The 57671-nt window shown below is 41.3% G+C and carries 58 protein-coding genes, 1 other RNA gene and 1 pseudogene (1 of these 60 running past the window's edge); 25 read left to right on the plus strand and 35 right to left on the minus strand.

Annotation, left to right across the window (positions count from 1 at the left end):
* The 3 genes from V7K46_RS10385 to V7K46_RS10395 form a co-directional block, all read right to left on the minus strand.
* A partial coding sequence (locus tag V7K46_RS10385) for a hypothetical protein (protein ID WP_335112740.1) occupies nt 1-1169 on the minus strand: 1169 nt, incomplete at its 3' end.
* A gap of 23 nt (nt 1170-1192) precedes the next feature.
* The gene (locus V7K46_RS10390; protein WP_335112742.1) at nt 1193-1756 is read right to left on the minus strand and encodes a phage tail protein; all 564 of its coding nucleotides are present in this window, start codon (nt 1754-1756) and stop codon (nt 1193-1195) included.
* On the minus strand, nt 1756-1995 hold the full coding sequence (locus tag V7K46_RS10395; protein WP_335112744.1) for a hypothetical protein: 240 nt from the start codon (nt 1993-1995) through the stop codon (nt 1756-1758). The genes V7K46_RS10390 and V7K46_RS10395 overlap by 1 nt, the downstream gene beginning before the upstream one ends.
* A 191-nt stretch (nt 1996-2186) precedes the next feature.
* On the opposite strand from V7K46_RS10395, the gene V7K46_RS10400 reads away from it, so the two are divergent.
* Nucleotides 2187-2453 (plus strand): hypothetical protein, encoded by a 267-nt coding sequence (locus V7K46_RS10400; RefSeq protein ID WP_335112745.1) that lies wholly within the window; start codon nt 2187-2189, stop codon nt 2451-2453.
* Nucleotides 2454-2471: 18 nt separating this feature from the next.
* On the plus strand, nt 2472-2717 hold the full coding sequence (locus V7K46_RS10405) for a hypothetical protein (RefSeq protein WP_335112861.1): 246 nt from the start codon (nt 2472-2474) through the stop codon (nt 2715-2717).
* A 42-nt stretch (nt 2718-2759) separates the two neighbouring features.
* On the opposite strand, the pseudogene V7K46_RS10410 reads toward V7K46_RS10405, so the two are convergent.
* Nucleotides 2760-2900: pseudogene (locus tag V7K46_RS10410) on the minus strand (IS630-like element ISMae25 family transposase); the annotation flags it as partial.
* Between the two features lie 15 nt (nt 2901-2915).
* Here V7K46_RS10410 and V7K46_RS10415 point away from each other — a divergent pair.
* Nucleotides 2916-3107 (plus strand): hypothetical protein, encoded by a 192-nt coding sequence (locus V7K46_RS10415; protein WP_335112747.1) that lies wholly within the window; start codon nt 2916-2918, stop codon nt 3105-3107.
* A gap of 63 nt (nt 3108-3170) precedes the next feature.
* Here the strand turns inward: V7K46_RS10415 and V7K46_RS10420 are convergent, their stop codons facing one another.
* From V7K46_RS10420 to V7K46_RS10440, 5 genes are all read right to left on the minus strand, one after another.
* Entirely contained in the window at nt 3171-3335 is a 165-nt protein-coding gene (locus V7K46_RS10420) for a hypothetical protein (protein WP_335112749.1), read from the minus strand.
* 173 nt (nt 3336-3508) lie between these two features.
* Nucleotides 3509-4153, minus strand: a complete 645-nt coding sequence (locus V7K46_RS10425) for an FHA domain-containing protein (protein ID WP_335112750.1) — start codon at nt 4151-4153, stop codon at nt 3509-3511.
* The gene (locus tag V7K46_RS10430) at nt 4131-6263 is read right to left on the minus strand and encodes a substrate-binding domain-containing protein (RefSeq protein ID WP_335112752.1); all 2133 of its coding nucleotides are present in this window, start codon (nt 6261-6263) and stop codon (nt 4131-4133) included. Before V7K46_RS10430 ends, V7K46_RS10425 begins: the two co-directional genes overlap by 23 nt.
* A 43-nt stretch (nt 6264-6306) precedes the next feature.
* Nucleotides 6307-6987: a response regulator transcription factor gene (locus tag V7K46_RS10435; RefSeq protein WP_335112754.1), complete on the minus strand. Its 681-nt coding sequence runs from the start codon at nt 6985-6987 to the stop codon at nt 6307-6309.
* A 51-nt stretch (nt 6988-7038) separates the two neighbouring features.
* The gene (locus V7K46_RS10440) at nt 7039-8157 is read right to left on the minus strand and encodes a sensor histidine kinase (RefSeq protein WP_335112756.1); all 1119 of its coding nucleotides are present in this window, start codon (nt 8155-8157) and stop codon (nt 7039-7041) included.
* A 740-nt stretch (nt 8158-8897) separates the two neighbouring features.
* Here V7K46_RS10440 and V7K46_RS10445 point away from each other — a divergent pair.
* From V7K46_RS10445 to V7K46_RS10485, 9 genes are all read left to right on the plus strand, one after another.
* Nucleotides 8898-9737, plus strand: a complete 840-nt coding sequence (locus tag V7K46_RS10445) for a Pvc16 family protein (protein ID WP_335112758.1) — start codon at nt 8898-8900, stop codon at nt 9735-9737.
* A 30-nt stretch (nt 9738-9767) separates the two neighbouring features.
* Nucleotides 9768-11426, plus strand: coding sequence for a phage tail sheath family protein (locus V7K46_RS10450; protein ID WP_335112760.1), 1659 nt, complete (start codon nt 9768-9770; stop codon nt 11424-11426).
* Nucleotides 11427-11585: 159 nt separating this feature from the next.
* A complete protein-coding gene (locus tag V7K46_RS10455; protein ID WP_335112762.1) occupies nt 11586-12062 on the plus strand; it encodes a phage tail protein in 477 nt (158 codons plus the stop codon).
* Nucleotides 12063-12177: 115 nt separating this feature from the next.
* Nucleotides 12178-12654: a phage tail protein gene (locus tag V7K46_RS10460; RefSeq protein WP_335112764.1), complete on the plus strand. Its 477-nt coding sequence runs from the start codon at nt 12178-12180 to the stop codon at nt 12652-12654.
* 295 nt (nt 12655-12949) lie between these two features.
* Complete coding sequence (locus V7K46_RS10465) at nt 12950-13468, plus strand: phage tail protein (RefSeq protein WP_335112766.1); 519 nt, start codon at nt 12950-12952, stop codon at nt 13466-13468.
* A gap of 311 nt (nt 13469-13779) precedes the next feature.
* The gene (locus V7K46_RS10470; RefSeq protein ID WP_334960126.1) at nt 13780-14127 is read left to right on the plus strand and encodes a hypothetical protein; all 348 of its coding nucleotides are present in this window, start codon (nt 13780-13782) and stop codon (nt 14125-14127) included.
* Nucleotides 14128-14342: 215 nt separating this feature from the next.
* Nucleotides 14343-14726, plus strand: coding sequence for a phage tail assembly protein (locus V7K46_RS10475; protein WP_335112768.1), 384 nt, complete (start codon nt 14343-14345; stop codon nt 14724-14726).
* Nucleotides 14669-14872 (plus strand): DUF6760 family protein, encoded by a 204-nt coding sequence (locus V7K46_RS10480; RefSeq protein WP_334724994.1) that lies wholly within the window; start codon nt 14669-14671, stop codon nt 14870-14872. The genes V7K46_RS10475 and V7K46_RS10480 overlap by 58 nt, the downstream gene beginning before the upstream one ends.
* Complete coding sequence (locus V7K46_RS10485) at nt 14869-16692, plus strand: FHA domain-containing protein (RefSeq protein WP_335112770.1); 1824 nt, start codon at nt 14869-14871, stop codon at nt 16690-16692. Before V7K46_RS10480 ends, V7K46_RS10485 begins: the two co-directional genes overlap by 4 nt.
* Nucleotides 16693-17201: 509 nt before the next feature.
* On the opposite strand, the gene psbA is transcribed toward V7K46_RS10485, so the two are convergent.
* Nucleotides 17202-18284 (minus strand): photosystem II q(b) protein, encoded by a 1083-nt coding sequence (gene psbA / locus V7K46_RS10490; RefSeq protein ID WP_335111128.1) that lies wholly within the window; start codon nt 18282-18284, stop codon nt 17202-17204.
* A 26-nt stretch (nt 18285-18310) separates the two neighbouring features.
* Between psbA and V7K46_RS10495 the strand changes: the two genes are divergently transcribed.
* Nucleotides 18311-18535, plus strand: coding sequence for a hypothetical protein (locus tag V7K46_RS10495; RefSeq protein WP_335112772.1), 225 nt, complete (start codon nt 18311-18313; stop codon nt 18533-18535).
* Between the two features lie 201 nt (nt 18536-18736).
* On the opposite strand, the gene V7K46_RS10500 is transcribed toward V7K46_RS10495, so the two are convergent.
* Nucleotides 18737-19189 (minus strand): Hsp20/alpha crystallin family protein, encoded by a 453-nt coding sequence (locus V7K46_RS10500; protein ID WP_335112774.1) that lies wholly within the window; start codon nt 19187-19189, stop codon nt 18737-18739.
* 706 nt (nt 19190-19895) lie between these two features.
* On the opposite strand from V7K46_RS10500, the gene V7K46_RS10505 reads away from it, so the two are divergent.
* Nucleotides 19896-20291, plus strand: coding sequence for a hypothetical protein (locus V7K46_RS10505; RefSeq protein ID WP_335112776.1), 396 nt, complete (start codon nt 19896-19898; stop codon nt 20289-20291).
* Nucleotides 20292-20944: 653 nt separating this feature from the next.
* The gene (locus tag V7K46_RS10510; protein WP_335112778.1) at nt 20945-21673 is read left to right on the plus strand and encodes a hypothetical protein; all 729 of its coding nucleotides are present in this window, start codon (nt 20945-20947) and stop codon (nt 21671-21673) included.
* A gap of 73 nt (nt 21674-21746) precedes the next feature.
* Here V7K46_RS10510 and V7K46_RS10515 read toward each other — a convergent pair whose 3' ends face one another.
* The 3 genes from V7K46_RS10515 to V7K46_RS10525 all read right to left on the minus strand — a co-directional run bounded on the left by V7K46_RS10515 (nt 21747) and on the right by V7K46_RS10525 (nt 23939).
* Complete coding sequence (locus V7K46_RS10515; RefSeq protein ID WP_335112780.1) at nt 21747-22523, minus strand: MGMT family protein; 777 nt, start codon at nt 22521-22523, stop codon at nt 21747-21749.
* A gap of 30 nt (nt 22524-22553) precedes the next feature.
* Nucleotides 22554-23201 carry a PAP/fibrillin family protein gene (locus V7K46_RS10520; RefSeq protein ID WP_335112782.1) on the minus strand — a complete coding sequence of 216 codons (648 nt, stop codon included), beginning with the start codon at nt 23199-23201 and terminating at the stop codon, nt 22554-22556.
* Nucleotides 23202-23315: 114 nt separating this feature from the next.
* On the minus strand, nt 23316-23939 hold the full coding sequence (locus V7K46_RS10525; RefSeq protein WP_273765510.1) for a hypothetical protein: 624 nt from the start codon (nt 23937-23939) through the stop codon (nt 23316-23318).
* Between the two features lie 876 nt (nt 23940-24815).
* Between V7K46_RS10525 and V7K46_RS10530 the strand changes: the two genes are divergently transcribed.
* Both V7K46_RS10530 and V7K46_RS10535 read left to right on the plus strand, forming a co-directional pair.
* Nucleotides 24816-25115: a hypothetical protein gene (locus V7K46_RS10530; RefSeq protein ID WP_298921502.1), complete on the plus strand. Its 300-nt coding sequence runs from the start codon at nt 24816-24818 to the stop codon at nt 25113-25115.
* Between the two features lie 8 nt (nt 25116-25123).
* On the plus strand, nt 25124-25294 hold the full coding sequence (locus V7K46_RS10535) for a hypothetical protein (RefSeq protein WP_335112785.1): 171 nt from the start codon (nt 25124-25126) through the stop codon (nt 25292-25294).
* 158 nt (nt 25295-25452) lie between these two features.
* On the opposite strand, the gene surE is transcribed toward V7K46_RS10535, so the two are convergent.
* On the minus strand, nt 25453-26133 hold the full coding sequence (gene surE / locus V7K46_RS10540) for a 5'/3'-nucleotidase SurE (RefSeq protein WP_335112787.1): 681 nt from the start codon (nt 26131-26133) through the stop codon (nt 25453-25455).
* A gap of 384 nt (nt 26134-26517) precedes the next feature.
* Between surE and psb32 the strand changes: the two genes are divergently transcribed.
* On the plus strand, nt 26518-27255 hold the full coding sequence (gene psb32, locus V7K46_RS10545) for a photosystem II repair protein Psb32 (RefSeq protein ID WP_335112789.1): 738 nt from the start codon (nt 26518-26520) through the stop codon (nt 27253-27255).
* An 84-nt stretch (nt 27256-27339) separates the two neighbouring features.
* Here psb32 and V7K46_RS10550 read toward each other — a convergent pair whose 3' ends face one another.
* From V7K46_RS10550 to V7K46_RS10560, 3 genes are all read right to left on the minus strand, one after another.
* On the minus strand, nt 27340-27723 hold the full coding sequence (locus V7K46_RS10550) for a DUF4346 domain-containing protein (protein ID WP_335112791.1): 384 nt from the start codon (nt 27721-27723) through the stop codon (nt 27340-27342).
* Between the two features lie 331 nt (nt 27724-28054).
* A complete protein-coding gene (locus V7K46_RS10555; RefSeq protein ID WP_335112793.1) occupies nt 28055-29236 on the minus strand; it encodes a GNAT family N-acetyltransferase in 1182 nt (393 codons plus the stop codon).
* Nucleotides 29237-29410: 174 nt separating this feature from the next.
* Nucleotides 29411-30151: a RibD family protein gene (locus V7K46_RS10560; protein WP_335112795.1), complete on the minus strand. Its 741-nt coding sequence runs from the start codon at nt 30149-30151 to the stop codon at nt 29411-29413.
* 297 nt (nt 30152-30448) lie between these two features.
* Here V7K46_RS10560 and V7K46_RS10565 point away from each other — a divergent pair, with 297 nt between their 5' ends.
* Nucleotides 30449-32578, plus strand: coding sequence for an ATP-binding protein (locus tag V7K46_RS10565; RefSeq protein ID WP_335112797.1), 2130 nt, complete (start codon nt 30449-30451; stop codon nt 32576-32578).
* 240 nt (nt 32579-32818) lie between these two features.
* On the opposite strand, the gene V7K46_RS10570 is transcribed toward V7K46_RS10565, so the two are convergent.
* Both V7K46_RS10570 and rnc read right to left on the minus strand, forming a co-directional pair.
* The gene (locus tag V7K46_RS10570; RefSeq protein ID WP_335112799.1) at nt 32819-33880 is read right to left on the minus strand and encodes a Gfo/Idh/MocA family protein; all 1062 of its coding nucleotides are present in this window, start codon (nt 33878-33880) and stop codon (nt 32819-32821) included.
* Nucleotides 33881-33961: 81 nt separating this feature from the next.
* On the minus strand, nt 33962-34681 hold the full coding sequence (rnc, locus tag V7K46_RS10575) for a ribonuclease III (protein ID WP_335112801.1): 720 nt from the start codon (nt 34679-34681) through the stop codon (nt 33962-33964).
* 96 nt (nt 34682-34777) lie between these two features.
* Here rnc and V7K46_RS10580 point away from each other — a divergent pair, with 96 nt between their 5' ends.
* Nucleotides 34778-34978: a hypothetical protein gene (locus V7K46_RS10580; protein ID WP_335112803.1), complete on the plus strand. Its 201-nt coding sequence runs from the start codon at nt 34778-34780 to the stop codon at nt 34976-34978.
* Nucleotides 34979-35101: 123 nt separating this feature from the next.
* Here V7K46_RS10580 and rnpB read toward each other — a convergent pair.
* From rnpB to groL, 4 genes are all read right to left on the minus strand, one after another.
* Nucleotides 35102-35536: RNase P RNA component class A (gene rnpB, locus V7K46_RS10585), an RNA gene on the minus strand.
* 49 nt (nt 35537-35585) lie between these two features.
* Nucleotides 35586-36281: a hypothetical protein gene (locus tag V7K46_RS10590; RefSeq protein ID WP_298912189.1), complete on the minus strand. Its 696-nt coding sequence runs from the start codon at nt 36279-36281 to the stop codon at nt 35586-35588.
* Between the two features lie 65 nt (nt 36282-36346).
* Nucleotides 36347-37489, minus strand: a complete 1143-nt coding sequence (gene corA / locus V7K46_RS10595; protein WP_335112805.1) for a magnesium/cobalt transporter CorA — start codon at nt 37487-37489, stop codon at nt 36347-36349.
* Nucleotides 37490-37775: 286 nt separating this feature from the next.
* Complete coding sequence (gene groL, locus V7K46_RS10600; RefSeq protein ID WP_335112807.1) at nt 37776-39461, minus strand: chaperonin GroEL; 1686 nt, start codon at nt 39459-39461, stop codon at nt 37776-37778.
* Between the two features lie 157 nt (nt 39462-39618).
* Between groL and V7K46_RS10605 the strand changes: the two genes are divergently transcribed.
* Nucleotides 39619-40701, plus strand: coding sequence for an MraY family glycosyltransferase (locus V7K46_RS10605; protein WP_335112859.1), 1083 nt, complete (start codon nt 39619-39621; stop codon nt 40699-40701).
* Nucleotides 40702-41268: 567 nt separating this feature from the next.
* Here V7K46_RS10605 and fabG read toward each other — a convergent pair.
* Both fabG and V7K46_RS10615 read right to left on the minus strand, forming a co-directional pair.
* Complete coding sequence (gene fabG / locus V7K46_RS10610; RefSeq protein WP_335112809.1) at nt 41269-42015, minus strand: 3-oxoacyl-[acyl-carrier-protein] reductase; 747 nt, start codon at nt 42013-42015, stop codon at nt 41269-41271.
* A 329-nt stretch (nt 42016-42344) separates the two neighbouring features.
* Nucleotides 42345-42494, minus strand: coding sequence for a hypothetical protein (locus tag V7K46_RS10615; protein ID WP_335112811.1), 150 nt, complete (start codon nt 42492-42494; stop codon nt 42345-42347).
* A gap of 204 nt (nt 42495-42698) precedes the next feature.
* Here V7K46_RS10615 and trxA point away from each other — a divergent pair, with 204 nt between their 5' ends.
* Entirely contained in the window at nt 42699-43016 is a 318-nt protein-coding gene (trxA, locus tag V7K46_RS10620; RefSeq protein ID WP_273765569.1) for a thioredoxin, read from the plus strand.
* A gap of 249 nt (nt 43017-43265) precedes the next feature.
* Complete coding sequence (locus V7K46_RS10625; RefSeq protein ID WP_335112814.1) at nt 43266-43430, plus strand: hypothetical protein; 165 nt, start codon at nt 43266-43268, stop codon at nt 43428-43430.
* Between the two features lie 488 nt (nt 43431-43918).
* Here the strand turns inward: V7K46_RS10625 and V7K46_RS10630 are convergent, their stop codons facing one another.
* The 4 genes from V7K46_RS10630 to V7K46_RS10645 form a co-directional block, all read right to left on the minus strand.
* Nucleotides 43919-45838, minus strand: coding sequence for an iron uptake porin (locus V7K46_RS10630; RefSeq protein WP_335112816.1), 1920 nt, complete (start codon nt 45836-45838; stop codon nt 43919-43921).
* A gap of 524 nt (nt 45839-46362) precedes the next feature.
* Nucleotides 46363-46875, minus strand: coding sequence for a hypothetical protein (locus V7K46_RS10635; protein ID WP_335112818.1), 513 nt, complete (start codon nt 46873-46875; stop codon nt 46363-46365).
* 452 nt (nt 46876-47327) lie between these two features.
* On the minus strand, nt 47328-48266 hold the full coding sequence (locus V7K46_RS10640; protein ID WP_335112820.1) for a ferritin-like domain-containing protein: 939 nt from the start codon (nt 48264-48266) through the stop codon (nt 47328-47330).
* Between the two features lie 568 nt (nt 48267-48834).
* Complete coding sequence (locus V7K46_RS10645; RefSeq protein WP_335112822.1) at nt 48835-49869, minus strand: DUF1350 family protein; 1035 nt, start codon at nt 49867-49869, stop codon at nt 48835-48837.
* 868 nt (nt 49870-50737) lie between these two features.
* Between V7K46_RS10645 and V7K46_RS10650 the strand changes: the two genes are divergently transcribed.
* A complete protein-coding gene (locus V7K46_RS10650; protein WP_335112824.1) occupies nt 50738-51379 on the plus strand; it encodes a hypothetical protein in 642 nt (213 codons plus the stop codon).
* 10 nt (nt 51380-51389) lie between these two features.
* Complete coding sequence (locus V7K46_RS10655) at nt 51390-52211, plus strand: pentapeptide repeat-containing protein (RefSeq protein WP_335112826.1); 822 nt, start codon at nt 51390-51392, stop codon at nt 52209-52211.
* Between the two features lie 537 nt (nt 52212-52748).
* On the opposite strand, the gene V7K46_RS10660 is transcribed toward V7K46_RS10655, so the two are convergent.
* The 5 genes from V7K46_RS10660 to V7K46_RS10680 all read right to left on the minus strand — a co-directional run.
* Nucleotides 52749-53207, minus strand: a complete 459-nt coding sequence (locus tag V7K46_RS10660; protein WP_335112828.1) for a cupin domain-containing protein — start codon at nt 53205-53207, stop codon at nt 52749-52751.
* A 101-nt stretch (nt 53208-53308) separates the two neighbouring features.
* On the minus strand, nt 53309-53911 hold the full coding sequence (locus V7K46_RS10665) for a DUF4232 domain-containing protein (protein ID WP_335112830.1): 603 nt from the start codon (nt 53909-53911) through the stop codon (nt 53309-53311).
* 103 nt (nt 53912-54014) lie between these two features.
* Nucleotides 54015-56438, minus strand: a complete 2424-nt coding sequence (locus V7K46_RS10670) for a glycoside hydrolase family 15 protein (RefSeq protein WP_335112832.1) — start codon at nt 56436-56438, stop codon at nt 54015-54017.
* A 59-nt stretch (nt 56439-56497) separates the two neighbouring features.
* Nucleotides 56498-57277: a cation transporter gene (locus tag V7K46_RS10675; RefSeq protein ID WP_335112834.1), complete on the minus strand. Its 780-nt coding sequence runs from the start codon at nt 57275-57277 to the stop codon at nt 56498-56500.
* A gap of 68 nt (nt 57278-57345) precedes the next feature.
* Nucleotides 57346-57671: the 3' end of an amylo-alpha-1,6-glucosidase gene (locus V7K46_RS10680; protein ID WP_335112835.1), read on the minus strand. The gene runs 1804 nt beyond the window's last position; the window shows 326 of its 2130 coding nt (coding positions 1805-2130); the start codon falls outside the window, past its right edge — the gene reads right to left on this strand; it ends in the stop codon at nt 57346-57348.

Raw genomic sequence — 57671 nt, forward strand, 5'->3', positions numbered from 1 at the left:
CCATTCTCAGGTGATGTGGCGCTAACTACTGGTACTTCACCATTTTCAGGTGATGTGGCGCTAATTTTTGGTGCAATTACAGTTTCACCATTCTCAGGTGATGTGGCGCTAACTACTGGTACTTCACCATTTTCAGGTGATGTGGCGCTAATTTTTGGTGCAATTACAGTTTCACCATTCTCTGGTGATGTGGTGCTAATTTTTGGTGCAATTACAGTTTCACCATTTTCAGGTGATGTGGCGCTAACTACTGGTACTTCACCATTTTCAGGTGATGTGGCGCTAATTTTTGCTGCGATCGCTGTTTCACCATTCTCTGGTGATGTGGCGCTAATTTTTGGTGCGATCGCTTCTAACTCTGGACTGGGCAAACTAGATGGTAACTCAGAATTTAATTGCACATCATCGTTAGCAATATTCCTGAATAAAGTCGATTTATCTTCAACACTAGGCGAAGTGGATGACGTTATGCTAGGCGTTCTACTACTAACAGAATCATTATCACTTATAGTGTTGTTTGAAGCAACATTTCGTTGTAATTTCGGCAGATCCGAATTAGCCTCAACAGGCAGAGGCTCATCTGATACTAATAAGCTATCTTGATTACGATTAATAGGAATGTTGCTTTCATCAACAAATTGAGCCACATTTTTAGCTGCTGATGATTTGACTGTTTTTTTAGTCTTAGATTTCGGTTTTGACTTTTTTTCTAATGGCTGTTGAGATTTATTTGTTTTTGTTGATTTAGATTTACCTTTATTATTTAGTTTTTCTGAGGTATCATTACTCGTATTTTTATCAATGCGAGTTGGCATTATCTCTGTAATACTGTCTTTGACTGATTCACTACTATTAATATTACTATTTTTTAGTGAATCTCTTGAATCATAAGAATCAGACTCAACTAATGGAAACTCACTATTGATATCCTGAATCTCTCCATTCTCCCAATCTATTAATGGTTGTATCGTCGATTCATGTTTACGAGATAAGAAAAATTTAGATGATGTGACTAATGGTGGTTTAGTTTGTATGGAACTGATAATATTACTTTGTGAATGCAGGGAATTAGACTCTTTTCTTAATAACATTTCGTGAGGATAAGATAAAGATGATCTTACCCCCAGTGGATGAACATTATTTCCTAGTGGAGATTGAATAATTTGCATAGTTATAGTTGAAAAATAGCCAATTAACTAGAAGGGAAATATCCTGTTTCATCTCGTTCTACAGAATTACCTCCTCCTGAATCTCTGGCAACTTGTAAACCTTCATAAGCCAAAGTTAATTCTTCAATAGCAACCGCGTTTCCATCTGCTTGTAGTGCAGGTGTATTCCAAGCTATAGGAATAGCACCAATCAAGGTCCAACTCATCATCGTTTCACCAGCTTGATTGAAAATCAAAATATTGACATTGCGTCGAGATGTTTTATCTTCTTCATTAAAAACTGTATTTATCCAGTTCCAAAAACCTGGATGATCGGTAAGTCCACGTTTAAGAGTTATGTCTGTAAATTCTGTATGACCTAAATAAATTCTTTGCTGGTCGTTGACACCACCTTCGTAAAAAACATTTTTCTGAATTTGAACACTTAATCCTGAACATTCAGTGAAAGATGCAGCAATAGAACTGTCTATTTCTACGTAGAAACGATTAGTAGTGACATAATTGTATTCGTGATCAACGTCGCCTTTAGCAAGGCTGTTAGGAATACCTATTTTATCTCCTGTTCTTCCGATGAAATTTCCAACCATCACAACCACCTTTGGGAACTATAATTACTTAGCCTTTCTTGCTGCGATCGCAGGTCTTCTAGCAAAAGTTTATACACATGCTCTGTAAGTTGGTTCATAAGCAGTGAGTCGTTGAGATATTTAGTTGCCGTTTTAGCCACCTTGCTAGCATCAGATGACGCTGAAACCCCGGCGTATCCAGCAGTACCGCCAACATCTCCATCGAACGTGAAAAAAGTTTGTTGCTGTTTTGAGTCCATAAAAAAATCTCTCCTAGAATCAAGGCTAAAGGTACTGCATCAGAATCAAAAGTAGCCAAAAGTCGAACTTCGTCTTTGCCTGGATTTAGACTTTTGATGAATCGTGTTAAAAATGCGATCGCCATACTCTAGATATGTGCTTGATCCAGCAAATATTGATCTACCTACTGCTTGGGCATCAGGAGAAAAAAATGGTAGAACATGTAAACCAGTCCAAAAAAGCTACCACTACTTCCTTCTCAATACCATCTCTCAAACACCGGATACCCGGCTTTGGTTTAGAATCCTCACAAGCTTCACCCCAAGCAGTTCCATTGGAGCAACCCCTCAATAAACCTCTACCCACGACATTAGTCGAATACCCTTGCATCATCCCCAAACAAAACAGACAATTGGGGAGCCTGGAAATAAGTATGAACAAGAAGCTGACGCGATCGCAAATCAAGTTATGTCTATGATCAGCCGTGCAACCAGAGATGGGTACTCCAGAACAGACAGACTCACAAGTACCCTCTCAACCTCTGGTTGCTAGGATAACTCCTTTAGTCCAACATAAAGCAGTACCACAGAGCGATCGCAGTTTGCAAGCAACTAGTGATTTTGAAAGTCAGTTAAACAAGACTAAAAGTGGGGGAAGTCCTCTTCCTAGTCAGGTACAGAGGAGCGGGGGGGAATGTATACAGACTTTGAAGTCCAGCAGCCAAGGGAAGACATTTGGTTGAGGTAGCAGAAGGGAGAGAACCAGCCCCAAGGTGGGTTAAAGCTACTGTGTTGCGATGAAGGTTGAGGGCAACGGCTATTTGTTTATCTGTCCATTTCCTATTGACATCTGTACCTTGATCACAAATTAACAAAATTTGAGCGTGCAAAATTTTTTTGGCAGGAGCATAACCATTACGGATAATAGGAAACACCCAAACGTGAAGGCGGAAGTTACTTCCAAGAAGGCAGAAGTTGCTACAGACTGCGCGAAACACCCAAATGTGAAGGCAGAAGTTACTTCCAAGAAGACAGAAGTTGCTACAGACTGCGCGAAACACCCAAACGTGAAGACAGAAGTTACTTCCAAGAAGACAGAAGTTGCTACAGACTGCGGCCGGCCTAGTGCGTAGGCGCAGCCCCCCGCAGGTATCGCATCTCTTTTAAGTTGAGTAAATAATCATAAATTGCCCACCCTACACCTCTTGAAGTGCCATCGCCACTCTTGTAGCGACTCTCTTAAAAGTCAAGCGACGCCGAATAGCCCGTTGTAGACATCGCTCATGTATGATGGTTGATGAGGGTGCGATCAGCTGATCATCTAGAGTGCGATCGCATATCTTATAGGGAACGCAGTGCATAGGCGTAGCCCCCCGCAGGCATCGCTCTCGCAGCGTGTGTTAAGGAAGTGTAATGTCAAACTCAGGTTAATTTATGCTAACTCTCACCAAAATTGAAGGGTAGTTGATCAATCAACTACCCCATGAAATTTTACAGCTTTTTGCAAACCTAGTGCATTAGCTAAAGCTTTTTACTACACAATATATACAGTGAAATTCACTAGATTATCCTGACCAAATCGCAGTGAATCGCCATTAAGCAGTCGATATTGCATACCAGGAGTTAGAGAAGTATTGTTTAAATAAATACCATTTGTACTCATATCAACAATCATGTATGCATTTTGCGACCAGTCCCAATCGACTCGCGCATGACGACGAGAGATTATTCCCTCACTGGGGATGCCGGTCAAGTCAATTTCTGGCGGCGCTATTCCTGGACTCTGACTGCGGCGACCAATATAACCTCCTTCCCCAATGAGGTTAAATTCTCTTCCGGTGGTATGAATCAACTTTAAGACTGGCGCTCTTTGAGGTGGGGGAGTATAAACAGGCGGTGTTGGTGGATAAGAAACCCGTTGCTGATAGACTGTTGAATAATCAACGCGGGCTTGTTGGGGAACTTGGTAATTAGGTTGGTCTGTTGCTGGCCGCTGATACTGAATAGGTGGTTGTTGACTGGGTGGTTGTTGACTGGGTTCTTGTTGACTGGGTTGTTGTGGTGTAGGGGCAACTACATTACCCACAGGAGTGGAACACCAGGGACAAACCTTAGCATTGTTAGGCAGGGCGCGGTTAAAATATTCGCAATTGGGATTAGGGCACCGATTTGCAGGCATAGGAATTTATATCATCAGGCATAGGTTGTAAAGCTACAAGACCTACTTTACTAAGTAAACACTGACCCTGACGAGTAGTTAGCATCTGGGCAAATGTAGAACCACCTGGTAGGCGGCTGCTGTCTTTAGGGTACACTACAAAAATAGGGTATCCCAAGGCGTAGCTTTGGAAAGTCGTGACATCAACATAATAATCATCATGTTGACACAAATCATCTGAGGGAGTAATTGAGCGGCGATCGCGCCGTTGAAACAGAGGTTGAATCGCTGACTTGTTGCCATCCGCGATCGCTAGGGGATAGCCAGTACACTGAGTCCAAGTTTTACTGATAATGCCAAAACTGATGATACCAGGAGTTCGCCCCTTTAGAGTCTCGCTGCGTATCTGGTTTTGGGTTTTTGTTGTATCAAGTTTAATAACCTTTGCTTTAAATAAAGCTTTGTCCTGAGGGGCGTTTTTGAAAACTATTTCTTGAAATTTACTGATTGCTTCCGGTTCAGTTGGGGCCAAAGGTATCAGAGTCAGATTTGGAAGTTTGGGACTAATTTGCTGCCAATTAGTAATTTTACCTGTATAAATTTGACGCAATTGCTCAAGACTTATTTGCCCTCCAAGAGCACTAGCAAGATTTGAGTCTCTCTTATTAAATGCTACAAATACCAGTAACCCATCATAAGCAACTGGTTTTTTAGCAAGTTTATCTGTGATATTATCTACCAAACTAGTAATTGCAAAATCTTTTTTGCTTGTTTGGACTTCTTCGATACTTTTAATCGGATTATCTATATTTGATGACAAAACAGATTCATAATTAAATGTTGCTGTTGCATCTGACTTTGGTCTGGTCAATAAATCTCCTAAATGATTGTTGTCCACTGGTTGTGTCAAAATATAGCTCCATGTACTGTCTTTTTCTCCTGTATAGATAAATTGTCCGGAAGGAACGTTGGGAACTTCAGAAAAATTCCGCACAAGTCTCGACCATTGTATATATTGATTAGAATTAATTGTTTTCTTACCCCAAAGCCAATACCAAATCCCTCCCCCAAGTAGTAATAAAGCCAGAATTAATAGCAGAATTAAGGGGATTGGGAAACGCTTTTCTATTTCTTGAGAAGCTGGCGATCGCGCTGAACTTTTGCCCTGATCTTCTTTGGGAAGTTTTAGCAGTGCTTGACGAGCTGCTTCTGCACTCTCGAAACGAGTTTCCAGCCCAATTAGTTGATAAATAAACTGTTTTAAATGACTATCAGTATCTGGCCATTGTTGATTATCTCTAGGATTGAGAGGCTGGTTAGATGACAAATTAGTTGTGCGTCCTGCCCATAAAGAAAAGGCTACCAATCCTAATGATTCTAAATCTTGCTCAGGTCTGGCAGGCGCGGGTTGAGCAATAATAGGCGGAAGAAATAAATTTTCCCAGATAGCTAAATCACAAAAGTATATAGAAAATTTTTGATTATTTTCTACTTGAATTAAAGTACTATCTAAATTGATGTTGCCGTGAGTGATACCCACTTGTGTTTGGTTGGAGGGAAAGCGCAGCTTTTGAGTGTGGAGAAACTGGAGAGTTTGTAGACCTTGATTTAGGACTTCACGCACCTCAATAGATGTCATTGCTCCCTTCTCGATCAGATATTTTCCTAAAGTTTGGGATGCCTCTACTCCTTTAGTAATTAAATAACAGCGTTCTCCTTTTTCATCAGCGATCGCTTCTTTAGTTTCCACAAGACGGAAGTTTTGAATTCTACTATCGGCTAAACTTACCCCACCCACCTGTTTGAAAGTCTCTTTCCGCTTTTGAGTCTCACTTTCATTAAAACAACGATTGGGTAGCAGGTATTCTTTGATGATTACAGGCTGTTTGTCTTTGAGTTGGATACCTGAATATAAGCGGCCCAAACCCCGGACACCAACAAAACTAGCTATTTGATAAGTCCCCAGATTTCCTTTAATCTCAGCCTGCTGCGGTAAAGTTGCTGGAAAACCACATTCCAAGCAAAACTTAGCACCTTTGATTTGCTGCGCCGTTTGGAAGGGGCGATCGCAAGTTAAGGGAGAATTGTACGAGCAGGGGTATTCTTGATAAAAAGATTCAAATGAAGGCATATACAAAGAGTTTCGTGAATTGCGCCGATTACTTCTGTCGCGCTCAAGCGTGAACTAATCCTAACTTGAGAGCAGCCACAATAGCTTGAGTCCGGCTAGTAACCTTCAATTTTTCAAAAATACTTGTGAGATGCGCCTTAACAGTAGCAACTGTTACATATAAATGTTTAGCGATTTGTTCATTAGAAGCACCTTGAGTTAACCAGTGTAAAACTTCTTGCTCTCTTTGGGTTAAATGCACCTCATGAGATGCTTTCATATTAGAGTCTGAATAAGCCTGAAAAAACCGGAAAAATCGACTAGCTACCTCTGAAGGTAGATAAATTTCTGACCTTGTAACAGTGTCAATAGCTTCACACAATTGTGTTGCCAAACGATTTTTAAACACATAACCTGCGGCTCCTGCCTGCATTGCTCTAAAAATCCAGTCATCTTCTTGATGAGCCGACAATACTAAAACCTTGCCAGTGTAAGCAGTTTCCTTAAGACGTGCCAAAACTGTAATCCCATCACATCCTTTCAATTGCATATCCAGCAAAATTAAATCTGGACACTTCTGGGCTGTTAATTTTAAAACTTGCTCTACAGTATCAGCATCACCCACAACTTCTACAGGTAAAGCAGAATTAATACTATAAAAGTTGAGGAGGGTACGTAACCCCTGGCGGAAGCGTTCTTCATCATCTACCAGCAAAACTGAAAGTTTTTTATGATCATTAGTCATATTTTTAATTACGAATTACCTTAGCCTAGCCTATTAGGAATTATCAATTATTTATCTACTTCTTGGTCGAGGCAAAATCAGAGAGAATTGCGCTCCCCTTTCTGACAAAACTTGTGCCCAGATACTTCCTTGATGATCCAGAATAATTTTTTTAGCGATAGTTAAACCCAGTCCTGTTCCTCCTCTACGTCGGGAATAAAATGGGGTAAATACTTTTTGTAAATCCTCTTGAGATAGTCCTGGCCCTTGATCTAAGATTTTAATTAAAACTTCATCTTGAAAAATCTGCCAGCTACAAGTAATAGTTCCGGAATTAGGACTGAAATGAACAGCATTACTGAGGATATTGTCAAATACTTGTTTCATTTGCAATCTGTCAATCTTCAGTATTGTCGATGTATCGGGAATCGATATTTTAATTTTTTTCTGATTAATTAAAGGTTGTAAATTTGTGATACTTTCAACTACCAAATTTCTTAAATCTTGAAATGTTACCCTTAATTTTGCACTTTTACCACAATCAATAAGCTCATTTAAATTAGTATCTAAATCTTCTATACTTTCGCCAATGATTGTTGCTTGCTCTTGCCAAGGACTATCCTTTAACCCTAAGTATAAGTTATGTGCATACAATCCGATAAGTCCTAGAGAGTTACGCAATTGATGACCTACTCGATGTAGGATATTTTCCAGGAGTTGAATTTCAGTTTTTTGTCTTCCATAGTCTAAGTAAATATCTACATACTTACTCAGGAGCATAGCAGAGCGTTTTACGTATAATTGCAAACTCGATGACAGAGGTTCATGAGTAATGATTTGAATGTATTCAGGTTTTTGATTTCTATAGCCTATGGGGCAAATGTAAGAAATGGATGAAAAGTCCTTAAGTCTAAATTCATGTAAAGTTAAAGCAGGCGGAAAGTCTGTAAGCCATGCTTCTGACCGTAAATAAGCTAAAATTTTTGGCGAAAAAGAAGCTTGGTCTTGACCATAATTTATAACTTCCTGATGATTTTTTAACAAATAATCATGATAGACAATCCGAGCGAAAAAAATTGGATACTGACTAGTTAGCTGCTCAGACTCTAGCTGACAAAAGCTTTGAATATCTGAGGAATTCAAATAATTAGAGCCATTTTCTAGTTTTTGTACAGAAAAGCCTAGTGTCATAGCTTTAACTCGCTTTTTGCAACTAAATATTTTTACTTTTCTGCTGATCAGTATAAAATTATGCAGGATCAGTAGTGTTTATTTTTTGTTAAGTTATTTTGTTTAGATAATTAATCCAAATAATTATTAAGTTTGTATTCACTGGTGCTTCTCACCTTCCTAACGCTATTTCTCCTCTCACTAGATAATATTTATACCCTTGTTTCTCCGTGCTAGGTTCCAAACAAGAATTTTTTGGCTTTGCTGAGAAAGCGAGGCTTTGAAAAAGATTCAGATTCAAGGTCAGCATCTTATTTTTCTATTCTCAGAGATATAAAAGAGCGCTAATTTCAAGGGATAGACTGATCTACAAGTTGAAGTTACTGCTTTTCGGATTTTTGAAAAGCTAATATTTTCCAGCCCTCTCAATCATCATTCTGGGGAAACTAGGGAGTGAGGATGATGAAGCAGAGGGGAGATGGAGAATAACCACTAACTAAACGTGAGTTCGACGGCTCATGTGGTATTACCTAATGATCTGAGTCAAAAGCCTCTAAGAGGTTTTACTACGCAAAACCGTCCCTCTCGCCCGTCGAAAAGGACAGACTTGAACTTTATTTTAAGTCAGGGAGAGGTCTTTTGACTTAGGTTAACTAATGCCAATGCCCCATTCACAAATATCGACAAAAGTCTAATTAACTTTAGAAGGTTAATACATATATTGTAGATGCATCTGGATTTGCTACCAGCACAACGCCTTCATGTTTATCTTCGTTCTTCAAACTTTAGCCGAAATTCTCGCTGGAGGAACCTCACTTACCAGTACGGAGCAAATTGACTTCAGCCATCCTTCTACTCGAAGGGAAGAGGGAGCAGGGCCGACTCTGAATTTATACATTTATGATATTCGTCAGAGTAAGCAGTCTCAACGAGCCGGAAGGCAAGTTGAACGTAATGTTACACGCCATCTAGAAACTGGCACTGTAAATTGGGAACCTATTTGGTTTGATATTTCAGTGGTATTAACAGCTTGGGATAGGACGACTTTAGGCGAGCATCACTTCCTCAGTGAAGCATTGACCGTACTTCTACGGCATCAAACTTTGGAGGAGGAGTTTTTAGTTCCTGAATTGCGGGGTTATGGTAGTTTGCGTATGGTAATTGGAATACAGCCGTCACTTGAGATTGGCGGCATATGGGGCGCTCTTCATGTACCTTTGCGTTCAGCCTTATACTTCACAATCAGCGTGCCTTTTCATACGCAACCTACTATAACACCTTTGGTTTGGGAACGAATTTTTGACCTGCGAAGTAGAATGGACGGGCTTGGTGGCAACCAAATTATGACTAGGCGAGTAGTAGTTGCAGGTTTTGTCAAGAGTGCGACAACAAATTTGCCACTGCTGGCGACAAAAGTTACTCTGCAGGGAACTACAAAATTCATGGAAAGCAACAAAGAAGGACTGTTCTTTTTTGAAAACCTTGAGAGAGGTAACTATGTTTTAAATCTAAATTGTCCTGGCTATTTACCCAAAAATGTTAATGCATTGGTAGATAACCAAGGTTATACCTTCAAAGAGATATTTCTAACTCCTGAATAATTAAGTTTTTACTGACTTGGAGAGACTTTCATGGCTAGACTTGATTACTTTGCTCCCGGTGTCTATATTGAAGAATTTGACCGGGGGAGCCGACCGATTGAAGGTGTTAGCACAGCAATTGCCGGGTTTGTAGGCTTTACAGAAGATATTCGAGATGATGCTGAACTATTTAAGCCGATGTTGGTGACTAATTGGACGCAATATCTCAACTATTTTGCCCATCCTAATTCTGATGGTTTCACCGATTTCAACGCCTACTTACCCTTTGCAGTCTATGGCTACTTTATGAATGGTGGCGGTCGCTGCTGGGTGACAAGCATTGGCACTCAATTACCAAACGCACCCAAAGCCGCGAGTCCAGAACCTGCTATTCTAAGAATTAACGCTCGAGGCAATCGTCCAGCCCTGCGGTTTACTTTGCGCCCTGAGCAAGCAGCAGACGGATTAGTAAATATCTTAATTATTGAAGGTTCCCCTCGTGCCCTACCTGAAGGTACTGAAGGAGAAGCTGCTCCAAATACAGGAGAATATTTCACAATCGAGATTCGTCGGGGAGATCAGCTTCTAGAGCAATACCAGAACTTGACGATGAACCGCGATCCTAATGCTCAAGTAGCAACTTATGCGCTGACAGCATTGAGAAATTCTATGTATATCAGTGTAGAAGACATTACTCAAAGCGGACAGCCTTTAACTCGCCGTCCGGTCAATGGTCAGTACGAACTAGCGCCACCAATTGTTGCCACTCAGCCGGATAGACTTTCACAAGATATAGAAGGGGTACGAGACGATCGCACAGGGGTACGCGGTATTTTTGAAATTGATGAAATCACAATGGTGGCTTGCCCTGATCTGATGCGGGCTTATCAAGAACAAGTGCTGAACTTGGATCAAGTCCACGGGATCATGGAACTGATGATCAGTATGTGCGAAGGTTCTGCCAGTGGCGATATTCCTAATCCACCCAACCGCATGGTTTTACTTGATGCACCACCTGATGCCGTTAAACCCCAACAAGTAGTGAATTGGTTGAATAGATTTAATCGTCGTTCGATGTTTGCAGCCCTTTACTATCCTTGGATCAAAGTTGCTAACCCGCGCGATCGCGGCAATCCCATTCTAGTACCTCCTTGTGGTCATATGATGGGTGTTTGGGGACGCACCGACGAAACCAGAGGTGTCTTTAAAGCGCCTGCAAATGAAGTTCCCAGAGGCGTAATTGGTTTAGGTTATGATACCAATTTCCGCGAACAGGAACTATTGAACCCCCTTGGTATCAATTGCATTCGCAATTTCCCGAACCGAGGTATCCGCATTTGGGGAGCACGAACTTTAGTTGAGCCAGATAAAACAGAATGGCGTTATATCAGCGTGCGTCGATTGATTAGTTACCTAGAAAAATCAATTGAACTGGGCACTCAATGGGCAGTTTTTGAACCGAATGATCAAGATTTGTGGGCGCGTGTCAGACGTACTGTCAGTAACTTTTTAGAGCGTATTTGGCGTGAGGGTGCTTTATTTGGAGATTCAGCAGCACAGGCATTTTATGTTAAATGCGATGCGGAATTGAATCCACCAGAAACTATAATTTTAGGTCGTTTGTATATCGAAGTAGGTGTTTGCCCCGTTAGACCGGCAGAGTTTGTCATCTTCCGTATCAGTCAATGGAATGCACTTGATGAGGGATAACTGATTAAGCTAACCCGCTTCATATTGCACTATTTTCTGTGAGAATGTCATTAGTCATTAGTCCTTTGTAAACACAAATGACTAATCACAGCCCATAATGCGTAATAGCTTACTATTTTCTGCAATTTTTCCACACTCTTATTAGGAGATGAGATTCTCATGGCAAACGAATATATTGGTGCTTCTGTCTTTTACTTTAATGCAGAAGGTATTGAAGAGAAATTCGTTAAATCAGTCACAGGATTGGGGATAAAAAATAATGCCACTACAGATGTTAGAGGTTCAGGCAAAAGTGGTAAGGTAATCCGTCAAAACACTCCAGGACAGGTAGAACATAATAATGTGACAATTACCTTGAATTACAATGGTGACAATAGCATTTACGATTGGTATTTAAAGTGTAGCAAAGATGGAGAAAGCCGTGAGTGGGATAGCAACCGTAAAGCAGTTTCAGTTATTGGTTATGCCCAAGATAGGTCAACTGAAGTAATCCGGATAAATCTTACAAATTGCTTTCCCGTATCATATACAGCCCCAGAATTTGATGCTTCAAACAATGATCTGGTAACAGAGGCGATTGAAGTAGCTATTGAGGGTTTTAAGATTGAAAGAAGTACAAAGTCCCTGAGTACTTGAGGGTAAAACTTAATTGTTCGGTTTGATTTAGCTATTTGTCATAGGCATGAGGTTGCTATAACTTATAAATAGCAACCTTAACTGCACTATTAATTTATTAGGAGATGAGATTCTCATGGCAAATGAATATATTGGTGCTTCTGTCTTTTACTTTAATGCAGAAGGCATTGAGGAAAAATTCGTTAAATCAATCTCAGCATTTAGTGATAAAAATAATACCACTACACAAATTAGAGGTTCAGGCAAAAGTGGTAAGGTAATCCGTCAAAATACTCCTGGACAGGCGGAATCTGATAATGTGACAATTACCTTGAATTACAATGGTGACAATAGTATCTACGATTGGTATTTAAAGTGTAGCAGAGATGGAGAAGCGCGTCAGTGGGAAGACAACCGGAAAGCAGTTTCAGTTGTTGGTTATGCCCAAGATAGATCAACTGAAGTAATCCGGATAAATTTTACAAATTGCTTTCCTGTATCATATACAGCCCCAGAATTCGATGCTACAAATAATGATCTGGTAACAGAGGCGATTGAAATAGCTATTGAGGGTTTTCAGATTGAAAGAAGTACAAATGCCCTAAGTAATTGAGGGAAAAACTTAATTGTTCGGTTAGATAGCAACTTTAACTGGACTATTGACTTATTATGAAATGAGATTCTCATGTTACAAACAGTGATCTGGTAACAGAGGCGATTAAAATAGCTATTGAAGGTTATCATATCGAATCAAGTCAAAAAACCCTCCAACTTAAGGTTAAAATTCAATTGTTCGGTTCTATTTAGCTATTTGTTTTTGGTAGCAGGTTGCCATAACTTATAGATAGCAACCTTAACTGCTAAATTAAATTAGATTTGTATCAAAACTCAAACTCTCAATATATACTATGGTAATCACAAACATAGCTTCAAAGTTAGGACCGAAAGAGTTTCTTACAAAATATCGTTTTTTTGTAGGACTAAACTTAGGTTGGAATGATAGCGATACCTACTTTTTAGAATGCCAAGGTTTCACAAGAACCCAGGACGTAATTGAAATTTGTGAAGTCACTTCTCAAAAATGGGGAGATGCATCAAAAGGTAAACCAGTTATAACTAAACTTCCTGGCAATGCTAAGAGTGGTAATATTATTTTGCGTAAAGGTTTGACCACATATGCATCTTGGTGGAAATGGTTTGAAGAAGTCGAAACAGGTAAGTGGAAGGAACAACGTAAAAATATTTATTTATCTATTTACAACCAAGAGGGAAAGGAAAGAGCTAGATTTGAATTAAATGGTGCTTGGCCTACTAGTTACAAAATTAGTGATTTTGACGCTACCAGTCATGAAATAGAAATTGAAGAGATAGAGATTGCTTTTGAGGAATTTAAACGCGATGATCCTAGTTTAATGGGTTATTTTTAATGAATTAAGGACATAAACAATTTGTCAATAAGCAATAGTGCTTAATATTCTACCGAAAATTCGGTAGAAAGCATAATTTTTAAGCTAGCGATGCCGTACTCCTACGGAAAAGCAAGCTATGCATAGTGTTTCATAGAGATGGCTGGCTACATCTGTACCTCATATTTCAAAGCATCATTCTTACACTCACAATTCAGTATCAAGCTGAATTTGACACTGAATTAATGGGCTAATTTGTAGAGTAAATACTATTACCAAAACTGATTTTGTTTTAACCTATTACGAGTGCGCGTGAAGTAATTAGGAGGACTATGTTTCCCACAGAGTTTGAATTTACACTGCCTAAAGGATATCTAGACTCTGAAGGCAACCTCCACCGCAAAGGTGTAATGCGGTTATCAACGGCGATAGACGAGATTTCACCCTTGCGTGACCCACGCGTTAAAGCTAATCCCGTTTATGCCACAATTATTATCTTGTCGCGAGTAATCACCCGCTTGGGTGCTTTACCACAAGTGTCTCCGGCAATAGTAGAAAACTTTTTTGCCCAAGATTTAAATTACCTTCAAGATTTTTACCGTCGAATCAATGGATTGGAAGGCGAAACTTCCATACCAGAAGATACAATAAATTCCCCTGAGCCAGTTGTTCATAATTGAGTTCGGGAATGGGGAATAGGGGGATGAGGGAGATGAGGAAGCAGGGGAAGCAGGGGGAGCAGGGAGCAGAGGGGCAAAGGAGCGGAGGGGAAAAAGACTATACAGAAATTACTCTTTATTCCCCTATCTCCTTCGCTTCTTATCCCCCTATCCTCTTCTTGCCCCATGCCTAATGCCCCATGCCCAATACCCAGTCCCCAATCCCCAAATTACCTATGCGCCGTAAAAAGGATACTCTCTGCACAGAATTTGCCTTCACTCTTCCTAAAGGGTTGAGTGATGGTGAAAACCGAGTACATCGTCAGGGGGTGATGCGTTTAGCCACCGCCAAAGATGAAATTTTGGTGCAACAAGAGCGCAGAGTTCAAGAAAATCCAGCTTACGGCGTCTTAGTGATGCTTGCACTGGTTATTACTCGCTTGGGCAGTTTCAACTCTGTTAGTCCTGATTTACTCGAAGGACTTCTCCTACATGACATTGCCTATCTCCGAGAATTTTACAATCGAATCAATCAGCAAGGCAATGTACACATTCCGACACAATGTCCCCACTGCAATACTCAATTTTCAGTGGAGCTAGAACTAGCGGGGGAGTCCTAAGCTACCCCTCTGATACTCTATATGAGGAGGTAGCTTTTATTGCTTATCATTTTCATTGGTCACAAGATGATATTTTAAACTTAGAACATACTACCCGTCAGCGCTGGGTAGCAGAAATCAATAAAATTAACCAAAAAATAATATGAAAGTAAAAGTTAGCTACTCACCAAATCTAAATGAAGTCAATGAAGTTGACCTGACCACAGAAAATACAACCAGAGGAGAATGGTTAATAGGTCGTTCTCCTGATTCTGATTTAGTCCTAGACAGCCCTGATATCAGCCGATTACATGCTAAGTTTTTTGTTAAAGGTGGAAATTACTACTTCTCTGACCTTGGCAGTAGAAATGGCTCAATATTTAACGGTAAACAGGCTGAAAAAGACCGACCATATTCTTTGAGTGATGGAGACGTTATCCGGATTGCAGATTACGTTTTGATCTTGGAAGGAGTTACTCCCGCCTATGAGCAACCAGAGACAGTTTTTAGAATTATAGATCCTTCACTGTTTTCTCGGCCGCGATCGCCTGAAAATGTCAGCGCTTCCAATGTTGCTAATCCAGCCCCAGAAGTAGTTAACGAAGTTCCAGCGCCAATTAGTAACGAAGTAAAAACACCTGAAATTAATTCTCCTTCCCCAGAAATCAGCGAAATCTCAGAAGTTGTTGCAACTCAACCTGATGATGTCATCCCTAAAAACATCATTCAGTCACCAGAAGCAGTCAGCGAAGTTCCACACGATGTCCATGATCAAGTTGAGGATTTGCGGACATCAGTTGCAGCAGAAGTCAACGCAGATGCTGAGGAAGTAGAACTTCCAAAAGTCGAAGCCTCAGAAGTTTCTTCTACTGTAGCTGATGATGCGATCGCTTCACCTGAAAACATCATTGAAACTCCTCAAGAGGAAAGTGTTCTTCCACAAACCACTCACGATGAGGAAGCAGCACTGGCGGCAGAATCTACTTTTGTACAGCGGCGTGATACAAGTGCCACTCCCGAAGCTACTCACGATGAGGATGCAGAATTGGAGGCAGCACTAGAAGCAGAAGTCACCTACGTTCAGCCACGTGATATTTTCAGCGAAGTTCCTGCACAGGAGAGTACCGTTCCCGAATCTACCTCCGATGCAGAGTTGGAAGCAGAAGTCACCTTCGTGCAGCCGCGTGATATTTTCAACGAAGTTCCTGCACAGGAGAGTGCCGTTGCAGAAGCTACCCATAATGAAGTAGTAGATTTAGATACACCAGTTACAGAAGAAGTTGACACAGATGTTGACGAGGTTGTCAAGGAAGTTGTTCAAGATGCCGACATTCAGCAGCAAGAAACATTGAGTCAAGTACCAGAGGAAAAGAGCAAAGTTACACAAGATACGAATGATAAAGTAGTAGATTTGGATACGTCAGTTACAAGAGAAGACAGCGCAGATGTTGAAGAAGTAGAACTTAGTTCTGCTATTGATGAAACAGAAAGCGAAGCTCCTGAGATCATCAGTCAAACTATTGAAGAGGTTTCTGAAGTAGAAGCAACTCAATCTGATGAAACTTCAGAAGAAACAAATGTAGGTGAGCCTTCTCAAATGATCATTGAAAGAAACATAGTACTAATTGCTCACGAAAGCAAGAAATCAGAACTTGCGGAATTTGTTTCTCAACATCAGGAATTTTTCTCGCAGAGTTTTACAATTACCTGGCCATCTGTTAGCGAAGTCTTACAAAAACAGGCGGGGATAACTATTAGTCAAGAAACCCCCGCACCGACTTCTGGAGGATATCAAACAATTGCTTCATTGGTTGGATCAGGAGAAATTTTAGCATTTATTTTCCTGAGAGATTTGCTACAACCTCAGCCTAATCAAGCAAATGAAGAAGCACTGCTAAGGTTATGCAATATTAATCAAGTTTTACTGGCAACTAATTTGCCAACAGCAGAGGCGATCGTGCATTATCTTAAATCGACAGCAGACTAGCACTAAATTATTCATTGAACAATAATATCCCCGACTTCTTTAAGAAGTCGGGGATATTATTGTTCCATTATATTTTTTTTTGAAAAGTTTCAAATTGCGTAGAATAATTTCAATAAGAAAAATTAATCTAAAAATATACATATATTTTAAAGTAGAACCCAATACAGTTTAGTTAAGCATTTCTTCCTTCTCTTTCTTCTCTTCCTTTGCGTTCTTCTCTACGAGACGCTACGCGAATGCGCCCTTGGCGGTTCGTTAAAAAATTGACTTTGATAAAAAGTTAAGCCTTAATTGAACTGTATTGAAGTAAAACCTATTTAATAAAATTTAATAAAATGGTTGCAAATTTTAAAAGTTTTTTTAGACAAAAACGGTAGGGGCACAGCATTCCTATGCCCTGCATCCAAACCAGAACCGCTATATTTTACCGTAAGCGCTATAATCGTTGATACTAAAAAGCGCCCTCCCAATTTGGGAGAGCGCTTTTTGATTTAGCTAAACTTTACCATTTAACCGTTGATAGCAGGAGCGGTAAGAGCTACAGGAGCAAAATCACCTGCTGCCAAATCTAAGGGGAAGTTGTGAGCATTGCGCTCGTGCATTACTTCCATACCCAGGTTAGCGCGGTTGATTACATCTGCCCAAGTCGCAATCACTCGACCTTCAGAATCAATGATTGATTGGTTGAAGTTGAAACCGTTCAAGTTGAACGCCATTGTGCTTACACCCAAGGCGGTGAACCAGATGCCGATTACAGGCCATGCTGCTAGGAAGAAGTGCAGTGAACGGCTGTTGTTGAAAGAAGCGTATTGGAAAATTAGACGACCGAAGTAGCCGTGGGCTGCAACGATGTTGTAGGTTTCTTCTTCTTGACCGAACTTGTAACCGTAGTTCTGTGATTCGGTTTCGGTGGTTTCACGAACCAAAGAAGATGTTACCAAACTTCCGTGCATTGCAGAGAACAAGCTTCCACCGAATACACCTGCTACACCTAATTGGTGGAAGGGGTGCATCAAGATATTGTGTTCTGCTTGGAAGACAATCATGAAGTTGAATGTTCCACTTATACCCAAGGGCATACCATCAGAGAAGGAACCTTGTCCGATTGGGTATACCAAGAATACTGCACTTGCTGCTGCTACTGGAGCAGAATAGGCTATAGCAATCCAAGGACGCATTCCTAAGCGGTAGGATAGTTCCCATTCACGTCCCATGTAGCAGAATATGCCAATCAGGAAGTGGAAAACTACTAGTTGGTAAGGACCGCCGTTGTACAACCACTCATCTAAGGATGCTGCTTCCCAAATTGGGTAGAAGTGCAAACCGATGGCGTTGGAGGAAGGTACTACTGCACCAGAGATGATGTTGTTTCCGTAGATTAATGAACCTGCCACGGGTTCACGGATACCATCGATGTCTACTGGAGGTGCGGCGATGAAGGCGATTACGAAGCAAGCGGTGGCGGCTAGCAGGGTGGGGATCATGACTACGCCGAACCAACCGATGTAGATCCGGTTGTTGGTGCTGGTGATCCACTCACAGAATCGATCCCATACGTTGGCGCTTTCGCGACGTTGAATGGTTGTTGTCATTGTTTGATAAGTGCGGTTAGTTGTTTATGAATCAGACGGTTTTGTTTTCGCCTGTAAATACACTTTACACTGCTTTACAATTTTTTATCAACTATCTTGCTTTTGTAAAACTGATAGGTTCTATTAGCTTTACTTATTTAAAGGTAGGAAGGTGGATAGATGTAGTTCAACCGAGGCATCGGGCTTTGCGATGGCGTACTCACCCGGCAGGGGCGATCGCACCCTTGGGTTTTGTTATCTATATACAGTAGAATTCCTTTACAAACTTTAAAAAAAGGCGATGTCTACCACGGGCTACGCCTACGCCCTCCAGTTATTTTAAATAATTCATGCACACAGCACTTACGCGTCAATTCCAGATAATTATTACAAAAAAGCCCGGTCACGATAGTAACCGGGTTTTTAGCTATCTCAATCAATCAAAGGAGGTAGAGTAATCTGATCACAAGCTATTAGGCAGCAGGTTGTTTCAAATTAACCTTGACGACTTTGTTCTTTTCTTGCTCAGTTTTAGGCAATGTCAGATTTAAGATGCCATCTTTATAATCTGCCGTAACGTTAGTATTTTGAATCCGAGCAGATAGAGGAATTACGCGTTTGAATTTCCCGTAGTGAAACTCACTTTTGGTAATACCTTTTTCCTCAGTTTTAGTTTCAGACTTCCGCTCACCGCTAACGTAAACAGCGTTTTCTGTGACTTGTACATCCAAATCTTTAGCTTCTATTCCTGGAAGTTCTAGCAACAGAAGAATAGCATCTTCAGTTTCTTGTATCTCAACAGCAGGAACTTTGCTCAAGCCTCTATCTAACAATGCAGATGGTACTCTGGTGTCTTCAAATAAATTATTTAGTTGACGTTGTAGAGTGTCAATTTCTCTCCAAGAATTCCAACGAACTAATGTCATAACTCTTCCTCGCATCAAATAGCTTTTGTTTAATCAGTTCTGCACTTCAGTTAGTGCTTACATATTCATAATATGTATAGTTCAGCCTGCTGTTTATTCGGTTATTAGCACCAAGTGATTGATGATTACCGTCTCCAATTAGACATGAAATGAAATTACGGTTTGCCCTAATTTGTATGTTCGGCAAACCCGAATCAAAAAATATATTCAAGCATAATTAATCAATAAATTTGCTGTTGAAGGAGATAGTGCAGAAATGCGATGCCTGCGTTGGGCTATGCCTATGACTGAGTAATAGCGCTGCATAATTTTTTAGATTACCTCAGTTAAATACATACAGCAGATTTCAAGTTTGTGAGTTACAAAAATACCCCACCTGCGCTGTCGCGCATCCTCCGCGATGCCTTGGGGAGGGTTGGGGAGGGGTGTACTTTATTTACTTGCACGCTGTATCTGTTCAAGTTTGTCCTAAACTTTACTCCCGATTTATTAACCAACACAGTATCAATATGGGTCTTAGCAACTTTGAATGATCTGTAGGATGGGTTCAATTTTTCAGTTCTTGCGCTCAATTAGATCACCCGAATGGGTGAGGAATAAATCAACCGTTCGGGTGACCTGAGTGCAGGAAGTTAAGACTGGTAAAAAATAAGACTCTATTACTCAAGAACACTAATTGCACTTTACTTTAACTAAGGATAACCCGATGAAATTCTCTATCTTGATAGATTCTGTACTTATAGTTGGTTCTATTGCTTTATTACCTGCAATCGGTGGCGCTCAAATAGCTACTAACAATAGTGGCAAACTTATCGCTATCAACTCTAACAATTTATTCACTCATTCTCTGAACGTCAGCTACCTCAAACCCTTTGATGCTGCATTTCTAGCTTACCAAGGTAACTTGAAAACACAGGGTATTCCTAGTGGTAGTGCTTTGGTATCCCAATACCAAATAGGAAACCTCACTGCACTAGATGTGGTTAAGGCTGCTGTCAATGCTAAAAAGTTACCAGCACAAGCTTTGAATGATAGAGGTTACCTAAACGCTGTCGATTCGCAACTGACATCATTCGGTAACACTAATGATTTATCTTACTAAGTACAGTATTGCAGAGGTTCGTAACGGATTTATGAAATGCTATACTATCATCTCTTTTACAAGAAAATGCGTCACCAGAGAGGAAAAGCTGCTGTCTCCCCCCACTTCCCATTACCAAAAATTACATTAACCCCTCCAATATTGGAGGGGTTTTTAGTTGGTGCTACAGTTGCTGTTCTCTAAGAGGAAAGTGCGATCGCCTTGTTTTTTTCAATTTAAACCTAATATTTACTTATTAAATGCTTGTATAGCAATACTTTTGGGTTAGTGTGGCTCTGGTGTCACGAACCATCATATTATCCTGCTACCACCAAGGTGCGACACCGATAGCGAACGCAAGAGCGTCTCTAAGAGTTGCGTTAGCGAGTCTTCTCCCTTGGCGCTAGCCTCTCCCTTTGGGAGAAGGGTAGACGCCAAGGGCGAACGAGCGTCATAGCCTGTCGTACCCCTACAATACAAGCAAGCTACACGTAGCGTCTGGCAAAGAAGACATCCTTCGGGGGTGGGGTAGCCTATGACCTCCTGCAAAAAAAGGTCGTGTAATAAATTATTTACTGTTCTATCAAATTAACGTTGTTAAGTAACTCAGCAGGTGTAGTTCTCACCTCTAGGCTGTGTTAAATATTGTGGCGCAAAACAGGAGTATAGATACGTTGCAAAAGCTTTCTCCAGAATCTCCTCTATTTTTTTTGTTAATTATTATTAGTTTTCTAGTAGTAACTTTATCAACTTGGTTATCATCAAAACCATTTGTTTTAAAACCATTTGGACTTAATGATATTATCCAGTTACTCACATTACAGTTATTTATTTCTTTGTTACTAGAGCGTTCTTTGGAAGTTTTTATAACTACTTGGCGAGGCCCATTTGTTGAACAATTAGATATTAGTATTCAGCAAGAAAAGGCTCTTATGTCTGAGAAGATAAGACTTGTGGAAGTCCAACAGAAACAGTTTTCTTCTTTGGAATCAAATCAAGTCAGTGGACTACCGCCTGAAGGAATGAGTTTAGAAGAACAAATCATCAAAAATTTTACACAAAATCAACAAGACTCATTAAAAATTTTCCAGCCACAAATTGATGATTTAAATGAAAAAGAGCGCCAAAGAACAGCCTATAAATCTGATACACGAATAATTGCTCTATGGACATCCCTTTTATTCGGTCTTTTAATGAGCGCAATAGGTATTCGCTCAATCGAACCACTTGTAGTTATTGATTTAGATAATCCAATACAAGTAATTCTTTTCCGTTGTTTAGATGCATTGCTTACAGGAGGCTTAATTGCAGGAGGTAGCGAGGGAATCCATAAGCTCATAAAAGTTTTTATCGACTTTATGGAAGCGACATCTAAACAAATTAAAAATCAAGGATTATCTTGATAAAACGAAGGATTTTACCCTGCACAATACAGGATAATATTGCAAATATCCGTGAAAATTACATTAGTAATATCTATTCTAGATATATAGTCTCATCTTCCCATAAATAATCTTTAATATCCACAAAATTTTTGTTTAATTTGCTCAATAAATCTTCCTCAAATAAAACCTTAACTCCTTCAGTTTCCAACTTATTTTTTTGTTGGTTAACATAAGTTATCAAATAAGCTTTAGAGTCTAATATTCTATGTACCGGATAATCAACCGCCGAGGTTTTTTTCAGATATGTAGGAATAGCTCTTAGATAGCTATTATCTACTCCCATGCCTCTAATTATCTGTTTATATGTAACTACTTTCCCACTTGGAATTTTGATGATAAAATTTAGGAACCGTTCATAGGGATTTTCAGATAATGCTGGAAATTTATTAGCTTGAACCTGAAAATTACTACCAACCTGGATTTTACCTGATTTAATGACTACGCCTAAAATTCCTCTTTTACCTTGGATGCTTTTTAATGATTCTACTAAGTGGGCTATTCGTTTACACGGTTCGCAGTAAAAAGTTAGACGAATTGCCGCACCACTTTCAAAGATTAGCAGAGAACCAGGGATAAAATTATCAAATTCTATCCCTCTAACCACAATATTTTCTCGTAATTCTCCTGGTTTAATTGATAAGTCGAAAATATCTTCATACCTAACAATTAAAACTTGCCTGGGACTTAGAGGATCGGCATTAACATCTTCTTCTATACCATAACCAACCCTTAAATTTAATGTTTTAAGCTCTACCATCGCAGAACCTGGTTTTACCTTGGTGAAAAGATGCATTATTGAAAGAGCCATATTCATCCGGCGGTGCGATCAATTTCCAATTTAGGAGGTAAAGTCAGGTAAATCATTGGATTTACTAAGAATGAATAAACTTCCATCTCCTCCACGTCCAACTCTTAAGGTTTCATCTAAGTAAGTAATGTCCAGTGTGGCAGTTCTGCTAGTAGGATTATTTGCTGGGACAACCTTAAATTGGTTGAGTTGAGGGGTATTAATGCCGATAATTTTATCAATCGATAGGTAGCGTTTGTCAAAATAGACGTTGAGGCGTTTGTTCGCTAAAGGCTCTAAATCTTCTTTGGCTGGCTCAAAGCTAGCTGTCACTTTGACATATCCTGATACTAGCCCCAGAGAATGTTTAACTTTAGCTAGATTGAAAAACAATTTATTTGCAACATCAATCACTTGATAAACTTTACCCAGCTTTAATCCCAATGGGAGAGAAACTAAAGAACGGATTTCTCTCGCAGTGGAGTATTGCAGTTGCCAAGCTCCATCCAGCAAATAAGTAGCGTTGAGAAGAGGATTGAGATTGGGATTGACACTCTCCAGTTCCGTCGTCAATTGTTCAATTTCTTCGGTTAAAGTTTTATCTAGCTTCAAATCGGTAACGGGAGAACCATCGCTCTTGGTTTGAATCTTCTCAAGCTTGGCTTGTAATTTTTCTTTAATTAAGAGTTGATTGTTCAATGGTTGAAGATTTTCCTTTAGAGAATGTTTTAAAAGTTACTAGTGATGTATCAAATACTTTTAGACTCTCCTAAATTCACGCCACGTGCTTCTCCCAACCTTCTCTAGATGAGATTAGTCAATGAGTTGTGGGGTAGGAATTTGCGTATCGATATCTGCTTGGGACAAAGTTGGGAGCAACCAGCTGCTCTCACCCGCCTTAAATACTTTGGCAGGTTCAACATTGAATTCAATTACACCAGTGGCTGGATTGGTTCTAGCACTAGACTGTGTACCATCGACAAACTTGACGGCGATTGGTTGGGTCAGTTGTTGTGGTTGAGCGTTTGGGCTTAGAACCACTTGAGAACCGGCGGGTAAGTAAATGCCATCGCAATCCCAATCATCATCCGTGATTGTTCCTGCGCCCAGGAAGTAGAGTTGGGTTGGAGATTTTTTTGGTTTATTGGCATAGACAGCCAATGTCTTTCCAGTTTCATTGCGGCACTGTGCCCGCTTTCTAGCTGTTTCTATGACATTTTTCTGAAACTGCAATTGTGCCAGTCGCTGCTGGAACTGCTCAGGTGTATAGCCAGCTTGCTCAGGTGTGTCCTTTACAGTTAGAAGTTGATTAAGCGCCTGAGTTACCTCAGCATAGTCAGCACCCTTAGTAAAATCCTTGCCGGCCCAAGCGGGTTGAGCAATTACCAGGTTCACCATCAACACAAGGGTGACAAGAACAATTTTGAGAAACTGCATATCGTTCTCCTTTTTTTGAAATTAGTGTTCACTACCACTGAAACTTTACCAGATTTCAAAACCTTGAAAATTTTGACTGGATCAGCAATTTTGATCGCGATCGCACTAAATAATAGTCATAAGATTAATAGTCCTACAAGCTCTCCCCAATGTCCAAATAACGCTTAAATTTCGACTGTACTGAACTACAGTAGGTAAATTTAAACCCTTAATTTAGATAAATGACACTTAGTAAAATGTTTGTTACTAATGTTTAGTGAATTAGTCGAGCTAAATGTTAAGTAACAAGGGTATAATTACTGAGACTTAATTAGACTAAAAACCTAGTTTAATTAAAAGTATCCATTTTAACCATTCATTTACTTAATCTTCGTTAAGTTTTTGGTTAGCACAATTTTGGATAAATTGAAGCTGATTTTTCTTAACTATATCTTGGGAGGGGTGACTAATCATTTTAGATATGTGGTTAAAAACTTGTTAACTGACAAATATGAATGCGTTGCACTCTAACCCGCCCTGCAATAAATTGATTGCTCATAGCTCAAGTCCATTAAAATGAACCCAAAAGCATATCAAGTCTACTTTAGTAGACTTGAGCTATTAGCTTGGGAATTGATTCCCAAGCGGGACGAAAGCGAAGGGACAAGACTTTGAGAATTTTTGTCAGTCAACCAGGAGCAAGAAACTTGATTAAGAATTGTCATCAATTAATTACGTATAAGTAGCTAAACACAACATTGGGTAAAAGCATCAAAGAACAAAAGCATACATATTATCGGAATCACAGTGTTATTTAATATTTGTACTGAAATTAATTATTTCAATTGGTATTAAGAATTGTACTAAGATGCTCTTTCAAAATTAGGGTATAAAGAAATGATTTCAGCAGGAGTCGAAGTAAAAATAAATCGCTTGGAATCTATTGTTGAGCAAATAGGGGAAGCAGTACTTTCTACGACTGAGACAATTGAGCGTCTTGCAGAAAGATTGGAGACTCTCAGCATCCAAGTTGAAGCACAGGGACAGCAGGTGCAACAGCAAGGCTACCAAATTATCGCGTTGTGTGATGCTGTACAGACTCTTGCAGAATCTCACCATGATTCACTGCAAAAACTCAACCAACTGACACAAACTCTAGATCGGTTTATGTCCTTAATTCAAGCATTGGATGACTAATAGCAATTTTGGGTTTTAGTGAAGCAGCACAGTCTTCTCCTACAGCGCTTCTCAAGACAGGAGACGCTACGCGACCAGGCATCCTACGGCAGAAGTTAACCTCTCCCTTTGGTATCTGGGGAACTACCCCTTGGTGGTTCCAATTGAGCAAGTGGCGTGAGACGATGTGCCGTGCATAGCGCAGCTAAATCGAGTCTTCGTACTCCTATAGCGATCTTGCTACGCCTTGGTCTGGTAGAAAGCGTCTGGGGGCTTCCACACCAGTTGTAACAAGAGTCGCTCCCCATGAGTGGCTGCACCAAGCCGAAGGGATTCAATCGTCACTGTTAACTAAATGTCAAACCTTTAACTGAGTTACTGCGATATTGCCAGAAAAACATACATCCACATCGCTACCCGGAGTGCGATCGCGTTTGCCATATTCTCCTACATAATAAAAATCATCGCCTTCTATTCGATAGTTGACAGGCAAAGGTTTGGTACAAGCTTGGCAAAACACCACATCAGGATGTGGTTCTCCTGGTTGCAAATGTGGCAAATTCACATTCCAGAAGCTTCCCGGTTCTAAGGGACGCTTGAGTAAGTCCGCTAAAACTTCAGCTGTCAATTTGGCAGCCATATCCCAATCAAAATTCTGCTTGGCTTTGCGATAGTGGGAAATGGCAACTCCAGGAATACCGTGCATTGCGGCTTCCCGCACAGCAGCCACTGTGCCAGAAATGTAGCTATCGACTCCCAAGTTGCCCCCAGCATTGATACCTGAAAGCACAAATTTGACATCTGCGTTAATTTGTGTTAGAGCGATTCTCACACAATCTGCGGGAGTGCCTGCGATCGCATATTCAGTCTCAGAACGTCGCCGGAGGTTAATAGCACGAGTGGTAGTAACTTGATGTCCACAGCCAGACTGATGATCAGCAGGAGCAGCAATAATAACATTTTTGCCATTCACAGCTTTGATTAGCGCTTTTATACCGGGAGCGTCAATGCCGTCGTCGTTAGTTAAAATTATGGTCATGTAAATATTATATTGATATAGGTTTAGCTAAAATATTAGAAAAATGCAGATATCGCCCATCGATGGGTACAGCAGGAAAAGCTACTTGCAGATATAAAAAAATATCCTTGATGCTGCCAAAAATATTGATTATACGATATAGTTTCAAAATGGTTTGCAAATTCCGCCCTAAGTATTTGGGTTAATTCCCAAAATGGGCAGTATTTCTTGTCAGGTTAATGCTTGCAGCCGCGATCAGAACAAATTTGTACAATCAAAAAATCCCTTAAAATATATATCTACTGGCAGTAGCAGAAACTTCATACTGGAGAAAACTGGGAATGAGGTGATTTTTACAGTGGTTCTATAGTATTTTTGGTGCAAGTCTGTCTTAGGATTCATACGATGAAACAGCTTATTAAACAATTATTTAGCAGTCAAAAACACCTCATCCGGCTAATTCTACCTTTGGTGACGGTTATTATAGCAGCTTCGCTGTTTGCCGCACCTGCTTTAGCTACAGGTGTGGATAAAATATCCAACCTCACAGCAGGGAATGACACCTGGGTTTTAGATCAAGGTGAAGTCATCAGCCGTCTGAATGAAGGTAAGATTAGCAGCGCTTTCAAAGATTTGGCAAAGCAAACAGATAAGGAAGTCAGAATAGTTACTGTTCGCCGCCTTGACTACGGTGAAACACCGGAAAGCTTCACCAAAGAGTTGTTTAAAAAATGGTTTCCCACAAAATCAGCCCAAGCTAATCAAACCTTATTGGTTATTGATACAGTTACTAATGGTACTGCGATTATTACTGGGGATCAAGTTAAGCCTTTACTCACAGACTCTATTGCCGAGAGTGTAGCTACTGAAACAGTAAGTGTGCCGTTACGCAATGGTAACAAATACAATCAGGCATTTATAGATGCAAGCGATCGCCTTGTTGCCGTCCTCTCTGGGAAAGCCGATCCAGGGCCACCCGAAATAATTGACAATGTACAGGTAGAAGGCACCTTCAAGAAAGCAGAAGAAACTGACCAAGGTAACGCTACTGCTTGGGTAGTAGGATTGTTAATTGCCGCTACCGTTATCCCAATGGCGACTTACTATATCTATCAGATAAATCAGCCATCATCTGATGGGTAATGGGAAAATTTAAAGTGGAGTTAGGAGTTAGGAGTTATGAATTTCTAACTCTTAACTCTTAACTTCTAACTCTTAACTTTTAACTTAATCTTGAACATACTCTTGCTCTGTGACTAAAGCCACCTCAGCCCGAACAAATTCTCGACCCAAATAAGCTGCATGATTTAATTGAGTTACAGGAGGGGGCTGAGTTTCTTCAAAGATTTTCACGCAAAGTTCTTTCGCCGTCCTCGCGCTAAAAACCGTGGTGTGAGTTCGTTCTACCTTTTCTCGCGCCGGAATTACCTTTCCCGTTTCTGGATCGACAGCTAAACCACGCTCATCAATCACATTTGTGAAATGCTTGGCATAAATTAACCTTGCGTCTCGATCCAAGTAAATAATGAAATATCCACCGGGATCAAGGTCAATATGACGTTGGGAAAGTTTATCATCAATTGCAGCTAAATCTTCAACTATTAAATCCATAAGCACTCTAAAAAGCAAATTTCTTTCTTCAAGATTTTTACACCTATATTAAGTGTAATTCCTATCTTACTTAGCATTCTTTATATCTTTAATATATTTGTGATTCTTTTTACTTAAAAGTAAATTATTTTTTTTGTTATAAATTATACTTTTATTTTAGAATAGTCCGCAACAATATTTATACAAAAATTTCTTGAAGCCATAGTTAGAAAAAACTATATACTCACCTCTAAATGAATGTCACAATTGTGAAAAAAGGTAAGCAAGCATCTGTTTGCCGAGTAAAGCTTAATTATTCGGCAAACTCTGCTACGAAAATAGTTCCTTTTCCTCAACCACCTTTCTCACTAAATGGCAACTCTGCATTAATTGCCTCAATCTCCTGCTGTTCGAGTTGATTCACTTCCTTAATATAGGGAAGTAAAATTTGTCCTAAACGATTATTGTAAAAGCGGTGCAGGCTGTGATTAGGCATAGCGGGGAAACCGCGCCGTTTTTTGTGGCGTCCACCTGCACCAGGGTCAAAAATTTCGATGCCGTTAGCGATCGCCCACTCAATCGGCGTATAATAGCAAGCATCAAAATGTAAGCAATCTATTTCTTGGAAACTCCCCCAATAGCGTCCATAGAGTTTGTCACCTTTAAACAAACAAAAGGACATTCCTAAAGGATGAGAGTTATCTTGCTCGCTATATGCAGCAATAAACAAGACTCGATGGCGATAATCGGTGTTCAGCTGCTCAAAAAACCGCTGTGTGAGATACTTGCTACCCCACCAGCCAAACTTATCACAGGTGTCAGCATAGAACTGGTACATCAAAGGAAATAAAGACTGAGGAATTTCATCACCAGTTAACGCTTGCAATCGTAAACCTGCTTTCTCCACAGCTTTGCGTTCCCGCTTGATATTGCGGCGCTGATTGGCGTTGAAAACTTTCAAGTAGTCATCAAAAGTTTTAAAACCAGCATTTTCCCAGACATAGCTGTGGTGCAGCCATGTTGTAAAGCCATGCCGTTCCAGCATCGGACGCCATTGGGGATCGACGTAGAGAAAATGACACCCAGAAATTCGATTTTTGGAGCAAAAAGTGTCAATTTCATGCACCATCATCGCTGTGATTTCATCCTCATCTTCTCCTGGGGCAATTAAGAACCGATAGCCTTCAGCGGGAGTAAATGGTGTCATTCCCAGCAATTTTGGATAATATCGGACTCCGATGCGATCGGCTAACTCTGCCCATTGGTGATCGAAAATAAATTCACCAGAACTATGTCCTTTGAGATAAAGTGGCGCAGCGGCAATCAGCGTTCTATCTCGCCACAATGTCAAGTGATTTGGCAACCAACCAGTTTTAGCTGTAGCACTATGGGAGGTTTCGATATTGTTTAGCCACTCCCATTCTAAAAACGGCGTTTTGAGTGGCATTGCCAAAGCATTCCAGGCATCTTGGGGTACTTCAGCAATTTTGTTCGTCCAAACAACAGAATAGCGAGGCTTAAGTTGTTTCACCATTGTCTGGCTTTTTTTAGAGGAGTAGGGATTAGGGAGCAGTAAAAGGCAGGGGAGGAAGAATTTTAGATTTTAGATTTTGGATTAAAGAATTGAAATTTAATCCAAAATCTAAAATCCAAAATCTAAAATTGAATTGTCCAATGCCCAATGATCAATAACTTTACTTAGCGTAATCTAATCTGCTGGTCGTTGCAGGCGATAGTGCAAAAACACTTCTTGCTCAACTGTATGAACTTCTAAAAGTTGCAACTTGGGAGCTAAATCCGATAAAAATCCTTTCCCATCGACGGGTGTGGGTGCGGTATTACCACCTAAAATCAGTGGGCAGATAGTTAGCCATAATTCATCGATTAAATCTAATCCCAGCAAGGAAGCTACTAATTCACCTCCACCCAAGACCGCCAAGCGTGTTATATGTAGAGTGGCTAGATGCTTCAAAGTTGCGGGAATGTCAATCTCTCCCGTTGGTGTTTCAAAAACCAGAATCTGCTCAAATTCTGGAGGGCACTCCTGTGCTCCAGTTCCCAGAGTTGAGGAAATTGTCTCTAAGCATCCTTTCCATGAAAGTGCTCCTGATGTTGTCGTGAGTAACCAGCGTCTAACTGGTTGCTTAAAAAAGCGAATTTCCGGATTGAGGTTTGCAGAGTGTGTAGTCACTATATAAACTGGCTGCGGAGGCTTCCCTGCTTGTGCCCGAAGTTCCACTAAAGTTGGATTTGATACAGGAAGTGTTGTTCCGTAGGCGTTCAGAGTACCAGCACCGAATAAAACCGCATCAGAGGCAGCGATTTGTTTTTCTAAGTGTGCTTTATCAACCTTTGAGCCAAACCGAGCAGGCGATCGCCTAAAATCCGCTATCTTGCCATCTGCACTCATTGCTAAAACAACTGTAGTATGAGGACGATCTTGCAACATTAGATTGATTTGATAGTTTGAATATTTTCTTTGCTCGTGTGTAGATTCTCAAAAAAATCCATGCTTGCAAGCTACCGTTTTACAATTTCAACACTGTATTTATATGCAACATAAAGCGCTTTTACATCTTCTAGCATATATGAGTTTTGGTATCCCACGTTTCTTTTTGAATTATAGCAATTTGTTATTTTTAAACATTGAAAATAAAATTCTGATAATTTAATAAAATGTCTCATCTAGGTAGTCTAATTACATATCTTTGCTGTTGTGTTTTGCAGATGCAAAGTGAGACACTCGATGACTAATTCCCGCCAATCTTCCTTTCGTCGAATTTTAGTAACGAGAATACTGCTGCTGTTCGTTCCAGTTTTACTTATAGGCGAGATTGTTGCCTTGAATAAGGCACGTTCTAGCATATTGGGAACTGCACGTCAAAATTTAACAGAAAGCGCTATCAGTAAAGGGGAGAGAATTGGAGATGCGATCGCTATCTTAAAAGCTAATTTGCTGAGTGTAAGTAAAACAACGATGATTCCGTCGGGTTCGCCTATACAAGAGCAAGAAATTCTCACGCAGTTAAGGCAACAACTTCCAGCCAGTATTGAGTGCATCCAATTAACGAATCTCCTAAACCAGAAAATAATTGCTAGTAGCTGTGGGGAGCAAGCAATTGGAGAATTGAGATTACCTTTGCCTAGTAACGGAATTGATGTTAAAGCAATCTTTCCGCTAAACACAGGAAGAACTGGAAAAAGAAACATCCAAAATCAACTGCGATTAGTGTTATCTGCACCAGTCTCTGATAGCCGAAGAAATTTAGTTTACAGCTTAAGTATTCAGTCTGCATTGTACCAACAAATCAAAAATCCGCCGGGATCGCTCACAGGCGCTATGGTAGTGATTGCTGAAGACGGGACAATTTTGGCGCACCCATTTGCAGACTGGGTGGGAACTAATATCAATCAGCACCCAAATGCTTCCCAACTCAAGAGCATAATTAAAAATGCAATTGCAGGACAAAACGATTCGATAAATTTGTCTTTTACAAAGGGGAAAGAATTAGTCGCTGGCTATACGGCTATTGTAAATCCTCTCACCCAACAGCCGCAGCAAAAATGGATAGTCTTAGCTATTACTAGTGTCGATAATGCGCTTTTTGGTTTAGAGGAAATCAAACTAATTCTCATTGTTTTGACAGTTGGTTTGATTGGTACAACTTTGTTAGCATCCCTATATTTAGCTCCTTACTTGGCACGTCCTGTAGAAGAATTGCGAGACTACGCTCTCAATATTCACTCTCACCACGCCGCACAACCAGTTCCGCACAATTTTCAAATTCGGGAATTCAATCAACTGGCCCAAGCATTAGACCAAATGGTAGAACGGCTAAAAGCTGGCGCAGAAGAACTAGAAATAGCTTGGAAAGAAGCAAAAAGCGCTAACCAAATTAAAAGCCAGTTTTTGGCTACGACTTCTCATGAATTGAGAAACCCATTACATACTATTATTAACTGCATTCGCGTGGTTGAAGATGGATTATGTGATAGCCGGGAAGAAGAAATGGACTTCCTCAAACGTGCCGATGAAACAACGATTCATTTGCTAAGTATTATTAATGATTTACTCGACATTTCTAAAATCGAAGCAGGTAAGCTTTCTGTAGTCACCACACCTCTTGACCTCCGACAAATATTATTAGAGGTGATTAATTTACAATCAGTTAATGTTCAACAAAAGGGCTTGCAATTAAAATGCGAGTTAGATCCTAAACCGATACCAATTAAGGCAGACGCAGCGAAACTGAAGCAGGTGCTGATTAATGTTATTGGCAACGCCACTAAGTTCACCGACACAGGAAGCATCACTATTGCTACAGAAATTCAATATAGTACTGGTAAATCTCAGGTGGTGGTGATAGTCAAAGATACAGGGATAGGTATTGATCCAACTCAACAGCACAAACTATTTCGCCCGTTTGTAATGGTGAATGGCACAACCGCACGTCAGTTTGAAGGTACTGGGCTAGGACTAGCAATTTCACGAAACTTAATCGAACTCATGGGAGGCAGCATTACTCTTGAGAGTGTGGGACTTCATCAAGGTACGACACTGAAAATTACCTTACCTTTGATTGATATCTCGCTGTTACCTGTTCTAAAGAAAGAAGGAAATGTAGGGGATCTGGGATTTTCCTCTAGGAATGAGGAGGCAAAAGCAAGCCACTACCCTAGCCTACAGGAGTCTGGGGGAAGTTCCTCTTTGGGGATCAACAAGTCTGTGAAAGCAGTTGTAGACAAGGAGAAGTCCCCGAAGTTCCAGGTGTTACTTGGGAACGAGACTTATGAGATTAGTCTTTCGCCGCAGCAAACTATCTTGGTAAGTCTTCCAAAACGAGGAGTTTGTGTGAATGGGACTTTGGAAAGGTAATCTTTGCTACATTTTGATTCAAAATTTAAAATTGACTTCCACAACCGATACTCTGTAGGACTATCGCTTCACCCCGAATTAGTTCTCAAGCTGTTGGTAAAAGATGCAACAGTGCTGGATATAGTGATTAGACTTCTTGCAAAAGTCCTTAACACCACTTTGAGCTTAAGTTGACACCAATGAGCAATGCTGTGGCCCTACCGCGTGGTCTATTTACTTGAAAATAGCTGTAACCGAAAATTACAGTTGAGAGCGCTTATTAAGAAAAACAGGTTTGCCGCCTTGTCCAAGAGATACTGTTAGTGCAGCTAGAATTTCTACTAACTGTGTGCCTACCCAGCCAGAGGAAACCTCTGAGGGAGTATTGTTGAGGATAGAGACAACAAAGCCGGAGCAAACTCGCTCCAATGGTTCACCTGGCTCTAATTCCAACACTACCTGCCTTTGATTTACCGGAATAAATTGATTGCCCTGCTGTTCAAACTCCCCATGTAGCAGCGTTAGAGGTGACGATCGCGACATTTCATCAAAAATCAAACTACCAAGGCTACCTACAATCCCCAGCCGTCGCTGCTTATCGGTATTCAGCCAGCACAGATGAATATAAGCTTGAAAGCCATCTGGGTATGTCAGTGTTAGCCATACTAGATCAGCTAAACCTTGGGATGGAGAGTAGGTAATTTCCCTATTGGCTTGCCCCTGTAGCCACACTGTACCCGTTGCTTGTACTTTCACAGGGATCTGACCCAGCCAAGCGTTAAAGATAGCAATATCGTGAATAGCTAAGTCCCACAGCGCATCAACATCTTGCCGGACAGGCCCTAAATGGGTGCGGGTGGCGTAGCCATAGCGTAAATCACCTAATTTACCCGCTTGTACTACAGTTTTTCCTCGCTCAACTGCTGGATGAAATAAATAGGTATGGTCAACCATGAGTATTAAATGACGCTGTTGTGCCAACTGGCAAAGTTCCCGACATTCTGCTGGAATGAGAGTTAGGGGTTTTTCAGCTAAAACATGGTATCCCTGTTGGAGAGCGTCTTTAATTAAAGCATAGTGGGTGGTAGCTGGAGTAGCGATCGCCACCCCTGTCAACCCTGGCACTTGCTTTAAATCTTGCCATTCGCTTGTTAATACTACATTCTTATCTAAATTAAACTGCTGCTTTACCGCCGCTAATCGTTCTATATGGGGGTCTACTACAGCAACTACATCTACTTGAGGATGTGCTAAGAAATTCCGCAGCAGATGCACTCCCCAACGCCCGACTCCGATAACAGCAATTTTAATTTGGTTTGTCATTAGTTATTTGTCATTTGTATTGAAAGGACGAAGGACAAATGACAATCAACTGATTATCCGCTAATCACCCGTCTTTTAAGCTCAGAGTTTTTCCGGATTAGGAATTGCTAAAAAAGCTACCTTAGCTGCGGCTTGTTCAGCAGTTTTGATCGAGCGTCCCTTACCAACTCCTAGCTTATTTCCGTGCAGCCACACTTCAGCCATGAAACGTTCTTGATTGCGGTACGGTTGACTGACTTCCACAACCCGATACTCTGGTAAAACTTTAAATTGTGCCTGAGTCCATTCTTGGAGAGCAGCTTTGTAATTAAGTCTGGCTGGATCGAGGCGAATTTCTGTCGTTAGTTGTTGGAAGTGGGGATCTAACCAAGAGCGGATTAGTTCCAGATTTTGAGTGCTTAAGTAAAGCGCACCCAAAACTGCTTCAAAAGCATCTGCCAGTCGTGACTCTAGACCAACTTTATCAGCAGTAGCACTACCAGCAACTAGTAAGTATAACTCCAAACCATAAACTCTTGCCAATTGGGCGAGGATGCGATCGCTCACCAATACCGAACGAATTGCCGCAAAATCCCCTACTGGACAATCGGGATAATTTTCCCATAACACAACAGCCGACACCAGCCGCACCACCGCATCCCCAACAAACTCCAGCTGTTCATAATTTGCCGAATCAGAGACAGTGGGATGAGTTAGCGCTAAATCCAGCAGTTCCCACTTTATAGGTGCTTCTAGCGACAAACCTAATTTTTGGACTAAACTTTCGAGTTGCCGCTGACGGCGTGGATAGGCAAGGGGCATTACATGACAAGGGGCAGGGGGCAGGGGAAGGCAACTAGCTATCTATTTTATATCCCTAAAGTTCTTGGACTATTACTTTAGCAACTTTTCGCTACTTTGCTCTCTCAAGTACAAGTGCTAGAAGCAACGCTAGAGGCTATGGGAACACCTACACCGGAGCAGTCAGCATTGCTCAAGGTGACGATGGAGGGAAGGAAGCTAGAGTACCCAGCACGGTACAGTCAAGAGAAGCTGTTTGGACTATATCGGGTTAAATGGCATCTGGATACAGCATTAGAGATACTGGGAATGCTCTAAATGAACAATTAGCGATGTCTACGACGAACTTCTCTACGAGATGCTACGCGAACGCTTACGCAAAAAATCCGTACAAAATAATAATAGAGTACAAACCATGAAAGGTTTATACTCCATTGCAGAGGAGAGAGCAGGACATAAGCCGGGTTCTGTTCTCTTGCGAGGGCAGTTATCTATCTGGGACGCTTGTTACCAAACGCCTCTAGCGGCTCTCATTGAGCGGAACTGGTAAAAGACCAACCGTAGTTCCTATCGCCTTGCTCCCAACCGGGGTTTACCGAGCCAGCACCTCTCGATACTGCTGGTGCGCTCTTACCGCACCTTTGCACCCTTACCAAAGATTGGGGAGTGGGGAGTGGGGAGTGGGGAGTGGGGTTTTTCTTTCCCTTTTCCCTATTCCCTATTCCCTATTCCCTAATTCATTGGCGGTATCTTTCTGTGGCACTATCCTCACGATCGCTCGCACTGGACGTTATCCAGCAAGTTTGGTCTTTCGGGAGTCCGGACTTTCCTCAAACCAGTGACTATGACTGATCTGCAACCGCCTGCGCCTACTCTCTCCCTAGCTCCAGTGTAATCTTGGATGGCATAGTCTGTCTGGTTAGTATTACTTCTTTTTATTCCAAGGTAGAGCGTAAGTCCAAGGTAGTTTTCTGACTGTGAAAGGACAATTGATAATACTAATGGCAGGAAAATCACGACCTGGGGCTAGACCTAAACGCACTTCAGATATCCTAAGCACCAGTTGCAGGGAAAAGTCCAACTCCTTTCTTCCGTTAATAAAGTCGTTGTACAATTTTTTTTGCCCTTTTTGCAGCCCGTTAATATCAATTAGTGGTTTTTTTGCTGAATAGGTTCCAGCTACTTGGTCGCGCTCAAAAACATCTTCTGCTGTCACCGTTTCAGAGAGTGTTTTTTTTGGGGCAATCAGGCTAGGACTTTGAGGCACAGCTAAGTCGCGGGTTAAGTCTGGTGATTTCCGAATCACGCGGCGCGATTGCTTGCTATGTTCAACTACCAAAGAACTATTGTCCCAGTCAACGTATACGGCAACATTATCAGATTTATTTTCAATGCTAATTCCTAAATCTTTCAGTTCATCAATTGGGTATGAGGATTTGAGTTTAAAGGAAATCCCAATTTTATCGTCGAGATTGTGTTCTTTCAGTTGCTCCTCAACGGTTCCTTTCTTAAACTCATATTTAACTTGGTCATCAATGGATTCAACCATGCGGTTAAAAACATAGGAAACACCAATAATATAAATTGTCAAAACTACTAAATTTTGGTCGTTACTCCTCATAACTTAAAAATCTCAACTCTCGGTGCTAATAAATGTATATTTGACTCATCGTCCATCTGCAATTATTAATTACGCTTCATTGTTACAGAATTTTGCAGCCAGCCTCGTTGCCAAAAAAAGAATAGCAAACCAAGTGCGATCGCAGCCATTACTGCCAAGCAAAGTGGATAGCCCCAATACCAATTCAATTCAGGCATATTATATGGCGATTTTTCAGTACTGAAATTCATCCCATATACTCCGGCAATAAAAGTCAGTGGAATAAAAATTGTTGAAACTATCGTTAGTACCTTCATGATTTCATTCATTTTATTACTCACTGCTGAAAGGTACACATCCATTAATCCAGATGCTAGTTCTCGGTAAGTTTCTACCATGTCCATCACTTGCACTGTATGGTCATAACAGTCTCGCAAGTAGATTCGCACTTCCTCACCAATCAAATCACTGCCATCTCGAATCAAAGAATTAATTGCATCTCGCTGGGGCCAGATAGCACGACGCAGTTGCAGTAATTCTCGCCTAATTTGATAAATATGTTGTAGTGTTTGTGGGGTAGGTCTGACTATCACCTCCTCTTCTAACTCTTCGATTCGCTCACCATAAAGCTCTAGCACTGGGAAAAAACCATCAATAATCGCATCTAACACGGCGTAAGCTAAATAATCGGCTCCCTGTTTGCGAATAGTACCTTTGTTTTTTTCAATTCGCGATCGCACTCCTTCAAAACAATCATGTTCTGGTTCTTCTTGTACTGTCAGCAAATAATTTTTACCTAATATCAAACTCACTTGCTCGCTGTAAAAACCACATGTTTTTTCCTTTGCTACTACCATGCGGGCAATGAATAGCAATTGGTCTTCATAATCCTCTGTTTTGGGACGCTCTGGTACATTAACTATATCTTCTAAAACTAGAGGAGGTAACTCAAAAACCTTACCCAATCGTTGTAATATATCTTGACTGCCTAAACCTTGTACGTCTACCCAAGAAATAGATTCCATTTCTAGATATGGAACACACTCCTCTGGGGTTGCTATTTGCTCACGGATGAAATTGGTTTGGTTATAGTCAATCAAGAAAATTATTGGTGGCGGAGCATCTGCATCGATAAAAATGGTTCCAGGTAGAGTCCCTGGTTGATGATAGAACTCATCTTCATATGGCCTAGTTACTATTTTGGAAGGGCGGCGCAGTTTTCGTGCCATTAGATATTACCTAATAGTTATTAATTATTTGTCAGTCGTAAAAATAACTGACCAGTTATAGAAGAAGCGTTATGATTTATTTCCGCTTTTGCTAGGAATTTTACAAAAATTAATCCAAAGACAGTTATTTTGAGATTAAGCAACCCTGATAATTATATTTATTTATGCCCAGCGACTTCCCAGCAATACAGATAACATATCGCCTTTAAATCAGCAATGCTATAAAAAACAGTTTGCCTTAATTAAGACAAACTGCTTAAAAAATATTTATCTGGGTGAGCAGAAGTTAGAACATGCCGCCCATGCCGCCCATGCCACCCATGCCACCCATGCCACCCATGCCGCCCATACCGCCCATACCGCCCATGTCAGGGGCAGCAGCAGCGGATTTCTTCTCCGGCTTTTCAACAACGATCGCTTCGGTGGTTAAGACCAAGCCAGCAATCGAACCAGCGTTTTGCAAAGCTGAACGCACGACTTTGGCAGGGTCGATAATGCCAGCAGCGATCAAGTCTTCAAATTCGCCGGTAGCAGCGTTGTAGCCAATGTTGAATTCGCCATCGCGGACTCTAGCAACGATCACAGAACCTTCAGCACCAGCGTTCTCTGCTATTTGGCGCAAGGGGGCTTCTAGCGCTCGTCCGACAATATCAGCCCCAATTTTTTCTTCTTCGTCTTCTAGACTGTTTTTAATCGCTTCTACCGTCTTGGCTAAGTGAATTAGGGTCGTTCCACCACCAGGAACAATACCTTCTTCCACGGCGGCTTTAGTAGCGTTGAGCGCGTCTTCAATCCGCAGTTTACGGTCTTTGAGTTCGGTTTCGGTTGCCGCACCCACTTTAATCACTGCCACACCGCCAGCGAGTTTGGCGATCCGTTCTTGCAGTTTTTCTTGATCGTAGTCAGAATCAGTTTCTTCCAACTGCCTGCGAATTTGACCAATCCGCTTTTGCACCTCTGGCTTGGTAACACTGCCAGCTACAATCGTGGTGCTTTCTTTGTCAATGGTGATTTTGCGAGCAGTTCCCAGCGCTTCTAGAGAAGCGGTATCCAAACTTAAGCCGATTTCTTCAGAAATCAACTGTCCATCGGTGAGAATAGCAATATCTTCTAACAAAGCTTTGCGGCGATCGCCAAAGCCAGGTGCTTTGATTGCAGCCACAGCAAGTACACCCCGCGCTTTGTTCACTACCAAAGTTGCCAAAGCATCACCTTCAACATCTTCAGCGATGATCAGCAAGGGCTGACCAGAACGGGCGACTTTTTCCAACACCGGTACTAAATCCTGGATGCTGCTGATTTTTTTGTCAGTAACCAAGATCCGGGCGTTTTCAAATTCTACGATTTGCCGCTCATTGTTGGTGACGAAGTAGGGAGAAATATAGCCTCTGTCAATCTGCATCCCCTCAACTACTTCTAGTTCAGTTGTGAGAGATTTAGATTCTTCAACGGTAATTACACCATCTTTGGTGACTTTTTCCATTGCTTGGGCTAGCATTTCGCCAACTTCTTCATCATTACCAGCTGAGACAGTGGCAACTTGAGCGATCGCACTTCCTTCTACTGGCTTGGCTATCTTGGCAATTTCTTTTACCAGTGCTTCAATAGTTTTGTCGATCCCGCGCTTCAAGCTAACTGGGTTACTACCTGCCGCGACGTTCTTCAAACCTTCCCGAATCAAGGCTTGGGCCAAAACTGTGGCAGTAGTGGTGCCATCCCCAGCCACATCTTTAGTTTTTGAGGCTACTTCCTGGATGAGTCTTGCACCAGTATTTTCCAAAGGATCTTCTAATTCAATTTCCTTCGCAACAGTGATACCATCATTGACAATTTGGGGTGCGCCAAATTTTTTCTCTAAAAGGACATTGCGACCTTTGGGCCCCAAGGTGATTTTTACGGCATCCGCAAGGGCGTTAACACCCCTTTCTAGAGATCGCCGAGATTCCTCGTCAAATGCAATAATTTTCGCCATGTTTTATTTCTTTAGCGCTTCCATTAGACAATTTAGCACTCACAGCGCAAGAGTGCTAATCTCCCAACTGGCTCAACTTACAAATGGAAATAAAAAAAATTGATTAATATACAGGTGATGCTCATATTAGATGCTGGCAGTAATGCTTGATTGGGAGATGAATCTAGACAACTCCCTTAAGTCCCTTGGTATTGCCGACCCTAGCGGCACCGGCTGGTTGGCAGTAGTATTTACGTTCCTCTTGGCTTGTCTTGTAACTTGGCGTTTAATTCCGACAATCCGCAAATTCGCTTTGCGCGTAGGTTGGGCTGACCAACCTAACGCCCGGCGACTCAACCGAGAACCTTTACCCAATGCAGGGGGGCTGGCTATCTACGCGGGTGTGATTGCCGCGCTGGTATTAGCTAGCCTTTTACGACCGATCGAACTCCAGAACGTATTGGCTCAGGTGCTGACTATTCTTTTGGGGGGTTCGATATTAGTTCTTGTGGGCTTTATCGATGATCAGTTCGGCTTACCGCCCTCTGTTCGATTGTGGGCGCAAATTGTCACGGCCCTGTTGCTAGTCGCTAATGGTATCAGCGTCAAAGTTCTATTTGGCACACCCATCGACTCGCTCCTGTCCATGTCGCTAACAGTACTATGGGTAGTAGGAATTACTAACGCCATCAACTTGATGGATGGTATGGATGGCTTGGCAGGAGGAATCAGCTTTATTACCGCCATGAGTTTGTTGGGGGTTGCAGCCCAATTTAACAATCGGGCGGCGGCAATCCTGGTACTCGCAGCCTTGGGGGGTGCAGCACTAGGCTTTTTGCGCCATAACTTCCATCCATCACGAATTATTATGGGTGATGCTGGAGCATACTTTTTCGGCTATGTGCTGGCAGCAACTAGTATTTTAGGCAAACTGCAACAAAACACAGTTTATGCGCTGATTCCTACAGTTTTATTTCTGTTATTACCAGTGCTAGACACCACTCAAGTATTTGTGCGGCGGCTACTAGCAGGAAATAACCCTCTGAGTACTCCTGGCAAAGACCACCTGCACCACAGCTTACTTGCTTGGGGACTCTCCCAGCGCCATGCTGCATTCACGCTTTGGTCAATTACCTTAGTTTTCAACTTGTTGGCGATGAGAATACAAGGTATGAGTTTGGCTGTGATCCTGACTACCGCCAGTAGCATTATCATTCTTTTAGGCTTTACTGTCTGGCAAAGGATACGCCAACACCCTTAGTTGCTTGTAGGGTGGGCATTGCAATGCTAGCCCTACTCTGGTTTATTCTCAGCATGGTCAAGATATTTTACCAATGGAAAAGTTACACAAGCTTTGGAGTATTAAGATTAGCATAGAGGATAAATACGGGTATATTTGCTAAAATTCGTTGATATAGCGGTTCCTATTCAGATGCGGTACAGCATGATATAGCGAGGTGTAGGGGCACGGCATTGCCGTGCCCCTACGGGTGTACCTCACATAAATGAGAACCGCTATAATAAGAGGTTTACCAGGCGTGAAGTTAATTTAGAAGTTGAAAACTTAATTTAGAAGTTGAAAACTTAATTTAGAAGTTGAAAACTTAATTTAGAAGTTGAAAACTCGATTTAGAAGTTGAAAACTTAATTTAGAAGTTGAAAACTCGATTTAGAAGTTGAAAACTTGATTTAGAAGTTGAAAACTCGATTTAGAAGTTGAAAACTTAATTTAGAAGAGTGAATTACCTGAAATCAAATCGGTGCGTTACGCCGAAAGCGTAACACACTCTACAAAAATTGCTGTAGACGCGATGAATCGCGTCTCTACTTAGGCCATCACCATACCGCCATCGACATTAAAGACTTGCCCGGTGATGTAGGCGGCGGCGGTATCGGCAGCGAGGAAGCGCACCATCCCAGCAACTTCTTCGGGCTGACCGAAGCGACCGAGTGGAATGTATTTCAGAATATCTTCGGAGTTGTTGAGATTACTGGTCATGTCGGTGATGATGAATCCAGGGGCGACAGCGTTAACAGTGATGCCGCGAGTAGCAAGTTCTTTGGCAACGCTTTTAGTGAAGCCGATTACACCTGCTTTGGCGGCACTATAGTTTGACTGACCTGGGTTGCCAATTTGCCCAGCAACGGAGGTAATGTTGATAATTCGCCCCGATCGCTGTTTGAGCATGATTTTACTGACAGTGCGTGTACATAAGAAAACACCAGTTAGGTTAAGGTCTATCACAGCTTGCCAATCTTCTGGCTTCAAACGCAACAGCAGGGTGTCGCGGTTAATACCTGCGTTGTTGACTAAGATATCCACACGGCTGAACTTTTCGATGACAGTGTTAACTAGTGCGTCTACTTGCTCGATTTTAGAAACGTCAGCTTGGATAGCGATCGCCTGACCTCCCGCATCTGTAATTTCTGTAACAACTGCCTCGGCAGCTGCACTCGAACTGGTATAATTGATAATTGCGATCGCTCCTTGTGAGGCTAATTCAATTGCGATCGCTCGGCCAATTCCTCGTGAAGCACCTGTGACAATTGCGACTTTATCTTGTAATAGTGTCATTTAATGTTCCTCAATCTTAGAAATACCGCGCTAATTATCTTATGGTGATTTGGGGAACATCTGAATATTGTCTGGATAAAATCTAACTCTTGCGGGGTGACAATCTTGCTAGCATGATGCAATTGAGATAGTTAATAGATAATAAATAGATAAAGTTCTATGTCATTTTTAGCTAGATATAACTCGATGAACACGAATTAACGTTTTACTAGAATTAAATATCTATAGTTATTTGTCTGTTAATAGATGAATAACTTAAAGCCATATATTGTTGATTTAATTGTAGTTGCAACACCGATAGCGTTCGCGCAGCGTCTCTAAGAGTTGCGTTAGCGAGTCTTGCCTACGGCACGCTGGCGCGAACGAGCGTCATAGCCAGTCGTAAACATCGTCTGATCGGATAAACTAGGAAGTGTTGCAGCTACACCCGTCGTAAACATCACTCTGGTGAACGCCTGTATAATTATTTGGTTGGTCACGATAGGTTTAAATACATATCTAATGCATATTCACAAACGCAAATAATATGTGAATTTTATTATAATTATTTAAGATTTTTGGCTGGAAAATCAGTCTATATTGATTAATCTAATCCTCTCCCAACAAAAACTTATGAATCTATACCGATTTTATTTTCTAAGAATTACCATTGAAACAAACAATTGAAAATCGGTGTGTGTCATATGGCAACTAAAAAGCAATTTAACAGTTTTGAAGAGATGCTGTCTGCTTCTGATGTACCTGTATTAGTAGATTTTTACGCTGACTGGTGTGGGCCATGTCAAATGATGGTGCCAATTTTAGAGCAAGTCAATGCCCAACTCAAGGATCGCTTGCAGATTGTCAAAATAGATACAGAAAAGTACACAGATTTGGCCAGTAAGTATGAAATTTCCGCTCTACCAACTCTAGTACTATTTAAGCAGGGTCAGCCTGTGGAGCGGATAGAAGGGGTGATGCAAGCACCGCAATTGGTGCAATATCTACAAACAAAGATTTAAGCTAAGACTTAGAATTTAGATTTTGGTTGTTAGAGGCGCGAAATGTTGCGTCTCTTTCAGTAGATAGTAATCCGGTGTAGGGGCGCACAGCTAGCTGTGCGCCCCTACACTGTTTGATTAAATTGCTAGCAGATAAAACCTTAAGGAAATATTAAGCATATTTACTTATACGTCTAGAGAAAGTGGTTTATAAATTAATATCACTATATTGTATAGATATAAAAAATATCTTGACAATAAAAGCAATATATGAATAATAAGCAAGAAAGACTTGACAAAGCCTATATCTGGGCGAATATTGATTTTGATAAGGTTAAATACAGAATAAACGGGGTAACTTGGCAGATTGAGCGGGTTATACAAAAGTACCAAGTTTCAAATCCAACTGGTAGCCCAGGCAAAAGAACCAATTAGGTTATCTCTAGGGCAATGTCTACGATGATCTACGCCTGTGCATTTTATTTTCTAGTGTAGGCGTAGCCTGCCGTAGGGCATCGCACCAGTTTTGCACAGCAGATTTTGGGCAAAGCGACTATATTTTTGGAAAACACCAAGCCAATATTATTCGATAATCGTCCACCCAGTTTCTACGTATTTATTAATCATTATTTTATCCTCGATCCTCCTTTTAAAGGTGTGACTAATGGATAGCCAAAGCATCGGAAAGAGGAGCGTTTGCTTTACTCAAATGCAGGGTGGGGTTCTTTATTATTGATTTATGCAAGAGGTTTACTGTGAACTTTGTTATCCACAGGACTTACGCACAGCTAACGGAAAATCGAACCACAGAGGCGCAGAGGTCACAGAGAAATGAGAGTTTGAGAGATATTTTGCGTAAGTCCTAATCCAATCTCAAAATCCCCCAATTTTTTGGGGGATTATGACTGCCTACTCCCAATCTCTTAAAATGTAAAAGTAGTCCGAAGTACACCTACAGTTGTAGTGTCATTGTTGCTGTTACCTTCTGGGTTAAACAGAACAAACGCACCAGGGGTAATGCTGATATTATCGCTAACTTGAAGGCGATAATAGGCTTCTAAATGGTAAGGAGTCGCCCGGTTGTCGCCTGTGGGCGTAAGTTGAGCAGCACCACCAGTATCACTACGGAAAAGCGGCTGACCAAAAAGAATCCCGGCAGTATTTCCTGACTTGAATAAATCTCTGAAGTGAATTCCCGCCATCCAACTTGTAAAGGTGGTGGAAGCATCCACATTATTGGAAGCAGCATCAACGAATATTGCTGCACCGTAGCCAGATAATGCTATTTTGGGAGACAATCGCCATGTTACCGTACCCCCAACAGAGTTGAGTGTGAGCGGTGTTCCAACTGCAACCCCTGATAAAGCACCGATATCACTACTAACTAATCCTGTAGCCAAAATATTGATTTCGTGATAACTGTGGGAATAGTTTAAACCAATATCCAGAGCAGAACTTGGCTTGAAGGTTAACTGTGTGGCAATAATACTACTACCACTAAATAAACCTGCTCCCAAAGGTGTAGTAGAAACTCCTGGTACTGCTTCATTAGCAGATTTTTCGGGTAAATTGGCATTTACACTGCCGTATAAAGCTCTTAAATCAAAATTTGGCGAAATGTTAAAAATAAATCCCGCCGCCGATGCTAAACCAGTACCCGAAGTTCCACCAGAAACCCGTAGTACAGGATTCAAGTTGCCAAAACGAGAAATTGACTCTTGTCCTTCACCATAAAAAGGCGTAATTGCTGGGAAAGCATCTGATGTCTCTGCCGCAGTTCCCGCAAACAAGGTTAATTTATTAGCGACGGGAAAGACATACAGCAATTTATAAACCTGAATACTGTTTGCGCCAACACCCGACAAAGTATTGACATTTAACCCCGGAAATTGCGGCTCAAAACTGGTACGAGCGCTACTTGCACTCAAAAGTGGCGAAGCTAATCCTAAACTTTGTTGCAGGCTACCTTGTCCATCGGCTCCACCCAAAAAGTTATAGGCTTGCAATCCAGTAATTAATGAATCTTTACCAGTAAAGCTAGTGGTGAGATTTAACCGCACTCTATTGACTAGAATGATGTTCGGGTCTCTCTGATTAGGAGCGCCACCAGTAGCACCAACACCAGCAATAATTGCCTCTCCACTGAGTTTTGTCGTAGTAGAAAACTGATTTGCTTTTAGTTCTGCTGTGCGAGTTTCTACAGCATCTACTCGACCCCGCAATGTTGCCAATTCCGCCGCAAATTGTTCTTGTAGTTTCTGCAACGTGGCTAAATCTCCTTTGTTGACCAAATCACCAGTTGCAGTTGCAATCAGTTCGTTGATTCGGTCTAAACAAGCATTTAAGCCAGCAGCAAATTCATAGCGGGTCATCGCCCGATTACCGCGATAGGTTTGATTGGGATAACCTGCGATACAACCATAGCGCTCGACTAAAGATTGGAGTGCCTGAAAAGCCCAATCATTCGGCTGTACATCAGACAATTGCGATACGGATGTTACTTGTGCAAGTTTGTATGAGGTTGGAGATGAACTTGCAGGTTGTGGTATGATTGGCTGCCACAAGTTAACAGCAGAATCTACTCCTATATCTTGAGTTTTTTGCTGTTGATTGACTGAGGGTAAGTTTTTTTGAGTTTCATTAGCTATCAGCAATTTACTGGAAAGATTATTTGTTAAATTGCTTTGATGAGAATAATTCTTTTCATAGCTGCCGTCATCTTGATTAACAGCTACGTTTTTATCTGCAATTTTTAAACTAGGAAGGGCTTGCACAGGTAATAACCCGGCAATTAAACATAAAAATCCCATCCCACTAGCAGAAGCTAGTAGATATTTTGCCATGATCACTCCCAACACCTATAAAATAGTTGAAAAATTCATTGCGATTTTAAAATGCATTGATAAGTAAATTTAAAGTAGATTTAGCAAGAGAGTCTTGTTAACTTTAAATTTTGGATATCAGGATTTTTTCTGAATTAACTTACCAAAACATCAACTTATATCGCAAGCATTAAATTATAGTAAATACTATTTTGGGAAAGAATTAACAATACATCATATTGATAGTTTTTATAATTACGATAGTAATCCTCAATGGTTTTTGAGCAATACATTACGTAAAATGCTTGATTCATAAGCCTTCCAAATTTTCTCTGTTCAAATATAAAATAGGATTGCTATATTGAAAAAATAATGATTTACATAAGTCTAATTTTGTGATAAGCAATATAGGTATTGAGCCGAAATCCTCGGCTCAATACCTAAGAAAGAATAATTTACTCAAAAAAAATTAAGAGACTGCGATCGCTGCTCAATCTGGGTGCAGGTAAGATTAGGAGGAAAACGTGGAAATAACTTTCAAGTATTCAATCCCACCAGTAGGTAATAATAACCGCATTACAATCCTGGTGAACATCTTCACCCGATAGCCCCCCTTCCAATCTAGTTCTCAGTCGGCGCTTAAGCCGCAAACCATAATCTTCATTCGTGTCATCACTTACCTCTACTGAGTCAGCTCGCCACTTTTTGCCCAAATCTAAAAGCTCTGACACTTTTGTGTCTTGGTTCTCTGTAAGAATGTATAGGGTATCGGCAGGATAAGCAATGAAATGAATGATGCTGGTTTCAGGCATGGGACGATAGTTTGCCATTGCAAGAAGGGTATCGACCATACCACCAAAGCTTAAACCGTTTTCATCTGGTGCAAAGATTGGTTTTGTGAACAGAAAGCTTGCCCATAAATTCCTGTGGTTGGAAAGGTCAGTAATTACTTGTTCGCCATCAAACTCATTGAACCGACGCTGCCAAACCAAAGCAGCAAATAGTTCTTGAGGAGAATAGGATTGAGCAATCGATTGGATTTTGGCTAAGTCAAGCATCGCATTTACGGTAAGTAGTATTTTTAACAAAACATTTGTAACTACCCTTGCAGTTTATTTACCCACCGCCTGTTATTCTTATAGTTACTTCGGTCTGTCATAGCAGATAGATTATCCTCAATAATGTTTTCATTTATTAGCGCTCATATACCATCCTGGTAATGTGGGTGCTTTTACTTTATCCCTGATGGCAAAAATCCGGTTTAATTTTGAGGGGATGTCTGGTGTTTAGTACACTAAGCTGAGAGTGAAGCTTTAACTTGACCAAAATGGCGATGTCTACGACGGGCTACGCCTACGCGTCCTTGGCAACTCAACAAAGCCTGATAAAATGCTTCTCTATTACAGCTATTTTCAGGTAAATAGACCACGCGGTAGGGGCGCAAGACCTTGCGCCCCTACGACAGATGTGGTTCAAATACTTGAATTCTGCTGTAAAATCTAGTCCTGTACTAATGAGTAATTCCAAATAAATCTTGCAAATACTCTGATGTCAGGCTATTATTCCAACTCCACAGACGACGCATCGTATAGGTGAAGGTGTAAAGGAGAGTTGTTTTGTTGGCCAATGACCAAGCATTCCAGTTGAGGGTAGCCATCATCCGGCGTAGGGTACGCATCAGGTTGTTGCGCTGATAGTTTTGCGATCGCGTTTTGATCAGCGTGCGTCCAATTCGCATCAACCCAGTATCAGGGAAAGTCCAGACTCCAAACCCCCAAAATTTGGTCATGTGGTTGATTTCATCCTGTGCTAGTTCCTCTAGAACATCCTGGAGTGCGCCAGTGGTGTGAGCCATCAGCCAAATATAAAGACAGGTAGCACCGTATTCTGTGGCAATCCGGTGTAAGCCGTGGCGATATAGGTCTTCGTCAGCGTCATTTGTGGGAAGATAGCTTCTAACAGTACGAAGTTTTGGGGTAATTTTATCGCCTGTTAATTGGGTGTAGACTTTGATTAATGCTGGTGTGTGCTGACGTTCTTCCTTTTCCCACAAGCCAAGTTCCAGCAGTTCGCCATCTTCACGGACAGTTCCACCAACAAACCGAGCCATCTGAGGATGCAATTTTTCCAAATACTGCCGACTGGTTTGGGTATAGCCGCGAATCGGGGCTTCTGTGTCGATCGCACCTATCAATATAGATAAAAATACCTCTGCGTCTAAGCCGATAATTTGATTGCGGTTAATTGTTTGCCAATCGATAGGTTTCCAGGGACGCGGTTGGGGATTAGCAAACTGTATCGGTAAATCTTGCAGACGAGCATGTAATTTTTCAACTGCAAGATATTTGTCTATGAGGGAACAAATACGGCGCTGTGTTTGAAGGTAGTTAGGAATGGCATAGCTTTTACCTGCTAAGTCTTCTGCAACTGGGCTGATAGTATTAAGCATGTTTTTATACCTTTAGTTTTATCTCTATGCCCAATAGCCTAAGCGATCGCACTTTGTTATGTCAGTCGGCTAAAGTCGGCAGTTTTGTATGATGGAGTTGGAATCTGAGAAAATGTAGTACAGTGTACCAGTCTTATTCAAGTTGATGAATTACTTGTTTTAACTTGGAAAATTACCTTCTGAATGTTGTCGAGCAATTTCTTTTAAATAGCTTATCAACGGTGCCCAAGGACCTCCCTCTGGTGGAACAAGAGTATCGAATAGCTCACAACCCTGCTTCAGTTCTACAATATATGACCACTTTAATAACTGCCTGGGTTTACCTTTCTTTCTTCTTGTGATCATTTGTTCATAGCTTAGGCTTGCCCAGTACTTAATCCCACTTTCGCCAATGTATATTTGATACTTGTTATTCCCCAGGCAAAAAATTTCTTCGACGTACAGCATTTTCAATCAACAAAATAAAAAATTAGATTGCAAAAATAATAATTGAGTTTGTCAAAATACAGCAGATTAGGGGGTGGGGTTATTGGCTATGGTTAGCATAACTAATTATGCTAACCTGACACTATTTAATAACTAATTCTGAAACTTTCAGTACTTTTTTTGGTGATTCTTGTCTCAGTTCCTTAAGTAATTGAATTACATGCTCCTCAAATCTTTTATTTCGCTCTTGAACTGATTCAATCAAAGGTTTATCAAATAAATTAACAACATACTTGCTTAGTTGAATACCTAAAGGTTTTAAGTGTCCGCCCTCTAAAGTTTTCAATAATTTTTTTGGTGGTCTTCCAAGAGTCTTAGTAAACCATTGACAGGTTGATTTAGCAATATTATCAGACTGAAAACAGACCAAACCCATGATATTAAATAGCTTACTATGCTTGATTAAGTTATGGGTTTCTTCAGGGGTTGGTTTTACACCCCAGCCAAGTTTGTCGATGATATTCGCTAAAAATTGAGGACGAATTGCGCTGGCTGTATCACTAATATCAGGTGCTAAGAGGATAGAAACTTGCCCCTTAATAAAGACACTGTTAATTGTAACTTTTCGACCTACATAATTGCAAATTAGGTTATGAACTTCTACACTTTTTAGTTTCAGTTCTTCAACGAGAATGTCAATGTCTGCAATGACACTTTCTATCTGTGACTCATCCGAAGTATGAGATAGCAGATTCCGAATAAACTTTTGCCTATGTTGAGGATCATCTGGCAAAGCAGTAAATCCTTCTAACAGGGAGATATATTTACAGCCAAGGCTATGTCCAATCCAAGAAAAGTTTTTATCATCTAGATAGGCTTCATAATCATATTTTTCGACACTTGCCATCCTTACAAGCTCTGGCAAAATTTCATACTGCTCTCTCATCAGAAAACCAGCTTCTAGATAATGGTTAAAACTAAAATTAAACGGCAGAAGAATAATTGTATATCCCTGCTCGAATAGAGATTGAAGCAGATAGCGATAAAAAAGCATGGGGCCAAATGTACCAAAGAAAGCCCCCGCAATAAATTGAATTACCCCTTTAGGCTGTGGATGAAGAGCAACCCAACTGTGAGAAACGGGTTTAAATCTCAGTTTTAAATTTGTATTTACCATGACTTAGCAATGAGTGCATCTCATTTTGGTAGGTGTATACTTAATCTCCAAACTGAAGTTGCTACTTTTCGGATTCTTGAAAAGATATTTTTGCAAAACTGAGATGCTTGTCTTAGTAACATAGTAAACACAGGTGGTTCTCAAAGTATTTATGAAAGGGGGTGGGGAGTAAGGAATAGTGTAGTTCGATAGTGAGATTGAATTGGCACTAAACTTCTAATAGACTCTTTAACGAGGTGCGATCGCTCAACATAGCTGCGAATATTTAGAGAGACATGCCAAAAGTTTTGTGATGGAGAAGTTTAGATAGGTTTAATCAAGTTTTTGGTTATTTAATTATCCTCCCTTCCCCTGGAGCGATGCCTACGGCGGCAAGCTACGCAGTTAACTCAACCTTGGGCGAGGGGACTGAGTTTCTGATTACCCTGCCAGTCAATGAATAGCGTGTTATTTCCTTGTTTCCAGCTAAATCACTTCTTGCCTACCTTGTCAATGTGTAAATCTTAGCGCTGTCACTTTAATTAGCTGCGGTTTTGGCAGTATTTTGAAGATGCTGGCACAAATCCAGTGAACTTTTCCCGCTTCAGTTTAGCTAAAGACTTTTTTTTGTCACATCAACTTCATCAGTAAATCAAGACCAGTATTGCTCGATTTTGGCATTGTAGGCAGCAATTTGTGCGTAATAAAGCTTGTACAATTGTCAAGGCGGTTTCTACTGCCAGAATACTTCTCAGGTGTAAGATTTATCGACAGCAAAATTTTTCTACTTTGTATTTTTCCATGCTTCACTTGTGGCTAAAATGACCCAAGCTAGGCGTTTCTATCTTGCAATAGATAACTTTTACCCTTATGACTGGAGAGCAAAATCTTGGGAATAGAACTACGCAGTTTCGTATTTCTCGACAGCCTGCAACCTCAACATGCAGCATATATGGGAACAGTAGCCCAAGGTTTCTTACCATTACCAGGGGATACATCACTGTGGATTGAAATCTCTCCTGGTATCGAAATTAATAAAATTACGGATATAGCCCTGAAATCTGCCTCTGTCCGTCCGGGAATACAGATAGTTGAACGACTATACGGACTACTGGAAGTTCATTCTGGCTCCCAAGGCGAAACGCGAGCTGCTGGTCAAGCCATTTTAGCGGCATTGGGAGTCCGAAGAGAGGAATGTCTCAAACCGCGGGTTATTTCTAGCCAGATTATCCGCAACATCGATGCTTATCAAACACAACTGATTAATCGCACGCGACGGGGACAGCTACTACTAGCAGGGCAAACGCTGTATGTATTAGAAGTTGAGCCTGCTGCTTACGCCGCACTGGCGGCGAATGAAGCTGAGAAAGCAGCGTCGATTAACATTCTTGAGGTTCTAGCTGTAGGTAGTTTTGGACGGCTTTACTTAGGTGGACAAGAACAAGATATTTTAGCAGGTGCAGCGGGAGCGTTAGCGGCGATTGAAGGTGTAGCTGGTCGGGCAAATCCTCTGGGTGGGCGTAAGGAGTAAAAAAGAGAAAATGGCAAATCGAGAGCATCTAGCTTTACTGAAAGCAGGTGCAGTTACATGGATTGAGTGGAGAAAGAAAAATCCTCAAATTGAACCAGACCTCAGCGCTGCAAACCTACAAGGGGATAACCTCAGAGGCGCAAACCTCCAGAGGGTAAACTTGAGAAAAGCGGATTTGAGTAATGCTTTACTCGTGCGAGCAAACCTCAGTGGTGCTGATCTCAGTAGTGCCAACCTCTACAAAGCCTTCCTGGTTGAAGCTAACCTGAGTGATGCTAATTTCAGTGTTGCTGATTTGAGTGGTGCTATACTTACGCAGGCAGATTTGAGTCATGCCAATTTGATTGGATCTGACTTGAGTGAGGCGAATCTTGGAGGCGCTGCGATCGCTGATGCTAATCTAATTGGAACTGACTTAACAGGCGCTAACTTAAGAGATGCCGATTTAGGTGCAGCAAAGCTAATCCGGGCTAATCTTTCTTTTGCCAACCTGATTGAAGCTAACTTGATTGCGGCTGACCTCAGCGAGGCAAGTTTGTACGAGGCGGAAATGTTGGGGACTTATCTTTATAAAACTGACTTATACAAAGCTAATCTGACTAAGGCTCACCTCAGTGGTGCTTACTTATTGCAGGCTAACCTAAGTGAAGCTGATTTGAGTGAAGCTGATTTGAGTTGGACTAACCTTAGAGGTGCGAATTTTACAGGGGCAAATCTCAGAGGAACTAACCTCAGAGGAGCTGACCTTAGGGGAGCTAACCTCAGCGGCGTAAATCTTCAAGAGGCAATTATGCCTTACTCTTCAAGGGACAATTACTTTAGAAGAAAATAATTGACATTTAGCTGAAGCCCGTTGTAAAAAATCAGTCCATCTGCCAGTCCTTCCCCGTTGAGGAACCGCTGGTGTGGGAACAGATTGAGCGCGCTACTAATATCAATTCTGTATGAACATGCGCCAAACTATAGCGGTTCTTGTTTACGTAAGCTACACCCGTAGGGGCACGGCATTGCCCATACGTGTCAACTTAAGCCAAAACCCTTTTCAAACCTCGTTTACAGCCTCTGGCTGGAAATGCTCTTTCATTGCGGCTCTGCCGCAAGTCTTGAGGCGGAGCCTCACGTTAGGCATTCCCAGTCAGAGACTCTTGACGAGACAATCTCTAAAAGCTGTTCTAAACTGGCTTTCACCTTAAGTTGACGCCAATGGGCATTGCCGTGCCCCTACACCCGGCGATATAATGTTCTACCGCATCTGAATGGGAACCGCTATATATGACAATACTGTTCAGTTAAATATTTCTTCCTTAATAATAGATATGGTGTCTGGCATTGGGACAGTAAAATAAATGCTGGTCGTTTTGAGGAAGTCTTACTTAAATCGACAAGATTGCTCGAAAGTTGGAGTTTCTTCAAGTTGCACCATTATAAGAACAGCTGGCTCATCACCTACTGTTCCAGATAAGTGACCCTTATTACCTTGCGCGTCTGGTTTCGTGCCTTGGTCTTCTCCAAATGAAATCTCGCCAGGGCCCATCTCTACTCGCTGCCCATCCATAGTTTCTACAAACCAGCGTCCCGACAAAGGGATGACCCACTGGGGCTTCGGGTTCTCATGCCAGTTGCCAACCCATCCCACTGGTAACACACTAAAAATGATTGTGGCACCGGACTGCTTCAAATTAGAAAGCCACTGTGGCGATGTATCCGGAGCTATGCCTTTCTCGATGAAGTCCTCAATTTGGCAACGGGACTGGTGACTTATACCGTCGTGGTCAGTCCAGACATGCCAGTAGTCAATTGTCGGCTTGGGCGATCCGTTATTCTGCATAAAAATGGTTCTCTTTAATTATGTGGTTATCTTAGAAAAATCTCCAATAAGTCAATCGAAACAGGTTTTTCTTCCTCGGAGGCGATCGCTACTAATCGCTACTATTGGATAATGCCTGCTCGTACTGGCGTAACTCTGACTTTACCTGTGCAAGCGTCAATTTTTTGAGGGAGGGTAAAGTGGTGGTAGGCGTTTGGGGGCGTAATTTGAATCTTCACAGATGTCGGGCACGACTGACCAGTACTTCTAGTGTGGTTGTAAGCAATCTCAAATGAGGCTTGCCCACCTGGGGCTAAAGTCACCCTTTGTAGAGATTGCTTAGATAAGAAGTATGTGCTTTGTGAACGGATGACGTTAACCCCTTTTAGAGGCTGATTTTTGGAGTTTACCAACGCGAATCCAGGATATCCATAAAGATTACAGGGCGATGAGCCTTTATTAGTGAAAGCATAAATAATTGCGACATTTCCCACACCTGCATTTCCAGACACCTTACGTACTGATAATTGTTCAGTTTGGCAACGTGGAGGATTAGAGGCGACGTTGGTTTGTGGGCTAGAACGCACTGTAGTTGCTTGCTTTGGTTGTTGCTGTCCCGTGGCTAAAGAGGAATTTGCACAGCCAATGGTCAGTGCGATGAAAATTAGGAATGTACTGGCACTATAAGTAGTTAAAAATCTGTGAACTTTGGGAAAAGATTTCATTTTATGCCTCAAAAATTAGCTCGTCCGTTTCATCTTATTAACTACCGCATACACTGTAGCAATTCCTAATTTTCTCTAATGAAAAGATGAAAGCTAATTACTGCTACTCAACTAAAACCGTATAATTGTGCTGTTCCCATTTGCTACTTTCTATCCAGAAAAAGGTAAAGTTGATTGGTTGTTCCTGGTTATCAGAAACAGAGATATCTACAAAATCCACTCCTAACTTTGTGGAAGTAGAAGGCTTATCTTCTACAGTTTGCCAATTATCCTGTGACCAGTGCAACTGAAAAGATGCTAAAGCGTGAATTTGCAGTGTATAACCCTTTTTAACTTTGTCTATTTGACGGTTAAACTTCCAAATTTCCAATAATTTACACTCTTGTCTTTCGCCTAAATATCGATTTGCCACCTCTGGAATCAAATCAAATACCTGACCGTCATGATTTGACCGTAGCAGCTTAATATACTCTGCGTGCGCCCACATCAAAGGCATTGCAGAACCTGTTGGTTTTCCTAAATACATATGGATTTCTGGTTTATCTGCTTCATCCCAAACCTGTTCTGGTAGCAAACAAGTGTTTGAAGCAAATCCTTCCATCACCTTAATATATGTTTTGACATCACCGCCCGCAGCTAGTTCATAATGTCCTCGTTCTCCCGTTAACAGAGGCCAAGCACGTCCTTTACCCGAACCTGTGTACGCCTTACCATCTTCTTGCTGTCCGTAGCCGTCGTGATTGTAACGATGCCAACAAGGCCCAACGGGTGTATCTACTTTCAAGACTGCATCAATTACTTTCACAGAATCAACAATAATCGGGTCATCAGGTTTACGAATTCCATAGCGCACCAATTGTAAAAACCCGCCATCGACAATTTCCTTTGCCGGAAATTCTGCTGGTTCACCAAGCGGTTGACTGCTGATGAAAAGAGTTCCTTGGTTAGGATTTTCGTTGGGTTGAGGATTATCAATATTTGAAGGAGTAATCCGAATATAATGCTGTTTAATGCCAGGAACTAAGGTTCCTTCAGTGGTAACTGTCCAAGCTTCAATGTGAGATTCTAAAAAATCGGCGTATTCTTCGATAAATTGTGCTGTTGCTTCATCCCCACGTTCACGGGCAAATTGAGCAGCACAGATTAAGGCAGCAATATTGGATGCTAGTGTTGATGGTGAATAACCGCTGTTTTCTTCCCAGCGTTCTTGTTGGGTAGCAGGGCCGTGACGAATTAAATAACCCGCCGCCCGCTGAACCATCGGATAGATATCGAAGTTTGAGCAAGCATTTTTCTGGTGCAATAGCCATCCTAAGAGAATGGGAAACGCTACTTCATCCAACTGGATGCCCTTCCAGTAAAGTTCGCCATCAACCCAGAAATTTTGGGCAAAACCTCCGTCTTCTTGTTGGCTGGTGGCAAGATAAATGAGCGATCGCACTGCTGTTTGAGTTTCGCCAGCAGCCACCAAACCTGCTACACTACTGACCATATCCCGCGTCCAGACGAGATGATATCCTCCTTGGTCTTGGTCGTCTTTGGCTTCACCCCAAGGGATGGCAAGGGATGCGATTAAAGCACCTGGATAAACTTTGTCTTCATGAGCTAAAAGTAGACTAATGCTGTTGTGATACAACTTCCCTTGATCATAGGAAACATTTTCTAATGAGTGGATGCCCTGGCGCGTAGACGCGGAGCGGCTTGTCGTTAGACATCGCTCCCACTGTTCGATATAATCTTGCTTCTGCTGTTGGAAAGGAATATTTAGCGACTGAAACAGTGTGGAAACTGCATTGTGCAAAGTTGTGCCAAATGCCAGTCCTAAAGTAAACTCATTACTACTATCTAGATTTAGTTTTCCAGTCAAAGCAATATTGCCATCCACAGCACTGCCAAACTCCCAATCCATCTGGAAATTGTCAGCTAAATCTGTCCAGCCATCACTTTCACCGACGTAACCACAAGAAAGATGCGTAAAGGGAACTGTTGCACCTAGCGCCAGCCATGTTCCTCCTTTATGCGCCGTTAGAATCCGATGCCCTGCAACTTCGGTAACGTAACCATTGTTACCTCTGCCACTAACTTCTAGATGTGGCGCACACAAGGCGTATAGCTGGAGTTGGGAGATAAATTCAGGTTCTCCTGTCAATTTTGTATGTTGTAAAATACAGGATAAATGCGGATCAGCAATCACTTCTTTGATCACAGCATAACGCCCTTGCGGATCGGAATTAGTGATCCGGTATCCTAAACCATGAGTCCATATAGATTCTACTTTTGATTCGAGATGGGATTGCTCCTCGTGGAAAAAGCTTTTTCCGTCAGAAATAAGATACTGCAAATCCCGAATTTGGGGACTGTCTACTGTGGGGTGGTAGACTTCTGTCACAATACCGTTCCAAACAGTAAACCAAACGTGACTTGCGGTAGAGTAGGCTGTTCCTACTCCATCTTTATTAGCATGAGTCCATCGGGGATCAATGCCTGGTGAGCCGAAAGCCTGGCCTTGACCAATAATTTTTACCATAATTTATTGTTTTGAGTGCTATTTGGAAACGCTGTAGTTGATATTTATGTAATTAAATTTTATTCCAAAGGTTGAGGATATTTGCGAGTAGCAGCTAAAGACTTTGCTTCAATAAAAATTTGTTTTATTTCTGGATGTTTTTGGCTAATTTTTGCTTCTAGACTTTCCACAGTCAAGGCTATTTGCTCACCTGTGAGATTTTTAGCAAACTGAATTTCCAAGTTGAGTAATACTTCTTGTGGTGCAAGCTGCATTGTTAGTATTCGGATAACTTCTTGTACCCCTGACTCTGTTTTTGACAAAGAACGAATGCTAGCTATAGTTTGAGGGTTAGCACTTTCACCAAGTAATAATCCTTTACTTTCTCTAGCTAGTAATATTGCTACTATAGCCAAGATAATCCCAATAATAATCGAGGCAATGCCATCAAAATAAACATTATTAAATAAATGTCCTAAGAAGATTCCGATTAAAGCAACGAATAAACCTAAAACTGCGGCAGTATCCTCAAATAATATGGCTTTTGCGATCTCCGAAATAGCTTTTGTTGTCTCCGAAGTAGCTTTTGCGATCTCCGAAGTAGCTTTTGTTGTCTCCGAAGTAGCTTTTGCGATCTCCGAAGTAGCTTTTGCAATCTCCGAAGTAGCTTTTGTTGTCTCCGAAGTAGCTTTTGCGATCTCCGAAGTAGCTTTTGCAATCTCCGAAGTAGCTTTTGCGATCTCCGAAGTAGCTTTTGCAATCTCCGAAATAGCTTTTGCAATCTCCGAAATAGCTTTTGCGATCTCCAAAACGGCTTTTGTTGTCTCTGAAACGAATTTACCCCTCTCCAGAACCTTCAAGTATCCCTTTGCTCTTGAAACTTCTTCAACCCGATGACGAATACCCAGCCCAAACCCTGGATTTTTCGTTACTGATGCATAAGTCCTACTTCTAATTCGCCTGTTTTATTGGTAACTTCCCATTGAGTTTGTTTCCCTTCCCGCCAAAAGCGCAATCCAACTGTAGCGTCTCCTACACTTAGATTTATAAGTTCCAAATCTGACAAGCACTCTGGTAGTGAAGGCTGTACCTTTAACTTTCGCTGTGGTGCATCGGCTTCAAGTCCTAAAATGGTGCGAATCAGTAAAAGAATCGAGCCAGCAGCCCAAGCTTGGGGAATATTGGCATCGGGATAAGGTACAGGAAAGTTATTCTCTTGGCGTTCAATTCCGGCAAACAATTCTGGCATCCGCC

Origin of the sequence: Nostoc sp., from assembly GCF_036917395.1 — a bacterium.
GTDB lineage: Bacteria > Cyanobacteriota > Cyanobacteriia > Cyanobacteriales > Nostocaceae > Nostoc.

What these genes read in the sequence shown, in the direction of transcription:
- V7K46_RS10460 (WP_335112764.1), top strand. Translation starts at nt 12,178, where the DNA reads ATGGCAAATGAATATATTGGTGCTTCTGTCTTTTACTTTAATGCAGAA.
- V7K46_RS10425 (WP_335112750.1), bottom strand. Translation starts at nt 4,153, where the DNA reads ATGCCTGCAAATCGGTGCCCTAATCCCAATTGCGAATATTTTAACCGC.
- V7K46_RS10455 (WP_335112762.1), top strand. Translation starts at nt 11,586, where the DNA reads ATGGCAAACGAATATATTGGTGCTTCTGTCTTTTACTTTAATGCAGAA.
- V7K46_RS10655 (WP_335112826.1), top strand. Translation starts at nt 51,390, where the DNA reads ATGGCAAATCGAGAGCATCTAGCTTTACTGAAAGCAGGTGCAGTTACA.
- V7K46_RS10565 (WP_335112797.1), top strand. Translation starts at nt 30,449, where the DNA reads ATGACTAATTCCCGCCAATCTTCCTTTCGTCGAATTTTAGTAACGAGA.
- V7K46_RS10665 (WP_335112830.1), bottom strand. Translation starts at nt 53,911, where the DNA reads ATGAAATCTTTTCCCAAAGTTCACAGATTTTTAACTACTTATAGTGCC.
- V7K46_RS10670 (WP_335112832.1), bottom strand. Translation starts at nt 56,438, where the DNA reads ATGGTAAAAATTATTGGTCAAGGCCAGGCTTTCGGCTCACCAGGCATT.
- V7K46_RS10395 (WP_335112744.1), bottom strand. Translation starts at nt 1,995, where the DNA reads ATGGACTCAAAACAGCAACAAACTTTTTTCACGTTCGATGGAGATGTT.
- V7K46_RS10605 (WP_335112859.1), top strand. Translation starts at nt 39,619, where the DNA reads ATGAATCTAGACAACTCCCTTAAGTCCCTTGGTATTGCCGACCCTAGC.
- V7K46_RS10430 (WP_335112752.1), bottom strand. Translation starts at nt 6,263, where the DNA reads ATGCCTTCATTTGAATCTTTTTATCAAGAATACCCCTGCTCGTACAAT.
- corA (WP_335112805.1), bottom strand. Translation starts at nt 37,489, where the DNA reads ATGGCACGAAAACTGCGCCGCCCTTCCAAAATAGTAACTAGGCCATAT.
- V7K46_RS10555 (WP_335112793.1), bottom strand. Translation starts at nt 29,236, where the DNA reads ATGGTGAAACAACTTAAGCCTCGCTATTCTGTTGTTTGGACGAACAAA.
- V7K46_RS10485 (WP_335112770.1), top strand. Translation starts at nt 14,869, where the DNA reads ATGAAAGTAAAAGTTAGCTACTCACCAAATCTAAATGAAGTCAATGAA.
- V7K46_RS10440 (WP_335112756.1), bottom strand. Translation starts at nt 8,157, where the DNA reads ATGACACTAGGCTTTTCTGTACAAAAACTAGAAAATGGCTCTAATTAT.
- V7K46_RS10475 (WP_335112768.1), top strand. Translation starts at nt 14,343, where the DNA reads ATGCGCCGTAAAAAGGATACTCTCTGCACAGAATTTGCCTTCACTCTT.
- groL (WP_335112807.1), bottom strand. Translation starts at nt 39,461, where the DNA reads ATGGCGAAAATTATTGCATTTGACGAGGAATCTCGGCGATCTCTAGAA.
- V7K46_RS10405 (WP_335112861.1), top strand. Translation starts at nt 2,472, where the DNA reads ATGGGTACTCCAGAACAGACAGACTCACAAGTACCCTCTCAACCTCTG.
- psb32 (WP_335112789.1), top strand. Translation starts at nt 26,518, where the DNA reads ATGAAACAGCTTATTAAACAATTATTTAGCAGTCAAAAACACCTCATC.
- trxA (WP_273765569.1), top strand. Translation starts at nt 42,699, where the DNA reads ATGGCAACTAAAAAGCAATTTAACAGTTTTGAAGAGATGCTGTCTGCT.
- V7K46_RS10660 (WP_335112828.1), bottom strand. Translation starts at nt 53,207, where the DNA reads ATGCAGAATAACGGATCGCCCAAGCCGACAATTGACTACTGGCATGTC.
- psbA (WP_335111128.1), bottom strand. Translation starts at nt 18,284, where the DNA reads ATGACAACAACCATTCAACGTCGCGAAAGCGCCAACGTATGGGATCGA.
- V7K46_RS10500 (WP_335112774.1), bottom strand. Translation starts at nt 19,189, where the DNA reads ATGACATTAGTTCGTTGGAATTCTTGGAGAGAAATTGACACTCTACAA.
- V7K46_RS10550 (WP_335112791.1), bottom strand. Translation starts at nt 27,723, where the DNA reads ATGGATTTAATAGTTGAAGATTTAGCTGCAATTGATGATAAACTTTCC.
- V7K46_RS10480 (WP_334724994.1), top strand. Translation starts at nt 14,669, where the DNA reads ATGTCCCCACTGCAATACTCAATTTTCAGTGGAGCTAGAACTAGCGGG.
- V7K46_RS10470 (WP_334960126.1), top strand. Translation starts at nt 13,780, where the DNA reads ATGTTTCCCACAGAGTTTGAATTTACACTGCCTAAAGGATATCTAGAC.
- V7K46_RS10570 (WP_335112799.1), bottom strand. Translation starts at nt 33,880, where the DNA reads ATGACAAACCAAATTAAAATTGCTGTTATCGGAGTCGGGCGTTGGGGA.
- V7K46_RS10420 (WP_335112749.1), bottom strand. Translation starts at nt 3,335, where the DNA reads ATGCACTGCGTTCCCTATAAGATATGCGATCGCACTCTAGATGATCAG.
- V7K46_RS10590 (WP_298912189.1), bottom strand. Translation starts at nt 36,281, where the DNA reads ATGAGGAGTAACGACCAAAATTTAGTAGTTTTGACAATTTATATTATT.
- V7K46_RS10450 (WP_335112760.1), top strand. Translation starts at nt 9,768, where the DNA reads ATGGCTAGACTTGATTACTTTGCTCCCGGTGTCTATATTGAAGAATTT.
- V7K46_RS10465 (WP_335112766.1), top strand. Translation starts at nt 12,950, where the DNA reads ATGGTAATCACAAACATAGCTTCAAAGTTAGGACCGAAAGAGTTTCTT.
- V7K46_RS10495 (WP_335112772.1), top strand. Translation starts at nt 18,311, where the DNA reads ATGAATCAGACGGTTTTGTTTTCGCCTGTAAATACACTTTACACTGCT.
- V7K46_RS10525 (WP_273765510.1), bottom strand. Translation starts at nt 23,939, where the DNA reads ATGCAGTTTCTCAAAATTGTTCTTGTCACCCTTGTGTTGATGGTGAAC.
- V7K46_RS10445 (WP_335112758.1), top strand. Translation starts at nt 8,898, where the DNA reads ATGTTTATCTTCGTTCTTCAAACTTTAGCCGAAATTCTCGCTGGAGGA.
- V7K46_RS10645 (WP_335112822.1), bottom strand. Translation starts at nt 49,869, where the DNA reads ATGGTAAATACAAATTTAAAACTGAGATTTAAACCCGTTTCTCACAGT.
- V7K46_RS10625 (WP_335112814.1), top strand. Translation starts at nt 43,266, where the DNA reads ATGAATAATAAGCAAGAAAGACTTGACAAAGCCTATATCTGGGCGAAT.
- V7K46_RS10635 (WP_335112818.1), bottom strand. Translation starts at nt 46,875, where the DNA reads ATGCTTGACTTAGCCAAAATCCAATCGATTGCTCAATCCTATTCTCCT.
- V7K46_RS10435 (WP_335112754.1), bottom strand. Translation starts at nt 6,987, where the DNA reads ATGACTAATGATCATAAAAAACTTTCAGTTTTGCTGGTAGATGATGAA.
- V7K46_RS10515 (WP_335112780.1), bottom strand. Translation starts at nt 22,523, where the DNA reads ATGGCTCTTTCAATAATGCATCTTTTCACCAAGGTAAAACCAGGTTCT.
- V7K46_RS10530 (WP_298921502.1), top strand. Translation starts at nt 24,816, where the DNA reads ATGATTTCAGCAGGAGTCGAAGTAAAAATAAATCGCTTGGAATCTATT.
- V7K46_RS10400 (WP_335112745.1), top strand. Translation starts at nt 2,187, where the DNA reads ATGGTAGAACATGTAAACCAGTCCAAAAAAGCTACCACTACTTCCTTC.
- V7K46_RS10505 (WP_335112776.1), top strand. Translation starts at nt 19,896, where the DNA reads ATGAAATTCTCTATCTTGATAGATTCTGTACTTATAGTTGGTTCTATT.
- V7K46_RS10390 (WP_335112742.1), bottom strand. Translation starts at nt 1,756, where the DNA reads ATGGTTGGAAATTTCATCGGAAGAACAGGAGATAAAATAGGTATTCCT.
- V7K46_RS10630 (WP_335112816.1), bottom strand. Translation starts at nt 45,838, where the DNA reads ATGGCAAAATATCTACTAGCTTCTGCTAGTGGGATGGGATTTTTATGT.
- rnc (WP_335112801.1), bottom strand. Translation starts at nt 34,681, where the DNA reads ATGCCCCTTGCCTATCCACGCCGTCAGCGGCAACTCGAAAGTTTAGTC.
- V7K46_RS10560 (WP_335112795.1), bottom strand. Translation starts at nt 30,151, where the DNA reads ATGTTGCAAGATCGTCCTCATACTACAGTTGTTTTAGCAATGAGTGCA.
- fabG (WP_335112809.1), bottom strand. Translation starts at nt 42,015, where the DNA reads ATGACACTATTACAAGATAAAGTCGCAATTGTCACAGGTGCTTCACGA.
- V7K46_RS10640 (WP_335112820.1), bottom strand. Translation starts at nt 48,266, where the DNA reads ATGCTTAATACTATCAGCCCAGTTGCAGAAGACTTAGCAGGTAAAAGC.
- surE (WP_335112787.1), bottom strand. Translation starts at nt 26,133, where the DNA reads ATGACCATAATTTTAACTAACGACGACGGCATTGACGCTCCCGGTATA.